The 49,058-nt window shown below is 33.2% G+C and carries 44 protein-coding genes, 1 tRNA gene and 2 pseudogenes; 21 read left to right on the top strand and 26 right to left on the bottom strand.

Annotated features, from left to right (window positions below):
• Nucleotides 1-231: 231 nt before the first annotated feature.
• The 4 genes and pseudogenes from V7056_RS14600 to V7056_RS14585 form a co-directional block, all read right to left on the bottom strand.
• Entirely contained in the window at nucleotides 232-1,074 is an 843-nt protein-coding gene (locus V7056_RS14600) for a methyl-accepting chemotaxis protein (RefSeq protein ID WP_499703063.1), read from the bottom strand.
• A gap of 102 nt (nucleotides 1,075-1,176) precedes the next feature.
• Nucleotides 1,177-1,332, bottom strand: a pseudogene (locus V7056_RS14595) (HAMP domain-containing protein); the annotation flags it as partial.
• A 1,021-nt stretch (nucleotides 1,333-2,353) separates the two neighbouring features.
• Nucleotides 2,354-2,749, bottom strand: coding sequence for a hypothetical protein (locus V7056_RS14590; RefSeq protein ID WP_499703057.1), 396 nt, complete (start codon nucleotides 2,747-2,749; stop codon nucleotides 2,354-2,356).
• A gap of 191 nt (nucleotides 2,750-2,940) precedes the next feature.
• The gene (locus tag V7056_RS14585) at nucleotides 2,941-4,917 is read right to left on the bottom strand and encodes an acetoacetate--CoA ligase (RefSeq protein ID WP_499703056.1); all 1,977 of its coding nucleotides are present in this window, start codon (nucleotides 4,915-4,917) and stop codon (nucleotides 2,941-2,943) included.
• A 193-nt stretch (nucleotides 4,918-5,110) separates the two neighbouring features.
• Here V7056_RS14585 and V7056_RS14580 point away from each other — a divergent pair, with 193 nt between their 5' ends.
• From V7056_RS14580 to V7056_RS14560, 5 genes are all read left to right on the top strand, one after another.
• Nucleotides 5,111-5,791: a FadR/GntR family transcriptional regulator gene (locus V7056_RS14580; RefSeq protein WP_499703054.1), complete on the top strand. Its 681-nt coding sequence runs from the start codon at nucleotides 5,111-5,113 to the stop codon at nucleotides 5,789-5,791.
• Nucleotides 5,792-5,940: 149 nt separating this feature from the next.
• The gene (locus V7056_RS14575) at nucleotides 5,941-7,545 is read left to right on the top strand and encodes a bifunctional 3-(3-hydroxy-phenyl)propionate/3-hydroxycinnamic acid hydroxylase (RefSeq protein WP_499703052.1); all 1,605 of its coding nucleotides are present in this window, start codon (nucleotides 5,941-5,943) and stop codon (nucleotides 7,543-7,545) included.
• A 40-nt stretch (nucleotides 7,546-7,585) separates the two neighbouring features.
• The gene (locus V7056_RS14570; protein WP_499703050.1) at nucleotides 7,586-8,533 is read left to right on the top strand and encodes a fumarylacetoacetate hydrolase family protein; all 948 of its coding nucleotides are present in this window, start codon (nucleotides 7,586-7,588) and stop codon (nucleotides 8,531-8,533) included.
• Between the two features lie 23 nt (nucleotides 8,534-8,556).
• The gene (locus V7056_RS14565) at nucleotides 8,557-9,012 is read left to right on the top strand and encodes a VOC family protein (RefSeq protein ID WP_499703048.1); all 456 of its coding nucleotides are present in this window, start codon (nucleotides 8,557-8,559) and stop codon (nucleotides 9,010-9,012) included.
• A gap of 2 nt (nucleotides 9,013-9,014) precedes the next feature.
• Nucleotides 9,015-9,656, top strand: coding sequence for a VOC family protein (locus V7056_RS14560; protein WP_499703046.1), 642 nt, complete (start codon nucleotides 9,015-9,017; stop codon nucleotides 9,654-9,656).
• Between the two features lie 312 nt (nucleotides 9,657-9,968).
• Here the strand turns inward: V7056_RS14560 and V7056_RS14555 are convergent, their stop codons facing one another.
• The gene (locus V7056_RS14555; protein WP_499703044.1) at nucleotides 9,969-14,099 is read right to left on the bottom strand and encodes a S8 family serine peptidase; all 4,131 of its coding nucleotides are present in this window, start codon (nucleotides 14,097-14,099) and stop codon (nucleotides 9,969-9,971) included.
• A gap of 445 nt (nucleotides 14,100-14,544) precedes the next feature.
• Here V7056_RS14555 and V7056_RS14550 point away from each other — a divergent pair, with 445 nt between their 5' ends.
• From V7056_RS14550 to V7056_RS14540, 3 genes and pseudogenes are all read left to right on the top strand, one after another.
• Complete coding sequence (locus V7056_RS14550) at nucleotides 14,545-15,336, top strand: TrmB family transcriptional regulator (protein WP_499703042.1); 792 nt, start codon at nucleotides 14,545-14,547, stop codon at nucleotides 15,334-15,336.
• Nucleotides 15,337-15,747: 411 nt separating this feature from the next.
• Entirely contained in the window at nucleotides 15,748-16,599 is an 852-nt protein-coding gene (locus tag V7056_RS14545) for a site-specific integrase (protein ID WP_499703061.1), read from the top strand.
• 11 nt (nucleotides 16,600-16,610) lie between these two features.
• Nucleotides 16,611-16,877, top strand: a pseudogene (locus tag V7056_RS14540) (tyrosine-type recombinase/integrase); the annotation flags it as partial.
• A 128-nt stretch (nucleotides 16,878-17,005) separates the two neighbouring features.
• Here the strand turns inward: V7056_RS14540 and V7056_RS14535 are convergent.
• From V7056_RS14535 to V7056_RS14505, 7 genes are all read right to left on the bottom strand, one after another.
• A tRNA-Val gene (locus tag V7056_RS14535) sits at nucleotides 17,006-17,078 on the bottom strand.
• 118 nt (nucleotides 17,079-17,196) lie between these two features.
• Nucleotides 17,197-18,468 carry an MFS transporter gene (locus tag V7056_RS14530; RefSeq protein ID WP_499703040.1) on the bottom strand — a complete coding sequence of 424 codons (1,272 nt, stop codon included), beginning with the start codon at nucleotides 18,466-18,468 and terminating at the stop codon, nucleotides 17,197-17,199.
• A 117-nt stretch (nucleotides 18,469-18,585) separates the two neighbouring features.
• A complete protein-coding gene (locus V7056_RS14525) occupies nucleotides 18,586-19,821 on the bottom strand; it encodes a helix-turn-helix domain-containing protein (RefSeq protein ID WP_499703038.1) in 1,236 nt (411 codons plus the stop codon).
• Nucleotides 19,822-19,903: 82 nt separating this feature from the next.
• Nucleotides 19,904-20,707 carry a DUF6944 family repetitive protein gene (locus tag V7056_RS14520; protein WP_499703036.1) on the bottom strand — a complete coding sequence of 268 codons (804 nt, stop codon included), beginning with the start codon at nucleotides 20,705-20,707 and terminating at the stop codon, nucleotides 19,904-19,906.
• Between the two features lie 88 nt (nucleotides 20,708-20,795).
• Nucleotides 20,796-21,452: a potassium channel family protein gene (locus tag V7056_RS14515; protein WP_464959102.1), complete on the bottom strand. Its 657-nt coding sequence runs from the start codon at nucleotides 21,450-21,452 to the stop codon at nucleotides 20,796-20,798.
• A 12-nt stretch (nucleotides 21,453-21,464) separates the two neighbouring features.
• Nucleotides 21,465-22,817, bottom strand: coding sequence for a TrkH family potassium uptake protein (locus V7056_RS14510; RefSeq protein WP_499703034.1), 1,353 nt, complete (start codon nucleotides 22,815-22,817; stop codon nucleotides 21,465-21,467).
• A 114-nt stretch (nucleotides 22,818-22,931) separates the two neighbouring features.
• Nucleotides 22,932-23,846 carry a DMT family transporter gene (locus tag V7056_RS14505; RefSeq protein ID WP_499703032.1) on the bottom strand — a complete coding sequence of 305 codons (915 nt, stop codon included), beginning with the start codon at nucleotides 23,844-23,846 and terminating at the stop codon, nucleotides 22,932-22,934.
• Between the two features lie 115 nt (nucleotides 23,847-23,961).
• Here V7056_RS14505 and V7056_RS14500 point away from each other — a divergent pair, with 115 nt between their 5' ends.
• The 3 genes from V7056_RS14500 to V7056_RS14490 all read left to right on the top strand — a co-directional run bounded on the left by V7056_RS14500 (nucleotide 23,962) and on the right by V7056_RS14490 (nucleotide 25,747).
• Entirely contained in the window at nucleotides 23,962-24,690 is a 729-nt protein-coding gene (locus V7056_RS14500; RefSeq protein ID WP_499703030.1) for an alpha/beta hydrolase, read from the top strand.
• Nucleotides 24,691-24,803: 113 nt separating this feature from the next.
• Nucleotides 24,804-25,319 (top strand): YjcG family protein, encoded by a 516-nt coding sequence (locus V7056_RS14495; RefSeq protein WP_499703028.1) that lies wholly within the window; start codon nucleotides 24,804-24,806, stop codon nucleotides 25,317-25,319.
• Nucleotides 25,316-25,747, top strand: coding sequence for a GNAT family N-acetyltransferase (locus V7056_RS14490; RefSeq protein ID WP_499703026.1), 432 nt, complete (start codon nucleotides 25,316-25,318; stop codon nucleotides 25,745-25,747). Before V7056_RS14495 ends, V7056_RS14490 begins: the two co-directional genes overlap by 4 nt.
• Before the next feature lie 73 nt (nucleotides 25,748-25,820).
• On the opposite strand, the gene V7056_RS14485 is transcribed toward V7056_RS14490, so the two are convergent.
• Complete coding sequence (locus V7056_RS14485; RefSeq protein WP_499703024.1) at nucleotides 25,821-26,087, bottom strand: hypothetical protein; 267 nt, start codon at nucleotides 26,085-26,087, stop codon at nucleotides 25,821-25,823.
• Nucleotides 26,088-26,207: 120 nt separating this feature from the next.
• Between V7056_RS14485 and V7056_RS14480 the strand changes: the two genes are divergently transcribed.
• On the top strand, nucleotides 26,208-28,505 hold the full coding sequence (locus tag V7056_RS14480) for an ATP-dependent helicase (RefSeq protein ID WP_499703023.1): 2,298 nt from the start codon (nucleotides 26,208-26,210) through the stop codon (nucleotides 28,503-28,505).
• A gap of 60 nt (nucleotides 28,506-28,565) precedes the next feature.
• Here V7056_RS14480 and V7056_RS14475 read toward each other — a convergent pair whose 3' ends face one another.
• Entirely contained in the window at nucleotides 28,566-28,754 is a 189-nt protein-coding gene (locus tag V7056_RS14475; protein ID WP_499703021.1) for a cytochrome C oxidase subunit III, read from the bottom strand.
• Nucleotides 28,755-28,821: 67 nt separating this feature from the next.
• Complete coding sequence (locus tag V7056_RS14470) at nucleotides 28,822-29,175, bottom strand: DUF1360 domain-containing protein (RefSeq protein WP_087999998.1); 354 nt, start codon at nucleotides 29,173-29,175, stop codon at nucleotides 28,822-28,824.
• 193 nt (nucleotides 29,176-29,368) lie between these two features.
• Here V7056_RS14470 and V7056_RS14465 point away from each other — a divergent pair, with 193 nt between their 5' ends.
• Complete coding sequence (locus V7056_RS14465) at nucleotides 29,369-29,914, top strand: CotY/CotZ family spore coat protein (RefSeq protein ID WP_499703019.1); 546 nt, start codon at nucleotides 29,369-29,371, stop codon at nucleotides 29,912-29,914.
• Between the two features lie 60 nt (nucleotides 29,915-29,974).
• On the opposite strand, the gene V7056_RS14460 is transcribed toward V7056_RS14465, so the two are convergent.
• The gene (locus V7056_RS14460; protein ID WP_499703017.1) at nucleotides 29,975-30,478 is read right to left on the bottom strand and encodes a CotO family spore coat protein; all 504 of its coding nucleotides are present in this window, start codon (nucleotides 30,476-30,478) and stop codon (nucleotides 29,975-29,977) included.
• 239 nt (nucleotides 30,479-30,717) lie between these two features.
• On the opposite strand from V7056_RS14460, the gene V7056_RS14455 reads away from it, so the two are divergent.
• Together V7056_RS14455 and V7056_RS14450 are read left to right on the top strand one after the other, a co-directional pair.
• Entirely contained in the window at nucleotides 30,718-31,191 is a 474-nt protein-coding gene (locus tag V7056_RS14455; protein WP_087999995.1) for a DUF2642 domain-containing protein, read from the top strand.
• 684 nt (nucleotides 31,192-31,875) lie between these two features.
• Entirely contained in the window at nucleotides 31,876-32,541 is a 666-nt protein-coding gene (locus V7056_RS14450) for a YwrJ family protein (RefSeq protein WP_192601147.1), read from the top strand.
• 111 nt (nucleotides 32,542-32,652) lie between these two features.
• Here the strand turns inward: V7056_RS14450 and fabI are convergent, their stop codons facing one another.
• Nucleotides 32,653-33,423 (bottom strand): enoyl-ACP reductase FabI, encoded by a 771-nt coding sequence (gene fabI / locus V7056_RS14445; protein WP_087999993.1) that lies wholly within the window; start codon nucleotides 33,421-33,423, stop codon nucleotides 32,653-32,655.
• Nucleotides 33,424-33,673: 250 nt separating this feature from the next.
• On the opposite strand from fabI, the gene V7056_RS14440 reads away from it, so the two are divergent.
• Nucleotides 33,674-34,837 carry an FtsW/RodA/SpoVE family cell cycle protein gene (locus V7056_RS14440; RefSeq protein WP_499703015.1) on the top strand — a complete coding sequence of 388 codons (1,164 nt, stop codon included), beginning with the start codon at nucleotides 33,674-33,676 and terminating at the stop codon, nucleotides 34,835-34,837.
• A gap of 677 nt (nucleotides 34,838-35,514) precedes the next feature.
• Nucleotides 35,515-36,261, top strand: a complete 747-nt coding sequence (gene prpE, locus V7056_RS14435; RefSeq protein ID WP_499703014.1) for a bis(5'-nucleosyl)-tetraphosphatase PrpE — start codon at nucleotides 35,515-35,517, stop codon at nucleotides 36,259-36,261.
• A 168-nt stretch (nucleotides 36,262-36,429) separates the two neighbouring features.
• Here the strand turns inward: prpE and V7056_RS14430 are convergent, their stop codons facing one another.
• The 4 genes from V7056_RS14430 to V7056_RS14415 are packed head-to-tail and all read right to left on the bottom strand — an operon-like array spanning nucleotide 36,430 to nucleotide 39,201.
• Complete coding sequence (locus tag V7056_RS14430) at nucleotides 36,430-37,356, bottom strand: RluA family pseudouridine synthase (RefSeq protein WP_499703012.1); 927 nt, start codon at nucleotides 37,354-37,356, stop codon at nucleotides 36,430-36,432.
• 12 nt (nucleotides 37,357-37,368) lie between these two features.
• Entirely contained in the window at nucleotides 37,369-38,163 is a 795-nt protein-coding gene (locus V7056_RS14425; protein WP_499703011.1) for an NAD kinase, read from the bottom strand.
• Nucleotides 38,164-38,178: 15 nt separating this feature from the next.
• Nucleotides 38,179-38,802, bottom strand: coding sequence for a GTP diphosphokinase (gene yjbM / locus V7056_RS14420; protein WP_499703010.1), 624 nt, complete (start codon nucleotides 38,800-38,802; stop codon nucleotides 38,179-38,181).
• A gap of 15 nt (nucleotides 38,803-38,817) precedes the next feature.
• The gene (locus tag V7056_RS14415) at nucleotides 38,818-39,201 is read right to left on the bottom strand and encodes a UPF0738 family protein (RefSeq protein ID WP_499703008.1); all 384 of its coding nucleotides are present in this window, start codon (nucleotides 39,199-39,201) and stop codon (nucleotides 38,818-38,820) included.
• A gap of 131 nt (nucleotides 39,202-39,332) precedes the next feature.
• On the opposite strand from V7056_RS14415, the gene V7056_RS14410 reads away from it, so the two are divergent.
• From V7056_RS14410 to V7056_RS14400, 3 genes are all read left to right on the top strand, one after another.
• Nucleotides 39,333-39,923 carry a CYTH domain-containing protein gene (locus V7056_RS14410; protein WP_499703006.1) on the top strand — a complete coding sequence of 197 codons (591 nt, stop codon included), beginning with the start codon at nucleotides 39,333-39,335 and terminating at the stop codon, nucleotides 39,921-39,923.
• 2 nt (nucleotides 39,924-39,925) lie between these two features.
• Complete coding sequence (locus V7056_RS14405) at nucleotides 39,926-40,606, top strand: lytic transglycosylase domain-containing protein (protein ID WP_499703005.1); 681 nt, start codon at nucleotides 39,926-39,928, stop codon at nucleotides 40,604-40,606.
• A 214-nt stretch (nucleotides 40,607-40,820) separates the two neighbouring features.
• Entirely contained in the window at nucleotides 40,821-41,708 is an 888-nt protein-coding gene (locus V7056_RS14400; protein WP_499703003.1) for a DsbA family protein, read from the top strand.
• 244 nt (nucleotides 41,709-41,952) lie between these two features.
• Here V7056_RS14400 and pepF read toward each other — a convergent pair whose 3' ends face one another.
• From pepF to mecA, 4 genes are all read right to left on the bottom strand, one after another.
• A complete protein-coding gene (gene pepF, locus V7056_RS14395) occupies nucleotides 41,953-43,776 on the bottom strand; it encodes an oligoendopeptidase F (RefSeq protein ID WP_499703001.1) in 1,824 nt (607 codons plus the stop codon).
• 29 nt (nucleotides 43,777-43,805) lie between these two features.
• Nucleotides 43,806-45,020: a competence protein CoiA gene (locus V7056_RS14390; RefSeq protein ID WP_499702999.1), complete on the bottom strand. Its 1,215-nt coding sequence runs from the start codon at nucleotides 45,018-45,020 to the stop codon at nucleotides 43,806-43,808.
• Between the two features lie 166 nt (nucleotides 45,021-45,186).
• Entirely contained in the window at nucleotides 45,187-46,734 is a 1,548-nt protein-coding gene (gene cls, locus V7056_RS14385; protein WP_499702997.1) for a cardiolipin synthase, read from the bottom strand.
• A gap of 50 nt (nucleotides 46,735-46,784) precedes the next feature.
• Nucleotides 46,785-47,459, bottom strand: a complete 675-nt coding sequence (mecA, locus tag V7056_RS14380) for an adaptor protein MecA (RefSeq protein ID WP_499702996.1) — start codon at nucleotides 47,457-47,459, stop codon at nucleotides 46,785-46,787.
• Nucleotides 47,460-47,788: 329 nt separating this feature from the next.
• On the opposite strand from mecA, the gene V7056_RS14375 reads away from it, so the two are divergent.
• Nucleotides 47,789-48,463, top strand: coding sequence for a TerC family protein (locus tag V7056_RS14375; protein WP_499703059.1), 675 nt, complete (start codon nucleotides 47,789-47,791; stop codon nucleotides 48,461-48,463).
• A gap of 142 nt (nucleotides 48,464-48,605) precedes the next feature.
• On the opposite strand, the gene spxA is transcribed toward V7056_RS14375, so the two are convergent.
• Complete coding sequence (gene spxA, locus V7056_RS14370) at nucleotides 48,606-49,004, bottom strand: transcriptional regulator SpxA (protein WP_192601133.1); 399 nt, start codon at nucleotides 49,002-49,004, stop codon at nucleotides 48,606-48,608.
• Between the last annotated feature and the right edge of the window lie 54 nt (nucleotides 49,005-49,058).

The raw sequence follows: 49,058 nt of genomic DNA, 5'->3' as shown, positions 1-49,058 counted from the left end.
TTCTTTATATACTTCAAACTAGTCGAGACAACACTGGGTCTCTACAGAAATCAATTATGCATTCATAATGGTATATTGTTAAGTAGGCACTTTGATGTAAGCCAGTTTCTTTCAAGTAACGATTAACTACAGAGCCATCTTCAACAAAATAAAATAGAGTACAAATATTAAATTTATCTTCTATTACAATTACTACAAACCAACATTAACGTCATCTCAAACTCTTAAACTTTAGATTTTAAATTTATCAATCATTGTCTTAAGTTTCTCAACCTTAAGAACCTGGTCTTTGACGGATTCATTAACATTGTTAATATCACGTGTAAAACTAAACATAGAAGTCGAAATTTCTTCAGATCCAGCTGCAGATTCTTCGGCGGTTGCTGAAACTGTTTCGATTACTAGGTTTACATCACTAATCGCTTCCATTACAATTTTTGTTGAATTTGCAATACCTTCTGAAATATTACTAATGAATTCAGCATCTTTTTCATATTGTTCACCAGTTGCTCCGAGTAATTCATAAGTTTCCCTAACATCCGTATTAATAAATTCAAGCATTTCTTGTCCACTAGTTGATAATTGTTTAAACGCATTTTGGACTTGTCCTACTACCATTTGAATTTGAGAGACAGCTTTTGCAGAGTCTTCTGCTAGTTTTCGCACCTCACTTGCGACTACTGCGAAACCTTTCCCTCCTTCACCTGCTCTTGCAGCTTCAATTGCAGCATTTAAAGCGAGTAAATTTGTTTGTTCTGCAATACTTCCAATTGAATTGGCCATAATGATTACTTCATCAACAACCTTACCATCCTCTATTGCCTTTAAAATATTTGAATATTTTTCTAAATATAATTTTTCGCCTAATTCGATTGCTTGAGATGCTTTAACTTTGATATCTGTAGCTCTTTCTTTAATTTCAATTACAGAGGTATTAGCCTCATTAGCATTTTCCGATAACTCTACCGTCGCTCGACTAATCTCTTGTGCTGTTGCAATTACTTCTTCAGTTGTTGCACTTAGTTCTACTGCGCCTTGTGAAATTTGATTTGTAGATTCATTAATGTTTCCCATCTTGTTTGTAATGATTTTAGTTGCAGAAGTTAGATGATCCGATACTTCAACAACACTACCCACTGTCTGATGAACCTCTTTAATTAAATTATGTAGAGTTTCTAGCATTCTATTATATGATGATGCAATTAAACCGACTTCATCTTTACTTTTTATATCAAGTCTAGAAGTTAAATCCCCTTCATTGTTTGATAGATCACTTAATCGAACTGAAATATGAACAAGTTTAGAAATTTTTTTAGTCAAAAAAATATACATGAATAAGAACAGTCCGAAAATTAAAGTAAGTGCAATCGTCGTAAGTGTGATCATAAGCTTCAAATTTTTTTCTGCTTTAGTTGCTTGTGCAGTGGCTTTCTTATTGATTTGTTCTTGAAACTGTCTAATCGGTTTCATAATTTTTTCTTTATTATGGTCATACTCATCGGAAAACATTAGCTTTCGAGCTTTATTAAAATCTTTATTTTTCACTGCCTTCATCGCTTCATTGTCAGTAGCGATTGTATAAGCTGAATTATTTTTAGCTTCTTCTAGATATGATAGATCTTCTTTTGATGCATTTAATTCAATTAATCTTTTTATAATTTTATCACTGGTTTTTGTTTCATTTACTTCTTTCAAAAAATTATCAAGATGAGATTGTTCACCAAATTGTACATACGCTCGTGTTTCATTTGTTAAATATTTTGATGTATTTTCCAAGTCAATTCCTAGTTGCTTAAACTCAGCTTGTCTATTAACTGCTTTTTTTTGATCATAGTACTCTTTATTTAAGAAAAATACGCAAGTACTTATTACAAGAATTAATACAAAGAAAACTGCACCCATTACTTTTAAAAACTTTGAAATATACATTCTGTTAAACTGCCAATATACTTTTTCATATAATCTACATATAAAAATAGATTTTTTTTACTTTTATTTACTAATGTAAATTCTCTATAGTATTGATTAAACACATAAATCATCTAACATTTGTCGTTTTATATTCTTTATTACATTATCTTTCAAGAATAACAATATTCAGTGATAAGCAGTTTTGATGAAACAGTTGTATAAGTTCCCCTATTGAATAAGATTCGTTTTCTATCAATGATATGCATAATTTATCTCTTAAATTTATTACACCAATATAATGTTAAGGGGCATTTTAATATGGTGTAGATTCCATGAAGAAACTTTAAGTTTCAGAGAGAGCATCTTTTCATTTTTAGACTCTTTAATTGATTGTTATTTATCAGGTTTTATCAGGTTCTCCGATTAGATTACTTTTCTTAATTTATGACTTTTTAAGAAAAGTAACTAGATCGGTAGGAGGTATAGTAACTCCATGTATACCTGAACGAAAAGTAAAACTTGTTATAAATGCTCTTAAATACGGTAATTGTATAGCCAATGCATATTTTTCAAAATTCTCTTTATTAAGGTTCATACATTCAAAGTGCCCAGCAATTGTCACTTTCAAATAAAATGGTGCTCTACTATGATCAAATTCCTCGTCAAATAAAGTACACGTTAACCTTAACTCTGCTTTATCTTCTTCCTTTGAAAGGATAACTTTTGACCTAATATTAAATTTCAAATCGTATTCATTAACTATCAGATCATTTCTTATAAAAATAGTTTCCTCAATTAAGAAGCGATTTAATCGTAGTATACTTTTTGAAATACCCATGTTAGTCCCCAAAAATAGATTAATAAATTAAAATTAATATAGTAAAAAATAAACCCTGTGATTAATTGCAAATATCCTAGTCAACTTTTAATGTTCAACTATTTAATTTAGTTCTCTTTTTAGAAATTTTTTTTGGCAAGTGTGGAATTATAACGATATAGTTCTATAATCATCAAATTTTATATTATTTTCTAAAGATGAATTGTAGAAGAAGCTAATTCCACAAAAAATTGAAGTGACTTCGGATTTGCCATCGAATCAATATTAATCGATTTCTCTATAGGCATCCCTAGTAAAATTTTTCTTATTGGTACCTCGAGTTTTTTCCCACTTAGCGTTTTTGGAACTTCGTCAATTATATAGATTGAATCAGGAACAAATCGTGGAGATAATTTTTGCTTAATTTGTTTATTTATAGAATGTTTCAGCTCATCCGTAAATTTCAAACTAGGATGAAGGACAACAAATAAAGGCATAAATGAATCTTTACCACTAAATTCTAAATCAATTACTAAGCAATCAAGTATTCCGGGAATTTCTTCAACAATTTTATATATTTCACTAGTGCCCATTCGAATTCCGGATCGATTAATAGTTGAATCTGAACGACCATAAATCACACAACTACCATCCTCATTAATTTGTATCCAATCACCATGTCTCCAAATATTCTCATATGATTCAAAATAACTTTCTAAATAACGAATATTTTCATTATCATTCCAAAAATAAAGAGGCATTGAGGGCATAGGAGCTGATAAAACAAGTTCACCTACTCTACCTTTAATTGAGTTACCTTCATCATCGAAGGATTCAACTTTAGCCCCTAATGCACGGGTTTGAATAACACCTGCACGGACTGGTAATACAGGCGATCCACCAACAAATGCAGTACATACATCAGTACCCCCACTTGTTGAAGCTAACCAAATATCAGATTTTACATTTTCATATACCCACTTGTACGCATTTGATGTGAGTGGTGAAGCAGTAACTAGGATCGCTTTTAATTCGTTTAATTGAAAATACTCACTTGGCTTATAATCATTCTTCATACATAATTCGATATAAGCTGCACTTGTGCCAAAAATTGTTACCTTTGATCTATTAGTAAAATCCCAGAGTACTCCTAGGTTCGTATAAATTGGACTTCCATCATATAATACGATTGTAGTACCTGCTATGAGCCCACCAACAAGTGAATTCCACATCATCCACCCCGTTGTAGTAAACCAAAATATTCTGTCTTTGGAGGTGAAATTTTGTTCAATACAAAATGTTTTAATTTGTTCTATTAATATTCCTCCATGACCATGGACAATAGGTTTTGGCATACCAGTCGTTCCAGATGAATATAAGATCCATAAAGGATGATCGAAAGGTAATTGTTCAAAAGTCATTTCCTCCTCGTTCTGCAGTGAATCTTCCCATTTCGTAGTTTTTTGAAGTTCTGATTCTTCAAAACAGTTAACATATGAAACAAGGAGAGTTTTCTTTATACTTGGTACTTCCAGTTGAATACGTTCTATTACATCTTTTTTATTAATTGTTTTACCGTTATATTGGTATCCATCCACAGCAAACATAAAAACAGGATCGATTTGCTTGAAACGATCTATTACACTATTAGGGCCGAAGTCTGGCGAGCAGCTTGACCAAATAGCTCCAATACTAGCACACGCTAGAAAAGCGATAACCGTTTCAGGAATATTTGGCATATAAGCTACAACACGGTCTCCAATTTTCACCCCATTCTCCTTCAAATAATTAGCAATGGAAGCAGTTTTGCGACGTAATTCCTCCCAAGTTATTTCTTGATATCCTTTATGCTCAGATTGAAAAATAATCGCTGTTTTATTTGGAACAGCATAACGAAAACAATGTTGTGCATAATTTAAACGGGATCCTTCAAACCATTTAGCTCCAGGCATATCTTTTGTATTAAGAACTTGGTAGTAAGGAGTACTGGATTGTATTTGTCCGTACTCCCAAACATAGCTCCAAAAAGTATCAATTTCATCTACTGACCATTTCCACAAGTTTTGGACACTTGAAATATTAATATTTTTAGTTTGCCTTAACCAATTATTAAAAGCAGTAATATTACTATTGGCAATTTCTTCTTCAGTTGGTTTCCATAAAATCGATTCTTCAACAGGTAAGCTCATAAAGTCCTCCTAAAAGTATATGATTTCCACTAAAAAATAATATTTGTCAGATAATTTAAGCTAAAAATAATATTTGTCAGATAATTCAAATGAATAATAACATATAAAACTTTCTTAATCAATTGTATGATATAATAAATTTTGTAAATTATTTTGTTGAAAAGTAAAGGATGTATTTTTATTGAGAAAAAACATGTCTTTAGAAATTATTGATGACTTAGGATCGAAAATTGTACATGGAATAATCTCGGATGGTACTGTCTTACCTAGAGTTGAGGAATATTCTGAGCAATTAGGGGTAAGCAGAACAGTAATTCGCGAAGTTTATTTAGGTTTAAATACAAAACAATTGGTAAAATCTGTTCCAAAAATTGGTACTGTTGTACAACCTTCTACAAAATGGCTATGGTGGGACGCAGATATCCTTTCTTGGGCATCCGCGCAAGAAGACAGCCAAGTTTTTAGTGAGATAAACCAAATACGTTTAATGTTGGAACCTTCAGTTTGTGAGTTAGCAGCTATATGTGCAACTGATCATGAAATTAAAGCTATCGCCGAAGCCCTTGAAATCTTAAAGCAATCTACTTATGACGTAAATAAGTGGGCGATTGCTGATCTTAAATTTCATGAACTAATTTTATTTTCATCTAAAAATCAACTGTTAACTTCATTGGGGAAACTAATGCACAAACCATTATTAAAAGTTAGGATAAGACTTTTTACAGAATTAGAAAAAAGTAATAGACCTATCGATTTTCGAGTTCATGGTGAAATACTTGCGGCATTGCGTTCAAAAAATGGTCAAGCAGCAAAAAACAACATGTACACATTAATTAAATACTTAAATGAACAATTAGAGTTAATTGAAAAATAAATACTCATTATTAATAGGCAAAAAAAATCACTTTTTAAATTTAAGTGGTTTTTTTTTTATTGACTTATTTTAAAAAAGCAATTATAAATATTATTATATTATTTGTCAGATAATTATGAATTTTACTCTCGTATATGGAGGTCGATTTTTTGAAAGCCCTTTCTCACCAGCATTTTACAGATAAAGAGAGTATTGTGTTTGATATTGTTATTGTCGGATATGGACCTATTGGTGCAGTTTCAGCCATACTATTAGGTCAATATGGTCTTAACGTACTCGTTATTGAGAAAGATCAGGAAGCCTACTCTTTGCCTAGAGCTATCGCTTTAGACAATGAGGCTATGCGAATTCTTCAACAAATAGGGATTACAGATCAACTTCTGAAAGATTTTGTCAATTCAAGACGTTATGAATTTCTGGATAAGGATCGAAACTTATTGTTTGGAATTAACAGACAACTTCATGACGAAAGGGACCACTGGGGACAGACGTTTTTATTCAGACAGCCAGAGTTCGAAAAATTGTTAAGACAGCATGTGCAAAAATTTTCCAATATACAAGTTCATACAAACGAAACATTTTTAAATTTAATACAAAATGAAAATCACATTGAAATTCACACTAACAAATCAATTTATAAAGCTAAATATGCTTTTGGGTGTGACGGTGCTAAAAGTTCAGTTCGTAGAATCTGTCAAATTCCTATGAAAGAACTTGAACAATTTCATCAGCCCTGGTTGGTTGTAGACGCAATTTTGAAAGATGGTGCATATTTAGCCGAAGAAATGCAGCAAATATGTGATCCGTATCGTGCAATTTCTTATATTCCTCGAGCAGGAACAAATGAACGTAGATGGGAATTTCAACTTCGTCCAGAAGAATCCGAGCAAGATATGCAAAATCATCAAAAAATTTACGATTTAATGTCCCCTTGGATTTCAAAAGATAAGATTGATATTGAGCGAACGGCAGTTTATACATTTCGTGCATTGGAAGCAACTTCATGGAGAAAAGGACGAGTATTTCTCCTAGGTGATGCTGCCCACATGATGCCTCCATTTTTGGGCCAAGGTTTATGTTCTGGAATAAAAGACGCAATGAATATAAGTTGGAAAATTTCCAGAGTCTTAGATGAATCGGTTGATTGTTCGATATTGAATAGTTATGAATTAGAACGTAAACAACATGTCCGTTCTATAACAAATTTAGCTATACTACTTGGAAAAATTATCATGTTACAAAAACATGTAATTTTACGAAATCGCTCATTGGCTTTTCTTAATAAATTACCATTTATTAAAACAAAGATTCGTAGTCTTTCTATTAATCTTCCAAAAATGAATGACAAAATCTCACCAAAATCACTAGGAAATAAGTTTAGTGGTGAGCGCATTCTCCGAAGTGAAGTATTTTACAGGAATCAAAAAGTTTGGTTAGACGATATTATTGAGAATCGCTTTGCAATAATTGCATTTAACTATACTCCAACCCAACTTGTAAACAACTCAATAGTAGAGAAATGGAAAAGGTTCGGTTCCATTTTTATTCAAATTACACCAACTAGTATAAAAGTTGAGGATTCAAATGACGTTGTAATTGTTGAGGATATTGAAGGAAAACTAGAATCATTTTTTAAGAGTAAAAGAGCAACTTGTCTTATTATTCGTCCTGATAAGTATATATTGGGCGAAGTTTATAATAGGGGAAATTTTATTCAGAAAATCACTAATTCACTCGAAATGGGACATTTATGACTTTTGTCTTAAATGTAAAACTAAGATTCGGAGGGTTAAAATGGGAACAACTGTAGTCCATTATAAATATCAGAAGAAATGTTATTGGGGAATAGTGAAGGGTAAAGAGATTTTGCCTCTAGGTGAATTTTATTCTACATCTGAGTTTTTAAAACAACGCCATGATTTGATTGAGAAAGTAAATGATTCTTCACCTACAATTCCAATTATGAATGTAGAAGTATTAAGCCCAGTAATTAATCCTAAACGTGTAATTTGTCAAGGCGTTAATTATGCAGATCACCGTATTGAAGGAGGTTATGATCCACAAAAGCCTTCATATAACATGATATTTTCTAAAGCGACTAGTAGTGTAACAAGTGCTTATAACGATATAATTAAGCCTTCGCATGTCCGTCTTCTAGATTATGAAATTGAGTTAGGTTTAGTGATTGGTAAGGATATTACCTGCCCTGTCGAAGTAGTTAATACAAATTTTACTGAATATGTTGCAGGAATTGTAATTTCAAATGATATTTCAGCTCGTGACATTCAAATTCCTGAAGAACAATGGGAAAAAGGTAAAAGTTTTCGCACTTTTTGCCCGGTTGGACCCTACCTTTATCTTCTTGATAAAGATGAAGTAAATGAAATACATGATTTAGATTTAAAGCTATGGGTAAATAATGAATTACGGCAATCGGCGAATACAAAAAATTTGCTTTATAAGCCTACTGAAACTTTGACGGAACTATCAAGAGTAATGGATTTTCATATAGGAGATTTAATTCTAACAGGTACTCCTTCTGGAGTAGCAATTTCACCTCCTCCTGCTTTGTTCCAAAAATTATCCGCTTTATTTTTGAGTAAAGAAAAAAGAATGGAACTCTTTATTAAAAAGCAACAAAAAAATCCAAAGTATTTAGTTAAGAGAGATATCATTACCGCGTCAATTAAAAATAAAAGTGGCACTATTGATTTAGGAATGCAGGAAAACAGAATAGTTTGAGATTAATTATTAGGAGTGATTTTGTGCGTAGATCTAAGCAAATAAGAAATGGAGCACCCTTCCCAATTCTGCAAAGATTTCAACACGCCGTATTTTTTGTCAATGACTTAGAAGAATCTCAAAAATTTTATGAAAAAATTTTTGATGTTCAATATTCAGCTACTAATCATCCAGATAGTAGTGCTGCAATGAGAATAGTTGGTCATACTATGAAATTTTTTAGCTTCGGTTATTATCATCATGATATATGCTTTGTACAAAATCCAAAGGTTACAGTCGATAGTGAACAGTGGAGCCATTTTACACTAAAGTTAAGCAAAGACGTTAATATGAATGAAATTACAAGGCGTCTAAAGGACAACAATATTCACTTTAATAGGGGGTATTTTCTACCAGTACCATGGGAAAATGACTCTGAAGTAATTCATTTCACTGATCCTAACGGACATATAATTGAAGTCATTGCTAATGGAGGATGAAGATGGCTAAGCAAATTACAAAACTTGAATCATTTATTAGTCCACTTTTAAAGTTTAAATTTTTCAGAGAATTACTTTTACTTCCCTCTACATTATCTGGAAAACGTTCTTCTAATAAAACTGAAGACTACGGTGTATTTAAATCATCTCTAGTCTCACATCTCGAAGGTGTTACACTTTATGTGTCGGACATAAAACGTTCTGTGAGTTGGTATGTTGAAAAATTGGGTTTTATACATGAAGGATCTACGGAATTGACAAAACATCCTTTTTTTCCTGGACAGAAAATAATATGTGCCTATTTAAGTGCAAAAAAACACGAAAATGCTTTAGTTTTAGTTCAAAGATTTAATAACCAAGGTGAAGTAATTTCGCCTTCTACCAATAGTTTTTTTCATATAGCTTTTGAGATAGAAGATGGGCGATCTCCTTTTGAATTTAGTCAACGTTTAAAAGAAAAAGGTGTGTTCATAAGCTACGGTCCTGTAAAGCACAACGCAGAAGGTGATGGTGAATCTGGTGGAAACTTTGCAGTATATGCTTTAGATCCTGACAATCATTACTTAGAGTTCTTTTCTGATATGGATACTATTGAAAATTATCAAGACCGTTATGGTAATTTAAAGTGTTATCAACGGGTTTAACTCATAAAAATAATAGACCGAATTAATAAGAAAAAGGCAATCGAATCTTTCATTCGGTTGCTTTTTTGAAGTTACTTTCGTTTTTATATTTGGATCTAGAAAAAAAAGTCCGACTAAACTTTCGATCATGTTGTTCAACTAACGCATGCGGTAGTTGAATATTGAGAGCAGGCCTTGGCTGTTCTTTTTTATTGAAGTATGTGCCAGTTTGTTAAATAAGAAAAGGACACTATTATCTTTCCTCATACATAAAAAAAATCGGTAACGTCATTAGACAGTTACCGATTTTTCACTTCCAATTATTCTACTAAATTACTCCATCCCAACTTCTTGTAAAACATCATCTAATGTTTTGTTTTTAAATTTCTTGTCTGGCTTTGGAGAATTGTCATTCCATGGATTTTGCATAAGGTAGTTATTAATAACATATTGCATATCATTCTCATCAACAACACCATCATAATTAATATCTGCTTCACGCTTATTTGTACTCCAATAATTTTGGATGTATAAAGCATCTTTCGCATCGATGACATTATCTTTGTTCACATCTCCTGCAGGTGCACGGTCATAATAAAGTGCTTTCGAGTAAGGTTTCACTTCACCATTTACTTTCAGCCCGATCGTAAAGGTTTTCTTAACAGTGAAATGTCCCGGCATATCTACTTCTAGTGTAAATGGTTTATCTGTTAGCGGCAGATTAGATGATAACGAAGAAGGAAACATCCACCTATCACTTCCAAACGTGTTTGGATATTCTTTCCCTGTTACATCTGTCACTTTGACCTTTGCGCCTGCCTTTACATAATTTAATCTTGATGGCTCATCAAGAGTAGGGAGAAGCGTAAATGCTTCCGCATAGACCCACGATTTCATAAAGGAGTAAGATCGTTCCACAAGATAAGGTACACCGATACCAAATGTGGAATTAGTCGTATCATCTGTATTTGTGTACGATACATTTAACTCGTCTAAAGATAGAAAATCTTTAGCAGCATCATCTTTCACTTTGTATGTGATATCTACAATTGGAACTTTTCCGGATACTCCTGTTTGTGCTGCCTCATCAGTTAATGTCGCAGTAATCTTCCTTTCCATAAACTGTCCAGTTCCGTCTAGATCCTTACTCACTGTCTGAATATCCAATTTACCCTCCAATGTAGGGTGCGGTTTGATACTTACCAGTTCGGCGCCTTTGGATATAGTTTGATCTAAAAAGGAATACTCTGCTTGCTTCATGTTTGTCATATTGTTCATCGCAAGGGTAACCGTCACCGTATCACCAGCTTTTACTGTCTTTTTATCGGCAATGGCTGTTCCATACGGCGTGCCCTGTTTCACGAAGTTTACAATTTTATAGTTATCAATAGCTCGTACTGTTGCCATGTTTTCTGCATACATGGAAACTTGGAGCGGTTGCATATCTGTTTTCGCTTTGAATTGTGTCGTAAAGTTACCGTTTTCGTCTAATGGAACGGATACTGTCCCGCCTCTACCAGGCAACATATAGACAAATTTATTATTGGCTTGAGACACATTCATACCGCCAGCTTTCATTTTTACTATATCTGGATCGTAAACAGAACCTGTTAGTGTTATCGTTGGTTGATCCGGGTTATATTCATATACACCTGAGTCTACGTTAAGATTGAGTTTTGGCTGTGTAACGCTATAATAAACCGGTGCATCTGAGGTAAAGGTTTTCCCTTGATCATTTGTCCCTACTAGCCTGATTTTGTACAATCCTGGTTCAGTTTGTTCATGATCATACGCAATTGGGTGATCCGGATTTCCTGTTAACGGATAATAAAGACCCTCATTCATTGCACCTCTTAAGTAATATTCAACATTCTCATCCGCACCAATACCGTCCATTGTGCCAAGGAATCCTATTTCCTGGTTCGTTTTCGGATCCACAAGGAATACATCCATTGTACGCATATGGGATTTTAATTGGAAGATGAGACCGACTGACCATCTTATTCCGTTATAGCCTGTTTCAACCGCTGTGGTAAAGGCAGGCGGAGCTACCGCGATATGATCAATCCCTTCTTCCACTGTATGAATGGCAAACGGAACTTGGTATGTTTCTTCCGGATTATATTTGTTTGTGTACGTGATATACCCCTCATACGTGCCTAATGCTGCTTCCTTCGGAACGTCTATCAAAACATTTGTATTCTGTTTCGAATTTTCCTTTACTGTAATTGTTTTATCTGTTAAGATTTGAACTCCATTTGCCTCTGCATCCTTTGAACCTCTTTGGGCGGTCTGGAACTGTACCTTTACATCGAACGTTTTTGCTTGTTTACTGGTGTTATAGATATCTAGAGAACGTTTGTCTTGTACATTTTTTCCATCTGGGGCAAATGTACCGAAGCTTATTGCTCCCGTTTCCTCCTTTATGTTTTTTAGATTTCCTTTTTTATTATATATCCCTTCCGTTTTATCGAGTACTTCGAATCGTGTTTGAGAATGAACCGCTTCGTACGGATCAACTTGTCCAGCCCCAACTTCAAATACGCTGTAGTCCCCGTTTAACGGATCGGCCGTGTTCATCAATTTTTCCTTCACTTCGGCTGGTGTGGCCTTCGGATTTGCTTGTAATAACAGCGCTGCCACGCCGGAAACGTTCGGAGTCGCCATAGACGTGCCGGATAAGCGCTCGTAAGCGTATTGATAGTTCCCGATTTGATCGGGTCCGTGTACATAAGACGGTACAGTAGAGTATACGGCAACTCCAGGTGCGGTTACTTCCGGCTTGATATCATACAATACTCGGGACGGACCGCGGGAGCTGAAATTTGCCAACGTATTCCCTTTCGTTTGCATCTGACCCATTTCCCCAAAAGTGAAATTTGTATATCCTGCTTCCACTTTTGCCTGAAGAGCCAATCCATCGGCATTCGTGAGATTGAACGCCGGGATGAAGTCCATTCCTTCTCCCAGAAAAAACGGAAGATATCCTTCTGTGGTATCGTTGTTATACATAAGTATGGCAGCAGCGCCGTTCTGCTTCGCATACCTGACTTTATCATTTATCCCATACGAGCCTCGGCTTACGAGGACAATTTTCCCTTTCACATCATTCCCGTTATAATCGGACGTTCCCCCAAAACCCACATCTACGACAGGAAGTGTTTGACCTTTTAAAGCCGGTATGTTATCTGTGTAGTTCTGTGCCAGAAGGTGCATATCCGCAGATACTGTGTCGATGGTTCCCTTAAATGTCGTGATGTTCTCCGAAACATCGTTCGCTCCGACTGTGATTGCCAAAGGAGACGTACCCGGAGAAGCGAGTGTATACATATCCTCACCGGCGTTACCAGCCGCTACAACCGTTGTGACCCCCGCAAGAACAGCGTTGTTAACCGCGATATTTTCTACGTACAATGGATCGTTGTAAGAGGTGCCAAGGGACATACTAATAATATCCATACCGTCTGCCACCGCTTTATCGATGCCAGCCAAAATTCCTTCTGTATAACCGGAACCGTATGGACCTAGAACACGATAGGCGTAAATGTCAGCATCCGGTGCAACGCCTTCCACCGCATAATCCGTGTTGTTCTTTCCTTGTCCGGCAATGATTCCAGCGACATGTGTACCATGCTCGGTAAAATAGGTTCCGCCTGTTTCCGGCTCTCCTGCTTTCTTCCAATCATCGTATGTTGTTTCCATCGGATCATTATCGTTATCGACAAAATCATAACCGCCTTTGTACGCATCGTGTAAATCAGGATGGTTGTAGTCGATTCCGGTGTCAAGAATGCCGATTTTGACGCCTTTTCCGGTATATCCTTCTTCATGAAGCTTTTGGATGCCAGGGAACGTCACTCTTGTATGTGTATCTGCTTGCTGGTTCAACTCTTGTTCTTCTACCGGTGGTTCTACTTGTACTTGCATATCACTCCAGACCGTCTTTACGGCCTTGGATTGGAGCAACGCTTCGGCCTTGTTGGCAGGAAGTGTCATAGCAACCCCGTTAAACGCATGTTTAAATGCCCGCTTAACGGTGTAAGTATCTTTCTTTTCTTTTAGCTCCTTTTTAAAAATCGTTTTCAAATCGTTTTGAAATGTTTCATGTGCAGCATCTACTTTTTGTTTTGCTTCAGTAAAAGAAAAAGAATTGCCTTCGGATTGCGCTTCTAACACTGCGGTTTTTGCAGGCTTGTCCTTAAATTCAACAATGACAGAAACAGGGGTCTCACTTTTTAGATCTACCTCAGGAGATAATTGAAGCCCTCCTTGGTCGGTCGTTTTCAGCTGTCGAATGGCTTGCCGCTCGGCGGGAGTGAGCTTTGACAATACTTGTTCAATCGATGCTACAGACTTTGTGCTGACAGCGGCACCGGCATTATTACTGATGTTTGGCAATGTATTAAGCAGAACTCCAGTGCTGAGCGCCAAGATCGCAGTACTCTTTATAAACTTCTTCCTCATGTTTCTCTCCCCTTCTTACTGTGTTGGTTACATCTTCATTATTAGCTATAACTTTTAAACGGCTCCATTTCTCTGAATAACAAAGAAGTGATGCTTAATTTGTCACTTGCATCTCGCCTCCTTTTTTAAATTTGTAAAACAAAAAGAATACTTAGTCGAAAACAAGTAGTGTTCGAGAATACCACTATTTCTAACAATCATAGAAACTTTTCAGAATATTGTCAACATTTTTTAAAAATATAGGTGTTTTTAGATACCACTAATATCCGAATGCTATTTTTCAGTAATTAACCTTTAAAAAAAGGTTTAATATTTGGTTGAAAATTGGAAAATAAGTAACTTGATTATTTTTTTTATTCTAGTAGTATTTAAATATACTCACCTTTATTAGCGTATAAAGAAACTTACATATATTACATCTGAATTATTGTAAAAGGAGGTACCTATGGTTGAACTTCTAAAAAAAATAGGGTTATCTGATCTTGAAGCACGCTGTTATTTAACACTTCACGAAGAGCCGGGAATATCTGGTTATGAGGTTGCTAAAAGAGTGTCGGTATCTCGAACTAATGTCTATTCCGCATTGAGATCTTTAACAGATAAAGGTGCTTGTCGGTGCATTGAAGGAGACCCAGTTCGTTATGATGCTGTTCCTATCGAGCAATTAGCGAAACATTTACAAACTGAATTTGAACAGGTGACAAAAGTATTAGTAAATCGATTAAAGACTCCACCAAAAATTGCATCGTCTTTTTATAACTGGCAAGGGGAAAAGCAGCTCGCAACAACAATCCATCGAATAATTGCAAATGCAAAAGATTTCATTATTTTAGACATATGGTCAGAAGATTTACATTGGTTTGAGGAGGAGTTGCTTGATGCTGAAAAAAGAGGTGTTAATGTCATACTCATTACTATAGGGGAATGTCAAACACTACTTCAGAACATTTTTGTCCACATACGAAGCGATGATTGGAGCATTTCTAAATTAAGGAATTTTTCAATTTTATGCGATTCTCATATAGCATTACTTGGTGGTTTTGGTGGGCCCACAAAACTCACTGCTTTAGAGACCGATCATCCATCAGTAGTTGGAATGCTTAAAACTGCTTTTTACCATGATCTAATCATGCAGCATATTGAAAAAGATTTTGAAGCAGAACTACTTGAAAAGTATGGTGAAAAATACCAAAGAATATTAGAATTCTATTCCAAAGAGAAAGGCTGGAATATATAGGCAAAAAGCTTATTTATTACTAAACTTTTAAAGGAATTAACGTGAGCACTCTTTCATTCATTGGTTTACAAATTCACTTCAAATTACACATGAACCGCCCCATATTAATTAAAACTTGGTTATAGAGTAACATGAATATAAAAAAGCAATCTCCAAAAATGTAAAAAGTACCCTATAGAGTAGACACTTGAAAACAAGGTCACTATTCTAGGGTATTTTTTTATACATACTGCCAGTTTGCACAATCGAGTAGGAGGGTGTGATTAACTCCCGACGTCTCACTCTTCATCAATATTTTTAAATAGCTTCTCTTTTATTATACTATCTCCATATTCAATTAAACTGCCATTATGTTGAATAAGGAAATAGTATAATGAGGAAACTAATAATTACACCCTACCTCCATCAAAAATTGGAGGTGCCATTATTTCTATCAAAAAAGTAGGCAATTCTTGGTCATTCCGAATCGAAGCTGGTACTGATCCTAAAACAGGTAGACGTAAACAAGTTTACCGAGGCGGATTTAAAACTAAACGCGAGACGCAAGAAGAAATGATTAAGATACAAAATGAAATAGATGAAGGAAATTTCTTCGAACCATCGAAAGAACAATTTAAAGACTTCATTACAAAATGGCTCAATTCCACTTACAAAAGTGAAGTTCAAATAACTAGTTTTGAAAAAGCTCAAACAATTATCCGTGTCCATTTAGTACCTTATTTCCAGCTAGTACCTATAGCAAAAATTACTACTTACGACATTGATCAGTTTTATGCTTCAAAATTAAATGAAGGTTTATCGAATGCCTATGTAAAAATTATGCATAACATCTTATCTAAAGCATTTCAGAAGGCTTTGCAGTGGGAATTGATAAAAACAAATCCGGTAAAAGAATCTACACCTCCAAGAATTTCTAAGACAAGAAAACAAACTTGGACTGTCGATGAAGCAAAAATTTTTTTAGAATTTTGCAAACGTGAAAATTATTTAATCCCATTTCAATTAGCCATTTTTACTGGAATGCGTCGTGGTGAAATTTTAGCTCTTAGATGGCGTAACGTTGATCTAGTAAAAGGCGTCATTTATGTTGAAGAAAACTTAGTACGATCGAAAAATAAAGGACTTCTTTTAAAAGAGCTAAAAACCGATTATTCACTTCGAGAAATCTTTATTTCAGAAAGCGTCATTACTTCATTACAAAAGCATAAAACCTCTCAGGATCAAATGAAGTCAATAGTAAAAAACTTTAAAGATCTTGATTAGTTGTTTGTGCAAAGAACGGAAATTACCTAGAACCTAGAAATTTGATTCGTAAATTTAAACAGCTCATTCGAAAAGCAAATTTGCCAGTAATTCCATTTCATAATTTGCGCCACACTCATGCCACAATTTTAATGAGAATGGGGGAGAATCCTAAAATTGTTAGTGAAAGATTAGGTCATTCAAGAGTTGAAACAACACTTGGTATTTACTCACATTCCAATGAAGAAATGCAAAAGAATACAGCTAATCGATTTGATGAGAAATTTGGTTTAAATTAATGTGCTCGTGAAGTTTCTGTGCAGTCTTTGTGCAATGAATAATATTCATTACCAAAAATGGAATTAACAGAAAACAAAGTAAAAGCCCAAACCCTTGATACACTTAGGTTTGAGCCTTCTCATTTGTATGATTCCAACAAGATTCGAACTTGCGACCCCTACCCTGTCAAGGTAGTGCTCTCCCAGCTGAGCTATGGAATCGTGATATGAATGTAAATATATTATAAATTTTGGTAATTATGAAGTCAAACTATTTTATCCGACATTAAAGCAATTAGAGAAAGCAAGCTTATGGATTGTGTCCACTGCTTGCTTCTTTTTATATCGTCCGCTCTTCCATTACGCTTAAGTTCTCAGATTCATTAAAGAATCGACTTAGTATCATTGCAATGAGTAGAATGCTAGTTGACATGATATACAATGTGCTAATGCTAAATTGATCGATTAAAAATCCACCTAGCATCATACTAATTGGTGCAGTGATGGCTGATAATGTTGAGAAGATTGCCATGACTCTACCGTAGTATTGTTTGTTCACGACTTTTTGTACATATGTTAGCATTGGGATCATCATACAAACATTGATCATTCCACTTCCGATGAATACGACGATTAATAGTGCGATGTATAGTGGATAGATTAATATATTTGATTTAAATAATAGGAAAAAAATAAATTGACTGATTACAGCAATGAACATCAATCCAAAAGACGCTTTTAAAAGTTTAAATGGTTGATTTGAAATGTTTAATTTTGAGATGACTATTGTGCCGCATACCCCACCAAGTGCTGATGCTGAGTAAAGATATGATAAATGTATTTCCGGTGCTTTAATAAATTCTTTCATTAAAAATGGTAGTAAAACAGATTGAATTGGTCCATTCGCTAGATTGATTATGTTTACCATCACTAGTAAGTATAAAATCGGTTTATTTTTTGAAACGATATAGACAATACCGGCTTTTAAATCTTTAAACACATTATTTTTACTTACTTCTTGTTCATGATTTCCAATCACTTTAATAAAAAGTGCTGCAAAGCCTGAAAGTAAATATGACACACCATTGATGATGACTAAAATCGTAGGTCCTAACAATGCATACATGACACCAGCCAATAAGATTCCAAAAACATCCTTAATGCTATAAGTTAATGACATTAATGAATTTGCTTTTAGTAGTTCATCCTTTTTTACAATTGATGGTACTAAGCTTTGTGATGCTGGTGCAAATAACGCACCATTAACTGCTATGATGAATGTCGTTACATATAAAATATAGAGAATCATTTGTTGATCATCTAGCAAAATCATGCTGATTCCACAACCTAAGACAGCTATTCCTCTAATAAATTCAGTCATATAAATAATCTTTACGCGATTCCAACGATCAGTAAAAACTCCACCTATTGGCGTTAATACTAACCATGTTACTGCACCAATCATACCGTATAAAGATAATTGAAATGCTGAATGGGTTAAATGTAAAATATATAGTCCGATTGCAAAATTGAAGAGCACATCGCCAATACTTGAAGCAAACGTACCACTAAAAAAGTAAAAGAAATTCTTATTTTTTAGTATTTGAATCATTTCCTCCACCCCCCTCGAACTCATTATAGAGCACGACAAGGTTCTTTGATATGCGGTGACTGTGAGAAATACTTAACTTAAAGCATACATTGAAATGAATAATTTACACTTAGTTTCTCACATTCTATCTTTTTTCAATTTTAAGTAAGCTTGCTTATATAGTCGATTGTTTTCAACATAAGAGATCCATAAATCTTCTAATAAACAATCAAAGAACAAATTTTGATGACCTATTCTCTCATATAATTCTTTTAGTTCTTCATATGCTTCCTTACTTACAGTATTTGTCGCAAATAATTCTTCATAAGTAAGATACAACTTTTGAAAAAATGGATTCTGACTTCCAAACTTCACACCTTTTTCTGATGTATACCCCATCCAATTAGCATATAGTAACTCAAGTAATGACAAGTAACTTTTGAATTCAGATTGTGCTTCATCAGTCAAAACAATATTCGAAATTTGCTTCAATTGCTCAGTCGCTTTAGAATTTTTCTCCTTTATTAAGATGTAGGCGTAAAGAATTTCTGTAGATAATAATATGTCATTTCTATTAATTTTCTTGGCATAGTTAATCGCTTTTTCAAAAAAGCCTTCATATAAGTCTTTCGTTCCTAATTGATAGATTAATAATCCTTGAAATTGATGAGTTAAGCTCACATTTATGATATTTACTTCTTCCAAATAATAGTGCAATGCTTTTTCAGCATAGATGACCGCACCATAAAAACTGCCTAATTTATATTCAACATTTGCTAAAAAATAATATAAATGTCCAGTTTCCATAGACTGCTGAGCAAGTATTAGTTCTTCTTTCGATCGAGTCAGGTTCTTCTCAATAATATAAAGGTTGATGGCTTCATAAAAATGGAATCTATGTTTTTGAACATGATTCAGTAATCCTCCAACGTATTGGATTGTCTTCTTTGCGCTCATATACCGGTTTTGTTCTATTCTCCCACAATAAAAAGCTAGCTTGGCCAAATAGTAATCAATGATGAGGGGTGAATGAATTAATTGTTCTTCATTTTGTTCTAATTGTTTGAAAATCTCACCTGATTTGACAAAACCATTTAAATTTAATTCCTCAAAAAATAATTCAAGCTGACTTCTAGTTTCTTGTAGAAATTCTACGTCGTCTTGATAAACAATACTTAACTCACCAAACAATAACCGAATCATTTCTAAGCTAGGTACTACTTCGCCGTTTTCAATTTTACTTAAATATGACGGAACACAAATACCTTCACTTAAAGCTTGCTGACTCATATTCTGATTCATTCTATTGATTTTAATAATTGAACCCAATATTGTGAGATTTTCTTTTTGAATTAAACCATTTAGTTCCTTCATTAACTAACCCCATTTTCATATTACATCTGTTTTACATAGATTTTTATGTATAGAACTAACATCAGAATAATCCTCAAGCTTGTTAGCTCTTTTTTTTGAATTCTGTATATGGTTTTTTCTTACTTTCCGAATGACTGGCAGTCTTCTTCTTCTTCATCTTCTTGCTTTTCTTCTTTTTCTTGTCTTCTAATTCTCTTTTTTCCGCTTCTTGCTTTGCAACTACTCTTTGCTCGGCTACAGCTGTCATAATCGATCCAGCTGCTTGAATCCAGCTTCCACTATATTTTAATAGTTCACTGATTTCACCATTTATTTTTATTTGATCATTGAGAGGATTAGAAACATTTTCTTCTGAAACTTCAACTTCAGTTTCACCATCACCGTCTATACCAAGGGCATCTTTTTCCCTAACGATTTCAAGGTCATATAATCCTCCAATTGCTTGAAGGGTATTACCTATTGACTGAAGTAAATTTCCAAAGGCATTTGTCGGATCACCGCCACCTTGTTCAATGATGTCCCCAACTTCATCGATAACTGCTAAGAAACCACCAAATGCTTGCTGCGCATTTCCGACGATATTTAAATTTATTTTTTTGACTTCATCATCTTCGGTCAAAATACTAAATAAGACAGTTACATTTCCAGATGCTTGGATGATTTCACCGGCTACTTCTAATGTAAAGTCATCAGTTCCAGCTACCTCAACAATATTCCCGATCGCCTGAAATGCATTTCCACCAAAGTCTAGTTGTTCACTAATGTCGTCCCACTTTTTCTTGTCTTCGCCTTGCAGACGTCTTAAAGGTGTACTTCCTATTGCGGACGCGATTGTACCTATAGCGGTAATCCATGATCCAAGTACCTCTATCCTTTCATTAGTCACCTTCTAAACCACCATTCCTTTAATATCAACCTGGGTTAGTATATTCAACTATGATGATTAAAGGTTCCTAAGTGGTTATGGATCAAAATTAGCCAACTTTCTTTTTGAAATGTTCAATTTTCGTTTTTTCACCTACAATAAAAATATAATCCCCACTTTCAAAACGAACATCACCAATATTCGTAACAATCGGTTCACCATTTCGGATGATTAAAACGACAGTTATTTCATATTTTACTGAGAAACCAATTTCTCTTAATGTCTTTCCAATTAATATCTCTGGAATTACCGTTTCAACTGCAGCAATTTTTTTCGTTATTTCAATGTACTCAATAATTCCATTCATCGCTTCTCGTCTAGCTGCTTTGTGGCCTGCTTCTTCTTCAGGATAAATTACCAAATCCGCTCCAATGCTCTCTAAAATGCCTCCCACTTCACGGTTATTCGCTTTACAGACAATTCTTGTTACGTTTCTTTCTTTTAATCTACGCGTTATTAAAATTGAAGCTAATGGATCACTTCCGATTGCGACAAACACCACGTCAAAATGGTTCACATTTAAATCCTCTAGCAGTGCTTCTTCACGTAAGTCGCCAATTACAGCGTATTCAGTATATTCCTCAAGCTCTTCAAGCGTAGATTTTTCTTTATCACATACAACGACCTCATGACCTAATCTGTCTAATTCCTTTACGATTCCACGGCCAAACCTACCTGCACCGATGACTAAAAATTGTTTTGCCATTACGACCCCTCCTTATCCGATTGCCAAGTCTTTCTCAATATATTTTAGATTTTGTTTATCAACTCTAAGTACAAAATAAATCATTGTAAAAATACCGATTCTTCCAATAAACATAAGTAATATCAAAATAAATTTTGTAGAGCTATGTATGTTTGGCGTAATGCCTAATGATAGTCCTGTATTTGTAATTGCTGAGACGACTTCTAATAATATTAAATCTAATGCAAATGGCTCAATCGTTGAAATGATAATGGTTGAAAGTAAGATTAATAATAAAAAGCTCATTGCAATAACAAAGGCACGGTCAACTACACTTCGTTTAACAGTTGTTCTAAAAATTACAGTATCCTCTTGAGATTTAATAACAGCAATCATTTTTGCGACTAACACAGACACTGTTGTTAATCTGATTCCCCCAGCAGCACTAGATGAAGCTCCCCCAATATACATAAGAACTAATATGATTAAAATAGCAGAAAGTGTAAGATTCGCAATGTCTAAAGTTGCAAATCCGCCATTTCGAGTAGTAACCGATAAAAAGATTGAATTTGTTATTTTATCAAATGTACTTAAATGTTTAAATGCGTGATTTTTTTCTAATAACCAAAACAAAATGGTCCCAATCACCACAAAAGAAAAATGAAGTCTCATATTTATTTTTGTAAATAAGGACTTTTTCTTTTTAAAAGAAAAGATATACTCCATAATCGTCGGATATCCTAAGCCACCAATAAAAATAAGCGCAGCTGTTACATATAATACAATTGCATTTTCTTGATACGAATATAAACTATTACCAAATAAATCAAATCCGGTATTTGTAAAACTTGCGATTGAATGAAATGCAGTTACAAGTAAGGTTTCTTTACTGGATTGAAAATGCTCTCTAAATTGACCATAAAAAAAGATTCCACCTATTATTTGAAAAATCAGTGACGTATATAATACAGACAAACTTAATTTTCTAATTGACTTAATACTACTTTGATTTTGATCTTTAGATACAACAAGTAAATTAGAAATCGTTATTTTCTTTCCTAGCATCATAAATCCATAGCTAATAAATACAACAATTCCAATTGCACCAATTTCCATTTGAATCATTAACAAAAGCTTCCCCCATGTGTTAAAGGTCTCAACTAGATTGACTGTCGTTAAACCAGTCACACTAATCGCACTTGTAGATACAAAAATGCTGTCAACGTATGAGAGCTCAGCAATTCTTGTAAATGGCATCATATATAAACATGAAAATACGATTGTGATCAATATATATGCGATGAAAATATAATGAAGGGGATTTTTAGGTTTCTTCTTCTTTTTTTTCATTTTTTGCTTTTTCTCCTTAGATTTGGGTTCTCGCAATAAAAATTTATTGATATTACATATTCTACCTATTTTCTTCCAAAAAATAAAAAACTTTCCAATCAATCGTTCAAATTGATTAGAAAGTTTATTTGAATTGAACTTTATTTTAGATTAAGCTGATGATGAATTATTTGCTTCCATTTTCAATGCAGTGGTTTCCTTTTGTTGTTGGTATAAATATAGCGCAACACTCACAATTACAATTGTGCCACCTACAAGTTGAAATGATGATAACATTTCATTTAGTAAGAAAAAGGCTAAAATTGAAGCACCAACTGGTTCGCCTAAAATACTCATTGAAATTGTCGTTGCATTCACATAATTTAATAAGTAATTATTAATGATATGAGCTAATGATGGAATAATAGAAGAAGCAATAAAAATGAGCCAGTCAGTCGATTGATAGTCAAAAAAGTTATCCAATGTAACGATATTATAAATTGTTAAAAATAAAGCTGAAAATGCGAAAACAAAAAAGCTATATACCCAATGAGACGTATTTTTTACAGTTGTTTGTCCAACCATTAAATATAGTACAGCAGCAATTACACTTAAAAATGAAAGAATATCTCCTTTAAATGCAGTCATACTTAAACCGATATCCCCAAAGCCAATTAGGAACACGCCTATAATTGCAATAATCATACAGATTTTAGAGGTAATAGAAGTACTTTCTTTAAACACAAAAAATCCTAATATCATGGCAACTAATGGTTGAAGTGCTAGGATTATTGTCGAGCTTGCAACAGATGTGAAGACAAGTGAACCATACCAAAGGATAAAATGAATGGCTAACATTAATCCACCTAATGCAAATGATTTATATTGTTTTTTTTCTAAAGCTTTCAATTCTGTTTTTCGCTTTAAAACGAAAGGTAGCATCCAGAAACACGTAAACCAGAGGCGATACATACTTAATACGGATGGAGAAGCATTTGTCCATTTTGCTAAAATTGCCGAAGTAGAAATTGCAATGATTGAAATGATCAATAATGAGATCATTGCATTTGGTTGTTTTGTGTTCATGTTTCACCTCTTTATTTAAAGTTTTATGTAAGCGTAACACATTTTACTTTTCTAAATTTTTTCAATGAAGTAACATCTAATTATATCATCCTAGTGAAAAGAAGAGGAGACATTTATGATTCAAACAAATAGAACTAGAGAAGAACATACCCTTTATAGTACTCATATTCAAAAGGAAGTTACATTTACTATTTATTACTCAAGTCAATATACTCCTTTAATAAAACATCACTTATTACTTGCCCAAGACGGTCAAGATTATTTTAATTTAGGAAAAGTTCATCGGGTCATTGAAAAATTAACAAAAGAAGGCACAATTCAACCTACTATTATTGTTGGCGTTCCATATTCAAGCCCGAAAGAACGATTCTCACTTTACCATCCATCTCAAGAAGGTCAAAAAAATTATATTCGTTTTTTAGCTGAAGAATTACTACCCTATTTAGATGATCACTTACCACTTCTCGGCCTTGCGCATAGTAGAACATTAATTGGTGATTCACTTGGTGGTACTGTTTCATTACAAGCAGCCTTTACATATCCGAATACTTTTGGAAAAGTCATTATGCAGTCACCATTCGTAAATGATGATGTGATTCAATTTTTAGACCAAAAACCTTTAACAACAACTTTATCAATTTTACAAACTGTTGGAACGCAGGAAGATAATGTGTTTACACCTAGCAAACAATGGGTGAATTTTATAAAAGATGGATTACGATTAAAAGAGTTTTTATCGAAATGCCCAGTTGAGTTACATTATGCAGAGTATGATGGTGATCACACTTGGACGAATTGGGAGAAGCAATTAGAAGACTTGTTAAAAATTAGTTTAGCAAAATAATTCGTCAAACTTATCGATTTTTCAAAAATTTGATATAATTAAAATTGGTATCATTAAACTCGTTAATTTATTAAAATTAACTATAAAAGTATCGAAAACAGGAGGTAATTTTTATGAAATGTGGCGTGGTTATTTTTCCATCAAAATTTGTTCAAGATAAGGCAAATGAGTTTAGAAAACGTTTTGATCCAGCTTATACTTTAATTTCTCCTCATGTAACAATACGAAGTGGTTTTGAGCTGAAAGATGATGAACTTCCAACAATCATCTCTCAACTAAATGAGATTGCTAGTAAAATTGAACCATTTGAATTGGAAATAAATAAAGTAAGTTCTTTTGCACCTGTAAATAATGTCATTTATTTAAAAGTTACACCTGTTGATGCTCTAAAAGAGCTTCATGAGAAAATGCATACTGGTGCATTTCCGAAAACAAAAGAATATGCATTTGTACCACATATCACAATTGGTCAGCAGCTACAAGATGCTGAATTCGGTGATATTCTAGGGCAATTAAGTATGATTCAATTTTCATACAATGAAATGATTGATAGCATTAAATTAGTTTACCAATTAGAAAATGGTGCATGGGAAGTTTATGAAACATTTAAATTGGGAGCTAAACAATGACCATAGAAACAATCGTTGCAAAAACGGATGAACAAATCCAGGATGCTTTAACGGTTCGAACTGAAGTTTTTGTAGTTGAACAACAAATCTCAAAAGACTTAGAATTTGATGGATTAGACGATGAATGCTTTCATTTTGTTTCATACGATGGTGAACAACCAATTGCCGCTGGACGACTAAGAGAAATCGATTCAAAAGGCAAAGTACAACGAATATGTGTAAGAAAAGACTATCGTGGAAAACAAATTGGCAATGACATCATGCACTTAATTCATCAAACTGCAAAGGAAAACGGCATTCATCAATTGGTATTACATGCTCAAGAATCCGCGATTCCTTTTTATGAAAAATTAGGATATCATATTTCATCTGAGATTTTTTATGAAGCAGAAATTCCTCATGCAGAAATGAAAATAACATTAATCTAATTGATAAAAAGCTATGATTCATTTTTGAATCATAGCTTTTTATGCTCATTCTTAAAAGATTTCTCCTCTATTCTCAAATCAACAAATTAATCAATCTTCCTATCCCTGTCAATTCACTGATCACTTTTTGTGCAGAATCATCCTGTAAACTATTTAAAGCAACATCAGATTTCATTTTTTGATAATGACTAGAAACTTTTTTTGCATATAGCTTTTGATCCTCTTTGAATCTATTTATTTTTTGGACTTCAGTAAACATAAAAGGTATATGTAAGTATCCATTTTTTTGTGAAATATAGTGATGATAAGCCGAGTAATGTAAAGGTGGAATATATCCCATGTCATCCCTCTTCTCTTTCTCATGTAAATATACTTTTTTCCAATTAAATGAATTCACTTTTCGTATACAATACTTTTTGGTAACATAGATGAGTCTGCTTTTAATTTTAGGGGGAACAAGATGAAAACTGCAAACTATCAAAATCAAACAATCTATTTACCAGATTTCCCCAGGTCAAGATATGAGGAGATTTATCAAGCTAGTATTCGTGGAGAAGTTAAATGTGTAAATTGTCAACAAAACATATTTTTAACTTTATCAATCTATGAAACTCCTTATTTTTATCATACGAATAAAGAGCAAAACCTAGAATGTAAACAACAAAGTTTTGAATTAGAAAAAACGATTCAAACAAACTCCAACAACACTACAATGATTGATACAAATATAGAAGATAGTGTCATTAAACTTCCAAAAAAGAGAGCTATATCTTCTTTGGCAACTATTGAAAAAAGTGAAGAAAATACATTTACTGCTAGATTACCGTTTTATCAAATTCCTCCTTATGAGAGTGTTGATCAAAATACGACTAAACATGTGATGAATCAAATAACATTAGATGAACAGCAATGGAATGCAGTTACTCACACTGGTTCTCCTTTACTTGTGCTCGCTGGAGCTGGAAGTGGTAAGACTCGAGTTATTACAACTCGTGCAATGCATTTAATGAATTTGGGAATCCAACCACATGAAATGATGCTAGTTACCTTTACTTCAAAAGCCTCATTAGAAATGAAAGAACGTATGAGGAAACTTGGCTACTCGATTCAACAGATGGAAATTGGTACGTTTCATAGTATTTTTTACAAGATGCTTTTACGCTTTGATCGTGAAAAGTGGGACTCTTCAAGGCTTATCAAATCTGACTTTCAAAAGGAAATCATGTTGAAACAGGTTGGTCGTAGACTTGAAATTGATGAAAAGTCATTTGCATATGATCAAGCAATTCAACAAATTGGATTATGGAAGAATTCATGTGTTTATCCCCACGAAATTCGTCCAAACGATGCTTGGGAAGAACAAGTTGCAACACTTTATGAAGGATATGAAGAAATAAAGAAGGAAAACGGACAATTTGATTTTGACGACATGCTTCTAGGATGCTTTGAAATGCTTAACGATTATCCTGAATTACTAGCTCAATATCAAAATCGCTTTAAATGTCTGTTAGTAGATGAATTTCAAGATATTAATAAAATACAATTTTCAATCTTAAAAATCCTTTTTCAGCATACACAAAATGTTACTGCTGTTGGTGATGATGATCAGTCTATTTATGCATTCCGTGGTAGTGACCCGAGCTTTATTTTAGAATTTAAAGATCATTTTCCTGGATCAAAAATTTACCATTTAAATGAAAACTATCGTTCATCTCATGGTATTGTTTCGCTTGCAAATGAAGTGATTAAACCAAATAAGAATCGATTTGTTAAATCGATGCATGCGCAATATGATCATGACCAGGTTCCATCTTTCTTCTTCCCATTTGATGAAGAAGAAGAAGCTACGATGATTGTTAATGATATAAAAGAAAAAATTAGAAATGGTGCGAATCCTTCCCAATTTTCTATTCTTTATCGTACGAATACTGCTTCTAGAGCACTATTTGAACGGTTAATTGCGACGAGTTTACCGTTTACTATAGATCAAGATGGAGATTCATTTTATGATCGTCCTATTATTAGAAAGATGATTTCTTTCTTATTATTAATTGAAGATGAAGACCATCAAGCTGCATTAAAAGAAATCTTACCTGTATTTTTTCTTAAGCAGCAAGCATTTCAAGAGGCAAAAATGAACAGTGTTTTACAAAACCTTTCATTTTTAGAAGCATTTACTACAATTAATAGCGCTGCGCCATTTCAGCTTAAAAAAATTGAGAAGCTAATAAAAGTTCTCCGTCATTTAAAAACGGCTTCTCCTCTTGAAGCAATCGAAAGAATTGAGGAAAGTCCAGCGTTTACTGATTATATTAAAAAACGTGGAAATGAATCCAATAAAATTGAACGACCTTCTGATGATTTAAGGGATTTGAAAGTAGTCAGCAGAAATTTTAAGACGGTTAGAGAACTAACCCAACATGCGTTTCATATCGCTGCAAAGTTCAAGGAATATAAACAACAAAAAAATAACAATATAGGTAGTATATCCCTTCTAACAGCACATCGTTCTAAAGGTTTAGAATATGATTTTGTATACATCTTAGGTGCTGTCGATGGTGGCTTTCCACATGATTATGCGTTGGAATCATTAAAAAATGGTTCGATGGATCAATTAGAAGAAGAACGTCGTTTATTATATGTAGCCTGTACGAGAGCAAGAAAATTATTATACTTATCTATTCTTCAAAAAAGAAGAGGAAAAAAAGCATATCCATCAAGATTAATTAAACGCTTTTTAACTAAAAGCATTAAATAAAATAGAAAAAAGTATAGGGTGAGCCTTCTATAGCTCACCCTTTTTTATGATTGTTTGAGTTTAACGAGGAGATCTTCGACCACAACCACAGCCTGATTTTTTTACATAACCTGTCTGTTGACCTTGTTGTGCATAAGGATTTGCATATTGTTGCTGATTCATTTGTTGCATTTGTTGTTGCCATTGCTGTTGTTGAAGTTGTTGCCATTGTTGACTTGTTAATTGTTGTCCTTGTTGACGATTGTACATAGCTTCCCTCCTAAAAATTTTTTTCTTAATAGTATATGAAGGAATAAAATAATCGTTCAGACAAATATCACAAACTTAATCTATTAACCAATGCCTCTATTACACCAGCCGCACCTGCAATGGATAATAAGATGATGATGACTTCTCCCACTCCAGGGAACAGTACATATATTAGTAGTAACAAGGCAGTACACCAAATTCCGCTACACCATGTACAACTAAGTAATTCACCAATAAAATATTGAATTCCCTTACCTTTAATCTTTGTATAAGTGACAGGTATTCCCTCTTCTTCAATCGTGATTTCATCTATAAATGGCCGCCTAATAAACGATGTAATCTTATCATGAACAACTAATCTGGTCAGTCGAAAACTGGCTAAAGTAAGAAGCACTAATAGTAACCACGTCATACTAATCATCTTTACAGCCTCGCTCTACTCGTAATGATTCAAGTTTAAACCTGATTTTGCATCCTAAAACCTTTCATCACTTTCAAAAAATCACTACACTAAGCCCATTTCTTTAAAAAGCAAAAATCAACAGTAACCGATTCCCTCCTCGTTAATATCATATTAATGTAATATCCATCTTAAATGATAAGGAGTGAAAAAGATGAGTTGCAAAGACAACAATCACCACAAAAAAAATAATGACAACAATTGTGTTAGCGACGTAGTAAAATTCATAAATGAATTACAAGATTGTGCAACAAACACTTGCCCAACAGGTTGTGATGTTCCTTTCTTAGGCGCTAATCCAAATGTACCACTTGCAAATACTCGCCCTTTCTTACTATTTTTACCTAATGGTGAGTTATTTAGAGTACCTGCTTTTCTAAACAACATGAGAGACAGAGACAGAAACGACAATAGAAACGATGACAATGACAAAAATGACAAAAACAGACGAAATAATTGTCAAGATTCAGTTGTTTTCCGTGTTGAAAGTGTAGACGATGACTGTGCAGTATTAAGAGCACTAGTTGGAGCTGACAGAGACGATGACAAAAACAACAGCAACAAAGATCGAGATCGCCAAGATTTCTGTGACCTAGTTGATGCTGATTTCTTCGTTGCTTCTAACACATGTATCACTGTTGATTTAGATGCTTTTATTGCAATCCAATGCTTACGTGACGTTCACGTTAACAATTTATAATTCATGTAAACTAAAAAACTATGGGTGGTAGATTATTATATCTACCACCTTTTTAAGTGTCTATATACCAACCATTTGAATACTAACAATTTCTTCTAAAGGAATTTCAATATTATTGATACTAGATGTGATCTTTACAGCAACTTTTCCTTCGTTATAAGCTAAAATATATCCTATATACAAATCGTTTTTTGTACGGATCCGACACTCAACCTTTGGAATATAATGTGGTTTATTAACCATAAAATACACCTTTTCTTCATTTGTCATTGCTTTAAAAGGTTTTTTTACCCAACCTTTATCTTCTCGGACTTTATTTTCCGAACTTTCTAATTCTTCTTGAGTATCCTCAATTTCTTCAACTTCTTCTATTTCTTTAACTTCTTCAACATCTTCTACTTCTTCATAATGTGATTCTACATAATCTTTTTTTTTCGCTTTCTTTTCTTGCTTATTAACTTTGACTACATAGGAATGTTGTATATTTAGCTTGGCTTCTTCAAGGTCAGGTTGAGCAATATATAACAAAGGTTTTACTCCTTCGTGTGATTCTTTTCGTGCCATAGTTGTTCCTCCCTCGCATGTGTGCTCTTATAAAATATATGTAGGGACAATAGTTCTCATGTTAGATTTTTTTGGGGTAAATAAGCATATATATACCATTTCTAGTTTATTTTCCCATCGACAATTGACTAATTTTATACATATTTGTAGAAATTGGACAAATATCCTAGTACAAACAATTGACAGGGCACATATAAATACATTGTAACCGCACAGAAAAAACAAGGAGCGATGAAAAAGTGAATAAAGAGTTATTCTCAGTATTCGTAGGTAAAGGAGTTAGAATTGGTCGAGGAGGTCACGAATCAAAAGAAGGTTTACTGCTTGGTGCATATGGAACACATATTGCTCTTTTTACAGAGGCTGAAGGCGTAATTTACTTCCCATATTCTCATTTAAAAAGTGTAACTTCATTTGCAAAAGGTAAACTTAACTATAATGAAATGTTTAATACAATCGAGCTTTTACCAAATGAAAGCTTCGTGGACTTATTAAATTCACAAGTTAGACAGTGGGTAAAAATCAATCGTGGTGGCCATGACAAAGTAGAAGGTATTCTTCTTGATGCAAACAATGATTATGTTGAAATTTCTTTCAACGATGAACTAGTTTATATTGCTACTTATCATATTAAAAGTGTAAGTTTCGGAGAAAAATTCGAAGTTTATGAAAGAAGTAATACGACAAGCCAAACATTAAGAAGAAGAAAATAATGTTTAGATCGGTCGTTTTATTCTTATAAAACGACCCTTTTTTTAACATTTATTCTCACATACCATTCTAATTATGTTAAAGCAACTACATTCATACTTAACGTCGTTCTATCGATCTAAGTAAAAGTATTTGATTAGATCACTTAACTTTCATTTGATATATACTATTTGTTTTACAAAATACTTAATTTTGAGTGGTACTTCCATTAATAAAAATGATGAAGATTACTTCAAAATAAACATTAAGAATTTATGATTGGGTCATTACTAATCTAATAATTCAGACAGGCACTAAAAATGACTGCGTCCATGAATAAATGAAGTCATTCAATATGTCATGCTTTGTTTATTTTATGCTTTATCAATGATTCTTGTTGATATGTAATGAAAACTTTTTTAAAAATTACTGTGTTTAGACAGGCTTAAATAGAATACAAGTTATTTGATGTAGAAAGTTCGAGACTCATATGGCAGTAGCTTGACAGGTGAGTCCCTAAAGGCGTATATGTCCACAAACGAGGCTTACCGTACGCCCTCTATGAAAGCTAGCATGAGAACCTTCACCTTTCACAAAGCCTTATTTTAAAGCAAACACAGTTCACTATAAAACTTGAGAAAATCAATCTTCAAATAAGAAACAAATGAATGATTCTTACGGTTTATCTTTCAAGAAAGGAGAAAATAATGGCAAGCTTTAAACATTTTCTCAACATGCAAGTTACGATTGAAGTTTCCGGTAAAAACATTGTAGAAGGCATTTTATTAGAAGTAGGAAATGACTTATTAGTCCTGTTCAATGGAGAGAATTTTCTTTATATCCCCCTTCTTCACATTCAAAATGTAAGTGAAAGTTTGAATAAGGAGTCATATGGTACGGTCCCTTCACTACAAGAATTGGAGCATGAAAAAGACGAATTATCGCTTAGAAAAGTATTAACAGCTGCTAAAGGGATATTTGTAGAAATAAAAGTTACAAATTCTCATTCTTTTCATGGTTATATCACAACAATCATGAATAATTATTTTGTATTTTACTCACCTGTTTATAAAGTAATGTATATATCACTTCAACACCTAAAATGGCTAATCCCATACCTTACAGAGCAAACCCCGTATACGCTAAACAATAACTTGCTTCCAGTAAACCCTTCCAATATACCTTTAGCAAGAACTTTAGATGTCCAATTAAACAAATTAAATGGTGAATTGGTTGTCATCAATAGTGGTGAACGGAATGAATATATAGGTAAATTAGATTCAATTGATTCAAACTTCATTCAGTTAATTACGTCGAAGGGTGAGATTAAATTAGTCGGTCTACGTCACTTAAAATCAATCTTCATTCCATAATAAAAAGGATCATAGAGATAAATTAGATGGACAAATCAATTTTCTTTCAACAAATATAAAAAGGTGCCTTTTTTGTGATATCACAATAAGGCACCTTTTATTTAATTTAATTTATCCCATGATATGATAGCCAGAATCAACATGAAGGTTCTCACCAGTAATTCCTCTTGATAAATCACTGAATAAGAATACAGCAGAATCTCCAACTTCTTCTTGGGTTACGTTTCTACGTAATGGAGCTTTTTCTTCAATTTCTTTTAAGATTGTATTAAAGTCTCCTACACCTTTAGCTGAAAGCGTACGAATAGGACCAGCAGAAATTGAATTTACACGAATATTATACTTACCTAAATCATTAGCCAGATAACGAACAGAAGCTTCTAATGCAGCTTTTGAAACGCCCATTAAATTGTAATTTTGCATTACACGCTCTCCACCTAAGTAAGTTAACGTTACAATACTTCCACCTTCAGCCATAACTGCTTTCGCTTCACGTGCAACTGCAACTAATGAATATGCACTAACATCTTGTGATAATAAATATCCTGCGCGACTTGTATCAACAAATTCACCTTTTAAATCTTCTTTGTTCGCAAAAGCGATACAATGAGCCACACCGTGAATTGAACCAACTTGCTCTTTAATTGAAGCGAAACATTTAGCTAAATCTTCATCACTTGTTACATCACACTGAACAAGAATTGTATTTGGATTTTCTAAACTATCAGCTAGTTCACGAACACCTTTTTCAAGTCTCTCATTTGCATAAGTAAAAATTAGATTTGCTCCTGCCGTATGTAGTGACTGTGCAATACCCCAAGCAATACTTCTGAAGTTTGCAACTCCCATTACAACAAATGTTTTTCCTTTTAATGAAATCATAGATCCGCACTCCTTTAATATTAGTTATTAGTAGTAGATACTAAAATAGTAGCATAAATACATTCAATTGGAAATAGTAAAGTTATCTACTGGTTTTTTTGAAGATTATAGAAATAAATGATGAAATTATCATGACTTCTTAGTTTTGAATTCCTTTAATAACAAAAATAAACTATAATGATGATTGTCGGCATTTAAAAATGCTATTTAAAATGCATACTAATAAAACATATTATAGAGAGGTGAGGACATGAAGGAAGACCGTACATCTCCCTTTCAAATTGACTTTAAATTACTTTTTATCCTGTTTTCTATTGCTGCGATTAGTTATCTTGCAATTACAAGTGCACAACCGAGCCTTCCTGAAAATCTTAGAAGTATAAACTTTGCTTCTCAACAAATTAAATGGTATATCATTGGATTTGTTGGAATTGCCGTCATTATGATTATTGACTTTGATCGTTATAAAAATGTTATTTGGTATATGTATGGAGTTGGTTTACTCTTACTACTTGGATTAGAGCTGAATGTACCAGGTGCATTAACAATTAAAGGTGCAACTGCATGGTACAGTATTCCCGGCGTAGGGAATTTCCAACCATCTGAATTAATGAAAATATTTATGATCATTATTCTTGGAACAATTATCTCTAAACATAATGAAACGTACTCGGTTCGTGGTAAAAAAGAAGATTTATTTCTACTATTTAAAATCATTGGGATAGCATTACCTCCTTTATTACTAATTGCGAAAGAGCCTGATTTAGGGAACACAATGGTTATGTGTGCAATTATTGCTACAATGATATTGGTTTCAGGAATTCGTTGGAGATACATTCTTGCTTTAGTTGGTTTTACAGTTGCATTAGGTTCGTTCATGGTTTATCTTTTCTTATTCCATTTTGAATTTTTCACTGCTCACGTTCTACAAGAATACCAACTAAATCGTTTTTACGGCTGGTTAGCGCCATATGAATATCCAACTCAAGGCTATCAACTGACGCAAGCGCTAATGGCTGCAGGTTCAGGTATGCTAACAGGTAAAGGGTTCCACAACGGAGAAGCTTACTTCCCTGAACCACATACAGATTTTATTTTCACAGTTATATGCGAACAATATGGCTTTATCGGTGCCAGCGTAGTCATCTCATTCTTCTTCCTGCTGATCTACCGAATGATCCACATCGCATTAGAAAGTAATGACAAATTCGGAAGCTATATTTGCGCAGGTGTTGTTGGAATGTTCACCTTCCAGATCTTCCAAAATATCGGGATGACAATCGGACTACTACCGATAACAGGTATTACCCTACCCTTCATCAGCTACGGAGGAAGCTCACTAGCAACCAACCTCCTAGCAATCGGCTTCATCCTAAACGTAAGATCAAGAACAAATAAATATATGTTTAACTAATCAAGAAAAGTGGAGGCGACTCGTTCAGCCAAGACAAGCATAAGACGAGGACAAGTGGAGGTTGCTTTTTAACCTTTACTGGTCCTTGGCTTATGACCTCGAGGGGCTAGGAGCCGGAACTAGGCACCAAGAAAAGTGGAGCCGACTCGTTCAGCCAAGACAAGCGACAGGCTAACAAGATTGGTTAGAGATTAAAGAAATATAATTAAATAATTAGAGGACCAATTCGCTAATGATTTGGTCCTCTTTTTTCAATTAAGATTCAAAGGTGGATTGTCAGTAAGTTGTTGAATTAAAACTAAGAATTAGCTTTATATAAGTGCTCTTAGAGTCCCCTCATTACCACTAAAGATTTAAACGGAAGGTGCTCGACTCCTATGGGAGTTACGGGACAGCTGAGACCCCACAGGAGCGAACGCGACGAGGAGGCTCAGCGCACGCCCCATGGAAAGCGAGCATCCTGGAGTGGAAATCAAAGCATTCTTATTTTAAATTGGAAACAGGCTTTTCTTTGCAGTAATTCAGTCGGTCCTATCACTTTTCCGTATGTTAAATTACCTTTTTTGTATTAAACGTGCATATTTAGAATGACTCAAACCAAATTGCACATACTACTTTTAATATTACTTTGCTTGGGCCTATAAACGGTTCAAGCATTTTTTAAAGGGATTGATTTAATGAGAAAGTACGATGTAATCGGTGATATTCATGGCTGTTATGATGAATTTGTTGAGTTAACAAAGAAATTAGGTTACAGCTGGGAAAAAGATGTTCCACTTCATCCCGATGAAAGAAAACTTGTTTTCGTTGGTGATTTAACAGATAGAGGGCCTAACTCGTTAGGTGTCATGAAAGTTGTGTACGACCTGGTAATGAAATATAAAAAAGCACATTATTCACCAGGTAATCATTGTAATAAGCTTTACCGCTACTTTTTGGGTCGAAATGTGAAGATACTTCATGGTCTTGAAACAACAGTAGCTGAACTAGAATCACTTAAAGGAAAAGAACGTCAGCACTATAAAAACTCATTTATAAAACTGTACGAATCCTCACCTTTGTATCAAGTATTAGATGATGGAAAATTAGTTGTTAGTCATGCTGGAATTCGTGAAGACATGATAGGTAAGCATTCGAATAATGTAAAAACCTTTGTGCTTTATGGAGATATAAATGGAGATGTTCTGCCAAATGGTATGCCTGTTCGAAAAGATTGGGCAAAAGAGTATGGCGGGAAGGCATTGATTATTTACGGTCATACGCCAATTAAAGAGCCAAGAGAGTTAAATAATACAATCAATATCGATACAGGTGCTGTTTTTGGAGGTAAATTAACTGCATATTCTTATCCAGAACATGAATTTACACAAGTTCCTTCTACAATGCCACTAATCGAAGAGAAATTTAGTATTTATGAAGAATAGAAAAAAAACAAAAAGTAGGTACCATTTCGGAACCTACTTTACTGTAAGAGCGTCGCCCGCTCTTCAGATATTTTAGTTTCTTCCATCCCCATGGTAGAAACACTACAAATATAAAGTTAATCTATTACTCTAATAATGTCAATGAAATATCCAAACATTAGACAAATTTTACTGTTGACAATCTATTATAGTCTGATTATTTTGTTTCTGTTGATCTAGCCAATCTATTAAATCTTTAGGTAGAACTATTTCAAATGACAGTTCATCTTTGTTAATTGGGTGTATGAATGACAAATAATAGCTATGAAGAGCTTGTCTTTTTAATGTGACAGTAGATCCTCCGTATAAATCGTCCCCAATGAGTGGATGGTCTATAAAAGACATATGAACACGAATTTGATGCGTTCTACCAGTTTCCAATTGTAATTCTACAATCGAATACTCTTTAAACTTTTCTACGACTTTAAAATATGTAATAGCTTCTTGTCCTTCTTCTGACACTTCTCTTTCAATAATACTATCACGTTTCCTAGCTATTCTTGCATTTACAATGCCCGTATTTTCCTTCATTTCGCCTTGAACGATTGCCTTATATTTACGATTTACATCTTTTAATTCATTTTTTGAAAATAAATAATGTACATATCGATTTTTAGCAATCAACATTAAACCCGATGTATCCTTATCTAGACGGGTTACGATATGAATCGTCGATTGTAATCCGATTTGTTGGTAGTAATGAAGGATTCCATTTGCTAATGTACCATTTGGATGTTCTCTTGATGGAATACTGGAAATCCCAAAAGGTTTATTAACAACTAATATTGCTTCATCTTCATATACAATTTCAAATGGAACAGCTTGTGGTATTAGCTCTTCACTAGGTTTTTCAATTGGAAAAAAGATCGTTATGATGTCATGTTCTTTTACAATTGTACGAACTGTTTTTTCTTCATCATTAACTAAGATTTTTCCACCTTGAAATTTAATATCAGTCAACGCTCGTTTAGAGAGTTCCATTAAATGTAGAAACTCTCTGAGTAACAAGCCATTATGTTCTGTTTTTACTTCCCATTTTAATTGAAATTGTTTCATCTTATATCACCTTTATTCTTTTACAAAAGAATCGACGACACGCTTCCAAAATGGAAATGGTCGGAATCGAGCAAAACGCACTTTTTCATGGGCAACTCTACATTGAATCGATTTAACATCTTGATGTACGATCGTTTTGTGATCTAATGTAATTTGGAAATTAGATTTACGAACAGGTTTTAATAAGCATGTATGGTGCTTTGGTAAAACGAGTGGTGAACCGATTGTTCGAAACACTCGATTATTAATGGATGCCATTTCTGCAATTTGAATCGCCTCGATTGAAGGATGAATAATCGCTCCACCTAAGGCTTTATTATAGGCAGTACTTCCAGATGGTGTAGAAATACAAAGGCCGTCTCCTCTGAATGTCTCAAAATGCTGACCCTTTATTTCAACATCAATTACTAAAGTACCTTCAAGTCCCTTAATAGTACATTCATTTAAAGCGAGTGTTCGCAATTCTTTCCTACCATCATTGTATCGAATATTGACTTCCAACAAAGGATACTCTACAACTTGAAAAGGGGTTTTTGCGATCGCAATCACTAATTTTTCTACCTCGGATGGAACCCAATCCGCATAAAATCCTAGATGTCCTGTGTGAACACCAACAAACGAAACTTTATCAAGTAGATGTGTATATTGATGAAATGCATGTAGTAATGTACCATCACCACCGATTGAAATGACAATTTCTGGTTCAACCTCATCGTACTTAAAGTTAAAACTTTCCAAATAATCCTTCATGCGCTTAGTATGACTATTCGATTCTTGGTCACCCTTTGACATAATCGCGAATTTCATTTTCTCGTCCTTCCCTTATTGGTCGTTTTTTTTCGAGAATACAGCTTGTGCCTCTTGTATTTCTCCCCTAATTAGCGACATCTCTTCATCAAGTAAAAATGCTGCTTCAGCTGCTCTTTGTAATCGCTCGAGAATGTTTGCAGGGTATTGCCCTTTATATTTATAATTTAATGAATGTTCAATTGTCGCCCAAAAGTTCATTGCTAGTGTACGTATTTGAATTTCTACAAGTACTTTCTTTTCACCTTCAATTGTTTGAACTGGATATTCGACAACTACATGATAAGAACGATAACCGCTCTCTTTTTTATTAGTAATATAATCTCGTTCTTCAATAATTTTAAAATCTTTTCGCTTACGTAGGAGTTCTACTACAGTTTTAATATCCTCAACAAACTGACACATCATTCGTAGTCCAGCGATATCTTGTAATTCTAGTTCTAGCTTTGCTAGTGGAATTCCTTTTCGAATCGACTTATTTACAATACTATGAATTGGTTTGACTCGGCCTGTCACAAATTCAATCGGTGAATGTTGATGAGACTCTTCAAATTGCTTTCGAATCCCTTTTAATTTAATTTTTAATTCACTTACTGCCTGCTCATATGGTGCTAAAAAACTTTCCCATTGACCATTCATAAACTCACCACCAACTTACTTCTCTTCTAAAAATACACTTTGAATTTGCTTCACAAATTCTTCTCCATAATTAAAATTACCTTCAACGTTTTCTACTAAACAAGTTAGTTCATTTTGCCAATTTTCAAGTGGGATTTTCGCTTCGTCTGCTTGTAAAATTACCACACTTTTTAAATCAAAGGCTTTTTTAATTTTTGGCCAATATTCTACTGGTATAGTAACATATACAAATTCTTCATTTTCTTCTATTATATACAGTAATGAACTTTGTTCAGAATCTGCAATCATCGTACCAACTTCATGACAATTAGCCAAATTTATAGCATCGTTTTCAATTATTAACATCATCTCATTTTCGTTATTAATTGTAATTTCTTTTATTTGAACCATTTTTCTCATCGTAAATCCTCAACCTTTTTAATGTATGTATTTTATTCATTTTTGACATTATCTATTGTAACATATCAAATATAAATTAGACGACTGGTGAGTTCAGCAGAAAAAATTCTACTTATCATAAGGAGATTATTATGGCAAAAGAGATTGAAATCGAATTTAAAAATTTATTAACAAAAGAAGAATTTACAAAACTCCAAGATGTATTTCACATTACTGAGTCAATGTTCGTTAAACAAACAAACTATTATTTTGAAACGCCTTCATTTACTTTAAAAAATAACGGTGGAGCACTTCGAATCCGACAAAAGTCCCATTCCTTTATACTGACTTTAAAAATTAGACAAGCTATCGGTCATTTAGAAATTCATCAAAAATTATCTGAAAGTGAAGCAATGAAAATACTCGAAACTAGTCAAATACCTGATGGAGAAGTAAAAGAGTATCTTATTGAAGAGAATATCAAAATTGATAATTTAGCATTATTAGGGGATCTAACGACAAGCCGTGTAGAATTACCTTATGAAAATGGTCTATTAGTTTTAGACCATAGTACTTATTTAAATCATGAGGATTATGAATTAGAATATGAAGTAACAGATGAACTAGTTGGTAAAAATCATTTTATCAATCTTTTACGTAAATATGAGATTCCAGAACGTGAAACTTTAAATAAAATTAAACGCTTTTTTAATGCTAAACAAGGGTTTATAGGAGAGAAATAAAAATGGATATAAGTATCATCCAGAAGTTAATTCAACTTCAAGCACTTAATAATGTTAGTCAGTTATCATCATCAAAGCAGGATAGCAACAACTCATTATTTAGCTCATTATTTACAAATGAATTAAATAATGTGAGTTCAAGTTCTAGTAATTTGAATCAAATCATTAATGTACCTCAACCTACATTAAGCTATGGTGAAACTGTCGTTCAATTATTAGGTAAAAATATATCAACAGCTGTTCAGCCTGTCATCGATCAACTTTCTACTGTAATCTCACCTACTAATAGTAAATCTGATTATACGAAGAGTCAGTTTGATGGCATCATTAATGAAATGGCAAAGAAATACGATGTGGATCCAAAGTTAATCCATTCAATAATCCAACATGAGTCAAATTATAATCCTAATGCGACAAGTCATGCAGGTGCAAAAGGATTAATGCAAATCATGCCATTAAATTTTGAAGCATATGGCATTACAAATCCATATGACCCAAAACAAAATATTGAAGCTGGTACACGAATGATAAAAGCAAATCTGCGTCAATATAATGGCAATGTGGAACTTGCTTTGGCTGCTTATAATGCTGGTAGCGGAAATGTAAAAAAATATGGTGGTATTCCACCATTTAAAGAAACACAAAATTATGTCCGTAAAGTAACTGAGACTTACTTTGCATAAATTCTACACCATATCATCAAATGATATGGTTTTTTATTTTTATATCTATTTTTTGTTAATTTTATAAAGAATAGCACATAATAGTACATCATATTTGTAATATTAGCGTACCGTTGCTACAATACGATTAGAGAATATAGGTGTTATATCTTAGATAACAAATTCCAGTCCTGTTATAGAACGGATAAAAGGAATAGCAATAAGGGTGAAATATATGAATGACAAACAATATAAAACTGAATCAATCATACAGCCTAAGCAGACTTGTACAAAAAAATCGATTGAATTGTATGTATTCATAGATCCACTGTGTAAGCCGTGCTGGGATTTTAGTACACTTCTAAAAAAGTTTCATTTAGAGTATGGTCAATATTTTTCATCTACTTATGTTCCAGTAAATCGATATTATACAACAAAAAAGCTGTTGGAAAAACGCCCTTCCCATCTTTCTTTTGTTTGGGAAAAAACAGCGAGCAGATCTGATATCCTTTGTGATGATCATTTATGGATTGATAATAAAGAGCTATACCCTTACTATTCAGCGATAGCTATTAAAGCTGCTGAGCTTCAAGGACGTATAGCTGGGGTTAATTATCTAAAGAAATTACAAGAGTATTACTTTTTATTGGATTATGATATTACAGATAAAGAAGTTCTTATACAATGCGCAAAGGAAATTAACATAGATATTAATGAATTTATCGAGGATCTACATAGTCCTCTCTCCATAAAGGCTTTTCAATGTGATATTAAAGTTACAAAAGAGATGAATATTACCGAAATTCCAAGTGTCGTTTTCTTTAATGAAAACATTGAAGAAGAAGGTTTAAAAATTAATGGTTTTGAAAGCTATCAAACCTACGTAAAGATTTTAGAATTGATGCATAGGGAAAAGATAATTAAAAGAGAACTTCCTGATTTACTTGAGTTTATCAAATTCCAACCATTTGTTACGATCAATGAATTAAGTACAATATATGAAAAGACGAATCAACAAATCGAATTAGAATTAAAGAAACTAATTCTACTCCGAAAAGTTAAGAAAATCGTCCAAGAAGAAAATATCTATTATCAATATCTCGATTCTCAATCTATTGTATAAACGAAAAAAGACCTAGCTTTCGCTAGGTCCTTTTTCTGATGTTAAGATTAACATCAAGGGGATGGGAGAAATTTTCACGTTCAACAAAGGGGTATTTGTGTTTGTGAAGTAATTCACACCCTAATAATACAATTAATTATTCCTTTTGGCAACCGTTTGAACAATATTTCACATTTTAGACACATTATATTACAGTATATAATAGAAAAAATGGTGCAAATACTTTGCACCATTTTCTAAATACTTACTTTTGGTTAAACAATAACTCTTCCATTTCATTTAACATTTCTTCGAATACTTTTAACGCCTCTACAATCGGTTGTGAAGAAGTCATATCTACTCCTGCTTTTTTCAATACTTCAATTGGATAATCAGAGCTTCCTGATTTTAAGAATCCTAAGTATCTTTCAACTGCAGGTTCGCCTTCTTCTAAGATTTGTTTTGATAATGCTGTAGCTGCGCTAAATCCAGTTGCATATTGATATACATAATAGTTGTAATAGAAATGTGGAATTCTGCTCCACTCTAAACCGATTAATTCATCGATTACAATTTCATCACCAAAATATTTCTTGTTTAGCTCATAATATGTCTCAGTTAATAAATCAGGTGTTAAAGCCTCTCCATTTTGAGCTAATTGGTGAATCGCGTGTTCATATTCAGCAAACATTGTTTGACGGAATACAGTACCTCTAAACGTTTCTAGATAGTGATTTAGTAAATATAGTCTTTGTTTTGGGTCTTCTGTATTTTTTAACATATAATCATTTAAAATTGCTTCATTACATGTAGATGCTACTTCTGCTACGAAAATTGAGTAGTCTCCATAAATATATGGTTGATTCTTTCTTGTGTAATAACTATGAACAGAGTGGCCAAACTCATGTGCTAAAGTAAATAAATTATTTACATTATCTTGCCAGTTCATTAGGATATATGGATTTGTTCCATATGCACCAGAAGAATAAGCACCACTACGCTTACCTTTATTCTCTTCTACGTCTACCCAACGGTTTTGGTATGCTTCTTTTAATATTTCAATATACTCATCGCCAAGTGGCGTTAATGCTTTTAATAAAATATCCTTTGCCTCATCGTACGTTACTTCCATTTTCACCTCTTCTACTAAAGGCGTAAATAGATCATACATATGGATTTCGTCTAACTTTAATGCCTTTTTACGAAGTGCTACATATCGATGTAATAAATCTAAGTGTTCATTAACAGTCGATACTAATTGATCATAAACAACTTCTGGAATTGCATTGTTACTTAGTGCAGCATGACGAGCATTATCATATTTTCTCACTCTCGCGTTAAAATTGTTCTTTTTAACAGAACCACCTAATGTACTCGAGAACGTGTTTTTATAAGCATCATAAGTGTTATAGACAGCTTCAAAAGCTTCTTTACGAACTTTACGATTACTACTTTCTAAAAACTGAATATAACGACCATGCGTAATCTCTACTTCTTCACCGTTTTCATTTTCAATTGTCGGGAATTTTAAATCAGCATTATTTAACATTCCAAACGTATTTGAAGACGCTGATAATACTTCTGAAGCTTGTGCCATAATATCTTCCTCTTCAGCAGATAGAACATGAGGCTTCTGTTTTAAAATTTCTTCCAATGAATGCTTGTACAGTTTTAATTCTTCATTTTCTTCTAAATATGAATTTAATGTCTCATCTTTAATTGTTAATAATTCCGGAACAAAGAATGACATCGCACTTGAAGCCTTCGTATATAAATTTTTCGCACGATCATCTAATGCTTGGAATGTTGAATTAGTTGTATCTTGGTCATAACGCATATGAGAGTATGTATACAATTTCCCTAATAAGAAAGAAATCTCATCTTGTCTTTTTAATGCATTTAAAAGTACAGATGAAGATTCACCTAACTTACCTTTAAATTCAGCAAATGTAGGAATTAATTCTAATACTTTCTTGTATTCTTCCTCCCATTTTTCATTTGTTTCATAAATATCTTCTAATTTCCAAGTTAATTCTACTGGAACTTCATTTCTAGTTGGTAATTTTTTAACTGCTTTTTGTTCTAGCATGACTGATCCCCCTAAAATAATTATTAGTATTAATAACATTCCCGTGTCTGATTGTCAGTAACAGTGTGAAACAGCAATTCAAATGCAGTACTTGCTGCCAGACAGTCTTCATCCAGGGCATGCTGGAATGATTTTGGAATAATAGCATCCGCTATCTTCATTATTTTACCATTTTTTATCTCTTTTACGATTCCAATTTGCTCTAAAAACTGAATATAATTTTCTACACAGTTCTCCAAATTACTTATATCTTTGTGACTAACTACATTTACTCTCCATATTTCTGTTTCTATTTGTTGAAAGAAAAAATCTTTTATTTCTGTTTCAAAAATCATTTCACCAATCTTTTTAGAATGTATAAAATTGAGAAATAATATCCCTTGCCATACAATGCAATGTTCATTTAATAAGTAATTACACGCTAAAGGTACACCAATAACCGCTGGTAAATAATCTATTTGAAGGGTATATAAATGTTCCTTGAGTGGATAAAAGCTACCCTTATAGTATAAATGCTGTTTTTTGCGATAACTCTCTTTTAATGCACACCATGAGGTAATGAAATTATTTTTATCTATATTTACTTGAGAGATTAATTGTGAGGGAGTACACTTTTCAATTTTACAACTCGATTTGATACCTACAAATATAGTTGGGGAGAAGGCTATTAGTGAGGATAGTTTCACAAATGTCTTTTTTGATGGATCATAAAAACAGAGGGTTGAATGTTTGGAGTTTCCTAAACAGTAAATGGCTAACGAATTTAATGAATATATAAATTTTGCTTTTGGTAAATGCATGTTCATGCCTAATATCCATAGAACTTTTAGAGAAATATCATGATAAGAATTAGTTCGATCAATGATTTGTTGTAATGAAATGATAGAACATTGGTATTCAATGCAAATTACATAATGATCGAATTCTACTAGAATGTCAGGGCGCTGCCTAATTGAATGAAGATATTTTTCAATAGTAACCCTTCCTCCTATTCTTTTAAAGTATCCATAAAGATCGTATTTGCCGTCATAGTGCTCTTTACTTTCTTTTCGTGCATTTTCACATTCAGATACACTAATATGAGCAAAATGCGCTCTTCTTTTCATTCCTGACTTTAGTAAGACTTCATTTTTACATATAGGACATCTAAATGGTCCCAATTTCTTCATCGCAAATGAATCAGTACTGCTTTTCTTTTCAAATAAATTGATTTGGTTTTCATGTTTATCAAGTGCAATAATCATTCTAACGCCCCTTTCTACTTAAATAGTTCCCCAATAAATTTCAATCCTCCTGCAAAATCACTAAAATTGAATTTTCAAAGACTCGAATATCTAAAATAGTGAAACAATCTTTTAGAAAAAATAAAAAAACCATCACAAAATGAAAGTTCATCTTGTAATCGTTTTTTTAAAGTAATGGTGCCATTAATCTTGATAGCGATTCCATTATTCTCTTATAAATTGGTCTTTTCTTAAATTCATTTAAAAGAATCGGTGCAGAATCCAATAAATCTTGCTGAAAATCTTTAACTAAGTGCTTTATACTATCTTCTAAATATAAAAATGCTGTAACCTCAAAATTCAAATGAAAACTTCTCATATCCATATTGGCTGTACCGACAGATGCAACTTCACCATCCACAATTAAAACTTTACTGTGTAAGAACCCTTGTTTATATTCATAAATCTCTACACCTGCATCTAATAATTCTGGAAAGTATGAACGAGATGCATAGAAAACAATTTTCTTATCTGGTCTGTCTGGCATCAGAATCTTTACTTTCACTCCACCATTTGCAGCCACTTTAAGAGCAGTTAACAGATCATCATCGGGAACAAAGTAAGGTGAAGCAATTAAAATGCTATCTCTTGCACTTGTAATCATCGCAAAAAATAAATCTTTTATGATTTCTTGTTTTCGATCAGGTCCACCAGATACTAGTTGGATGGCCCCTGTTGATTGTATATTCTCGGTTGGGATATCAAAGTATTCAGGATCATCAATAAATTCATTCGTCATATAATACCAATCTTGTAAAAAAATAAATTGAAGTGACCTTACACCTTCACCATGTAAATATAAATGAGTGTCTCTCCATTTACCGAAATATTGATCCCTACCTAAATATTCATCCCCGATGTTTAATCCTCCGACAAAACCGACTTTAGAATCAATCACAATAATCTTTCGGTGATTACGATAATTAATCGTATCGTTTAATACCGGCACCGTCACAGGTGAAAAAGCTAAAATTTCAACTCCAGCTTTTTTTAAGTCTTTCACGAATGTACGAGATAATTTCCAACTCCCAACTGCATCATAAAGGAAGCGTACTTTGACCCCGTTCATAGCTTTTTCAATAAGAATCTCTTTTATTTTCTGTCCAATATCATCATCTCTTACAATATAAAATTCAATATGAATATGGTGTTTGGCTTTTTTGAGCTCTTCGATTATTTTTGGAAATGTTTCACTTCCGTTTGTAAGTACTTTTGTTTGTGTGTTCATTGTGACTGGTATGTTACTTTGCTTTGATGCAATATTAATTAAATACTCCAATTTTTTATGAGTAGCTAAGAATTCTTTTACCTCTTGATTGTTGGATTGTTTTAATAATTCAGAAGCGTTTTGATCATTAATTGCTTTTTTTCTGTATACTCTCTTTTTTTGATAGTTTTGTCCAAAAAGTAAATAAAAGAAGAAACCTATGACAGGAAAAATCGCTAAAATGACAATCCATGTTAATGTTCTTGCAGGATTTCTATTCTCGAGGAAAATGATAATTGATACACCAATTGCTGTTAATGAGAATAGAATACTAATCGTTCGAAAAACAGTAGACTTCTCAAAAAATGCAAAATTCATTAGCCATATAAATTTAATCGATGGAGAAGCAAAGTATAATATGCATGCTACTATTGATAAAAATATTAAAATTTTTAGTCTAAATTGCATAAAAAATCTCCTTTTAAAAGAAAAGAAACCGATCCCTAAGGCATCGGCTATTACAGTAATGGGAAAATAGATTTAAAATGTGGTATCGCTGTACTTTGATGAATTAATTTACCATATTCTTCTAATACATGTATAGTTACCTTGGAACGATGTCCGTATTCAAGCAACATTGATGATAAATAATCTATTTGTTGTTCATCGTAAGCACTATCGTCAAACTTCACATGTAGATAGTAATTACCTTGGTGTGAATATAATGAGCTTTCAAATGATTCTTGTTGAATTGCATGTGATAATGAAATAAAATCTTCTAAACTTTTGAAGTACATTATAAGTTCATATTCCTCTTCATCCATTACTTCAAAAATATCGTCATCTTCTTCATCATCTTCAGAATCATCATCATCATCTACATTTAGAAAAGGTATTTCTAAATTCTTCTCACCTTCACCTAAATTCACTTCAACTTTTTTGCCATCTTTAGAAATTACAGCTTTAGTGACGACAACTTCAAGACCATTGTCTAGTGCCTGTACCTGAATCCATAGGGGGCCACCAGCAATGAATTCCTCTGTCAAATGTGCTTCGTCTATTAATTCCCAGAAAAGTTCTTCACTTCTTTCTCGATCTAACCAGACTTCATCCTTCGAGAATCCTCTTTCTTCAATGTCTAAGTAGGATATGGAGAACTTAAACGTATTTTCATTGATTCTTTCTATTTCCATTGTTTTCCCCCTCCTTATTGAACAACAAGTAATTGCGTTAGACGAAATGGATAACTTAATTTAATTAAAGTACATGTATTTATGACAAAAATATAAAATATTGAAATAGTAATTTAGTTATGCATTTGATAAAAAATTAGCCTAAAAGGTAAATTTTTATCTATCTTACCATGAAAAAAAAGTAAATGCGAATAGTAACTACAATTATATTTTATGATAAGAATTCAAATTATGGAAATAAAATTCACCTATTTTTATAAAATCATCATATACCTATTATTATTAGGACAATCAGTTTAAAAGACAATACTTAGTGAGGTGAATTCATGATTGATCTACCGTACATATGGTCCATCTTTATGATTGTCACGATTGACATCGTATTAGGTGGAGATAACGCGATTGTTATCGCATTGGCGTGTAGGAAGCTGCCTTCAAAACAGCGTAATATCGCAATTATTTTTGGTAGTGTTACCGCAATCGTTTTACGAATTGTATTAACAGTTGGAGCAATTTATGTCTTAAAAGTTCCTTTCCTTCATTTAATCGGCGGAATATTACTTTTATACATAGCATGTAAGCTAATTATTCAAGAAGACGACAATTTGACTGCTGTTAAAGAAAACTATACAGTCTTCCACGCAGTACGCACAATTGTGTTTGCGGATTTAGTGATGGGTATTGATAATGTTTTAGCAATTGCTGGAGCTTCTAATGGGAATCCAACGCTCGTTATACTTGGACTATCAATTTCAATTCCAATTATTATTTGGGGGAGTAAGATTGTTCTTTGGTTATTAGAACGATATCCAATCCTAGGCTTTGTTGGTGCATCAGTACTTGCAATTACGGCGAGTAAGATGTTAGTTGAGGAACCGGCTATATATCAGTACATTAACGGAAGAACCGATCTAGAATTCATTGTTTGCATCCTCTGCGTTTTTGTCACACTATTTATAGGTTTTTATTTTAATTCTATAAGATACCGAAGAAAGCCTTCATAAATGTTGTGAAAAAAATAAAGCTGTAAAAAGTATCAATGTTACTTTTCACAGCTTTTTATTATTTTATGATTAGGTATTTGTTCAATATGATTGAGAATGCAAATCAATAATTGTATCTTTTTTCACAATTCAGTTTACAATTTTACTCATTTACTAAGCGTTGAGCTTCACGTAATTGGTATGTTCTTACTGATCGTGGTAAAAATCTTCTAATCTCATCCTCGTTATAACCAACTTGTAATCTTTTTTCATCAATGATAATAGGTCTTCTTAATAAACCAGGATGTTTTTGAATGATTTCATATAAATCTTGCAGTGGAAGGCTCTCTAAATCTACGTTTAATTCTTGGAATATTTTAGATCTCGTTGAAATAATTTCATCAGTTCCACTTTCAGTCATGCGTAAAATTTGTTTAATTTCATTGATTGATAATGGCTCTGAAAAGATGTTTCTCTCTTTATATGGAATATGATTCTCTTCTAACCACATTTTAGCTTTACGACAAGACGTACAACTTGGTGAATTATATAAAATTACCATATTGCTCTCCCCCTAACTATTTTATCCTTATGAAAAGTTATATAGTTATTATGA

It is taken from the genome of Bacillus sp. JJ664 (assembly GCF_036962205.1).
GTDB lineage: Bacteria > Bacillota > Bacilli > Bacillales > Bacillaceae_G > Gottfriedia.
The sequence above is the reverse complement of the archived record's forward strand: the minus strand, read 5'-3'. Positions and strand labels throughout refer to the sequence as shown.

Bases quoted from the DNA above. Each gene is read 5' to 3' on its own strand.
- V7056_RS14600 (WP_499703063.1), bottom strand. From the start codon at position 1,074: ATGGGAAACATTAATGAATCTACAAATCAAATTTCACAAGGCGCAGTA.
- V7056_RS14590 (WP_499703057.1), bottom strand. From the start codon at position 2,749: ATGGGTATTTCAAAAAGTATACTACGATTAAATCGCTTCTTAATTGAG.
- V7056_RS14585 (WP_499703056.1), bottom strand. From the start codon at position 4,917: ATGAGCTTACCTGTTGAAGAATCGATTTTATGGAAACCAACTGAAGAA.
- V7056_RS14580 (WP_499703054.1), top strand. From the start codon at position 5,111: ATGTCTTTAGAAATTATTGATGACTTAGGATCGAAAATTGTACATGGA.
- V7056_RS14570 (WP_499703050.1), top strand. From the start codon at position 7,586: ATGGGAACAACTGTAGTCCATTATAAATATCAGAAGAAATGTTATTGG.
- V7056_RS14560 (WP_499703046.1), top strand. From the start codon at position 9,015: ATGGCTAAGCAAATTACAAAACTTGAATCATTTATTAGTCCACTTTTA.
- V7056_RS14555 (WP_499703044.1), bottom strand. From the start codon at position 14,099: ATGAGGAAGAAGTTTATAAAGAGTACTGCGATCTTGGCGCTCAGCACT.
- V7056_RS14550 (WP_499703042.1), top strand. From the start codon at position 14,545: ATGGTTGAACTTCTAAAAAAAATAGGGTTATCTGATCTTGAAGCACGC.
- V7056_RS14530 (WP_499703040.1), bottom strand. From the start codon at position 18,468: ATGATTCAAATACTAAAAAATAAGAATTTCTTTTACTTTTTTAGTGGT.
- V7056_RS14525 (WP_499703038.1), bottom strand. From the start codon at position 19,821: ATGAAGGAACTAAATGGTTTAATTCAAAAAGAAAATCTCACAATATTG.
- V7056_RS14515 (WP_464959102.1), bottom strand. From the start codon at position 21,452: ATGGCAAAACAATTTTTAGTCATCGGTGCAGGTAGGTTTGGCCGTGGA.
- V7056_RS14505 (WP_499703032.1), bottom strand. From the start codon at position 23,846: ATGAACACAAAACAACCAAATGCAATGATCTCATTATTGATCATTTCA.
- V7056_RS14500 (WP_499703030.1), top strand. From the start codon at position 23,962: ATGATTCAAACAAATAGAACTAGAGAAGAACATACCCTTTATAGTACT.
- V7056_RS14495 (WP_499703028.1), top strand. From the start codon at position 24,804: ATGAAATGTGGCGTGGTTATTTTTCCATCAAAATTTGTTCAAGATAAG.
- V7056_RS14490 (WP_499703026.1), top strand. From the start codon at position 25,316: ATGACCATAGAAACAATCGTTGCAAAAACGGATGAACAAATCCAGGAT.
- V7056_RS14485 (WP_499703024.1), bottom strand. From the start codon at position 26,087: ATGGGATATATTCCACCTTTACATTACTCGGCTTATCATCACTATATT.
- V7056_RS14480 (WP_499703023.1), top strand. From the start codon at position 26,208: ATGAAAACTGCAAACTATCAAAATCAAACAATCTATTTACCAGATTTC.
- V7056_RS14475 (WP_499703021.1), bottom strand. From the start codon at position 28,754: ATGTACAATCGTCAACAAGGACAACAATTAACAAGTCAACAATGGCAA.
- V7056_RS14470 (WP_087999998.1), bottom strand. From the start codon at position 29,175: ATGATTAGTATGACGTGGTTACTATTAGTGCTTCTTACTTTAGCCAGT.
- V7056_RS14465 (WP_499703019.1), top strand. From the start codon at position 29,369: ATGAGTTGCAAAGACAACAATCACCACAAAAAAAATAATGACAACAAT.
- V7056_RS14460 (WP_499703017.1), bottom strand. From the start codon at position 30,478: ATGGCACGAAAAGAATCACACGAAGGAGTAAAACCTTTGTTATATATT.
- V7056_RS14450 (WP_192601147.1), top strand. From the start codon at position 31,876: ATGGCAAGCTTTAAACATTTTCTCAACATGCAAGTTACGATTGAAGTT.
- fabI (WP_087999993.1), bottom strand. From the start codon at position 33,423: ATGATTTCATTAAAAGGAAAAACATTTGTTGTAATGGGAGTTGCAAAC.
- V7056_RS14440 (WP_499703015.1), top strand. From the start codon at position 33,674: ATGAAGGAAGACCGTACATCTCCCTTTCAAATTGACTTTAAATTACTT.
- prpE (WP_499703014.1), top strand. From the start codon at position 35,515: ATGAGAAAGTACGATGTAATCGGTGATATTCATGGCTGTTATGATGAA.
- V7056_RS14430 (WP_499703012.1), bottom strand. From the start codon at position 37,356: ATGAAACAATTTCAATTAAAATGGGAAGTAAAAACAGAACATAATGGC.
- V7056_RS14425 (WP_499703011.1), bottom strand. From the start codon at position 38,163: ATGAAATTCGCGATTATGTCAAAGGGTGACCAAGAATCGAATAGTCAT.
- yjbM (WP_499703010.1), bottom strand. From the start codon at position 38,802: ATGAATGGTCAATGGGAAAGTTTTTTAGCACCATATGAGCAGGCAGTA.
- V7056_RS14415 (WP_499703008.1), bottom strand. From the start codon at position 39,201: ATGAGAAAAATGGTTCAAATAAAAGAAATTACAATTAATAACGAAAAT.
- V7056_RS14410 (WP_499703006.1), top strand. From the start codon at position 39,333: ATGGCAAAAGAGATTGAAATCGAATTTAAAAATTTATTAACAAAAGAA.
- V7056_RS14405 (WP_499703005.1), top strand. From the start codon at position 39,926: ATGGATATAAGTATCATCCAGAAGTTAATTCAACTTCAAGCACTTAAT.
- V7056_RS14400 (WP_499703003.1), top strand. From the start codon at position 40,821: ATGAATGACAAACAATATAAAACTGAATCAATCATACAGCCTAAGCAG.
- pepF (WP_499703001.1), bottom strand. From the start codon at position 43,776: ATGCTAGAACAAAAAGCAGTTAAAAAATTACCAACTAGAAATGAAGTT.
- V7056_RS14390 (WP_499702999.1), bottom strand. From the start codon at position 45,020: ATGATTATTGCACTTGATAAACATGAAAACCAAATCAATTTATTTGAA.
- cls (WP_499702997.1), bottom strand. From the start codon at position 46,734: ATGCAATTTAGACTAAAAATTTTAATATTTTTATCAATAGTAGCATGC.
- mecA (WP_499702996.1), bottom strand. From the start codon at position 47,459: ATGGAAATAGAAAGAATCAATGAAAATACGTTTAAGTTCTCCATATCC.
- spxA (WP_192601133.1), bottom strand. From the start codon at position 49,004: ATGGTAATTTTATATAATTCACCAAGTTGTACGTCTTGTCGTAAAGCT.